The 57,671-nt window shown below is 43.2% G+C and carries 37 protein-coding genes (2 of these 37 cut by a window edge); 17 read left to right on the plus strand and 20 right to left on the minus strand.

All coding sequences use genetic code 11. The features are described 5' to 3' along the window. The 5 genes from IEY67_RS09430 to IEY67_RS09450 form a co-directional block, all read left to right on the plus strand. On the plus strand, nucleotides 1-1,925 hold the 3' portion of the coding sequence (locus IEY67_RS09430) for a TonB-dependent receptor (RefSeq protein ID WP_122373881.1). Its footprint begins 1,471 nt before the window's first position; the window shows 1,925 of its 3,396 coding nt (coding positions 1,472-3,396); its start codon lies off the left edge, out of view; the stop codon is at nucleotides 1,923-1,925. Nucleotides 1,926-1,938: 13 nt separating this feature from the next. After that, nucleotides 1,939-3,561: a RagB/SusD family nutrient uptake outer membrane protein gene (locus IEY67_RS09435; protein ID WP_122355768.1), complete on the plus strand. Its 1,623-nt coding sequence runs from the start codon at nucleotides 1,939-1,941 to the stop codon at nucleotides 3,559-3,561. A 368-nt stretch (nucleotides 3,562-3,929) separates the two neighbouring features. Beyond that, entirely contained in the window at nucleotides 3,930-4,493 is a 564-nt protein-coding gene (locus IEY67_RS09440) for an RNA polymerase sigma-70 factor (protein WP_122373880.1), read from the plus strand. A gap of 178 nt (nucleotides 4,494-4,671) precedes the next feature. Continuing rightward, nucleotides 4,672-7,557 carry a hypothetical protein gene (locus IEY67_RS09445; protein ID WP_183668169.1) on the plus strand — a complete coding sequence of 962 codons (2,886 nt, stop codon included), beginning with the start codon at nucleotides 4,672-4,674 and terminating at the stop codon, nucleotides 7,555-7,557. Nucleotides 7,558-7,563: 6 nt separating this feature from the next. Then, nucleotides 7,564-11,025, plus strand: coding sequence for an SUMF1/EgtB/PvdO family nonheme iron enzyme (locus tag IEY67_RS09450; RefSeq protein WP_183668177.1), 3,462 nt, complete (start codon nucleotides 7,564-7,566; stop codon nucleotides 11,023-11,025). 461 nt (nucleotides 11,026-11,486) lie between these two features. Here IEY67_RS09450 and IEY67_RS09455 read toward each other — a convergent pair whose 3' ends face one another. The 4 genes from IEY67_RS09455 to IEY67_RS09470 form a co-directional block, all read right to left on the minus strand. After that, entirely contained in the window at nucleotides 11,487-12,632 is a 1,146-nt protein-coding gene (locus IEY67_RS09455; RefSeq protein WP_183668179.1) for a WG repeat-containing protein, read from the minus strand. 137 nt (nucleotides 12,633-12,769) lie between these two features. Then, nucleotides 12,770-13,480, minus strand: a complete 711-nt coding sequence (locus IEY67_RS09460) for a plasmid recombination protein (protein WP_183668181.1) — start codon at nucleotides 13,478-13,480, stop codon at nucleotides 12,770-12,772. After that, on the minus strand, nucleotides 13,474-13,713 hold the full coding sequence (locus IEY67_RS09465) for a hypothetical protein (protein WP_183668183.1): 240 nt from the start codon (nucleotides 13,711-13,713) through the stop codon (nucleotides 13,474-13,476). The genes IEY67_RS09460 and IEY67_RS09465 overlap by 7 nt, the downstream gene beginning before the upstream one ends. Before the next feature lie 54 nt (nucleotides 13,714-13,767). Further along, the gene (locus IEY67_RS09470; protein WP_183668185.1) at nucleotides 13,768-14,469 is read right to left on the minus strand and encodes an SIR2 family NAD-dependent protein deacylase; all 702 of its coding nucleotides are present in this window, start codon (nucleotides 14,467-14,469) and stop codon (nucleotides 13,768-13,770) included. Between the two features lie 482 nt (nucleotides 14,470-14,951). On the opposite strand from IEY67_RS09470, the gene IEY67_RS09475 reads away from it, so the two are divergent. Next, entirely contained in the window at nucleotides 14,952-18,224 is a 3,273-nt protein-coding gene (locus IEY67_RS09475; protein ID WP_183668187.1) for a SusC/RagA family TonB-linked outer membrane protein, read from the plus strand. Nucleotides 18,225-18,238: 14 nt separating this feature from the next. Beyond that, nucleotides 18,239-20,290 (plus strand): RagB/SusD family nutrient uptake outer membrane protein, encoded by a 2,052-nt coding sequence (locus tag IEY67_RS09480; RefSeq protein WP_183668189.1) that lies wholly within the window; start codon nucleotides 18,239-18,241, stop codon nucleotides 20,288-20,290. Nucleotides 20,291-20,931: 641 nt separating this feature from the next. Here the strand turns inward: IEY67_RS09480 and IEY67_RS09485 are convergent. Next, nucleotides 20,932-22,401: a glycoside hydrolase family 125 protein gene (locus IEY67_RS09485; protein ID WP_122373874.1), complete on the minus strand. Its 1,470-nt coding sequence runs from the start codon at nucleotides 22,399-22,401 to the stop codon at nucleotides 20,932-20,934. A gap of 16 nt (nucleotides 22,402-22,417) precedes the next feature. After that, nucleotides 22,418-23,602 (minus strand): glycoside hydrolase family 76 protein, encoded by a 1,185-nt coding sequence (locus tag IEY67_RS09490; protein ID WP_183668191.1) that lies wholly within the window; start codon nucleotides 23,600-23,602, stop codon nucleotides 22,418-22,420. A gap of 144 nt (nucleotides 23,603-23,746) precedes the next feature. Between IEY67_RS09490 and IEY67_RS09495 the strand changes: the two genes are divergently transcribed. Beyond that, entirely contained in the window at nucleotides 23,747-24,520 is a 774-nt protein-coding gene (locus tag IEY67_RS09495; protein ID WP_183668193.1) for a DUF5040 domain-containing protein, read from the plus strand. A 25-nt stretch (nucleotides 24,521-24,545) separates the two neighbouring features. Here the strand turns inward: IEY67_RS09495 and IEY67_RS09500 are convergent, their stop codons facing one another. From IEY67_RS09500 to IEY67_RS09545, 10 genes are all read right to left on the minus strand, one after another. Next, a complete protein-coding gene (locus tag IEY67_RS09500) occupies nucleotides 24,546-26,144 on the minus strand; it encodes a DUF4874 domain-containing protein (RefSeq protein WP_183668195.1) in 1,599 nt (532 codons plus the stop codon). Nucleotides 26,145-26,223: 79 nt separating this feature from the next. Then, entirely contained in the window at nucleotides 26,224-28,146 is a 1,923-nt protein-coding gene (locus IEY67_RS09505) for a RagB/SusD family nutrient uptake outer membrane protein (protein WP_183668197.1), read from the minus strand. An 11-nt stretch (nucleotides 28,147-28,157) separates the two neighbouring features. After that, the gene (locus IEY67_RS09510; protein WP_183668199.1) at nucleotides 28,158-31,631 is read right to left on the minus strand and encodes a TonB-dependent receptor; all 3,474 of its coding nucleotides are present in this window, start codon (nucleotides 31,629-31,631) and stop codon (nucleotides 28,158-28,160) included. Nucleotides 31,632-31,816: 185 nt separating this feature from the next. Then, a complete protein-coding gene (locus IEY67_RS09515; protein WP_183668201.1) occupies nucleotides 31,817-32,884 on the minus strand; it encodes a FecR domain-containing protein in 1,068 nt (355 codons plus the stop codon). A 72-nt stretch (nucleotides 32,885-32,956) separates the two neighbouring features. Then, nucleotides 32,957-33,502, minus strand: a complete 546-nt coding sequence (locus tag IEY67_RS09520; RefSeq protein WP_122355794.1) for an RNA polymerase sigma factor — start codon at nucleotides 33,500-33,502, stop codon at nucleotides 32,957-32,959. A 194-nt stretch (nucleotides 33,503-33,696) separates the two neighbouring features. Beyond that, the gene (locus IEY67_RS09525) at nucleotides 33,697-35,121 is read right to left on the minus strand and encodes an arylsulfatase (RefSeq protein ID WP_183668203.1); all 1,425 of its coding nucleotides are present in this window, start codon (nucleotides 35,119-35,121) and stop codon (nucleotides 33,697-33,699) included. Between the two features lie 14 nt (nucleotides 35,122-35,135). Next, on the minus strand, nucleotides 35,136-37,043 hold the full coding sequence (locus IEY67_RS09530) for a RagB/SusD family nutrient uptake outer membrane protein (protein WP_122355798.1): 1,908 nt from the start codon (nucleotides 37,041-37,043) through the stop codon (nucleotides 35,136-35,138). Nucleotides 37,044-37,064: 21 nt separating this feature from the next. Beyond that, nucleotides 37,065-40,559 carry a TonB-dependent receptor gene (locus tag IEY67_RS09535; protein WP_229801017.1) on the minus strand — a complete coding sequence of 1,165 codons (3,495 nt, stop codon included), beginning with the start codon at nucleotides 40,557-40,559 and terminating at the stop codon, nucleotides 37,065-37,067. A 216-nt stretch (nucleotides 40,560-40,775) separates the two neighbouring features. Further along, nucleotides 40,776-41,714: a FecR family protein gene (locus IEY67_RS09540; protein ID WP_122355802.1), complete on the minus strand. Its 939-nt coding sequence runs from the start codon at nucleotides 41,712-41,714 to the stop codon at nucleotides 40,776-40,778. Nucleotides 41,715-41,881: 167 nt separating this feature from the next. After that, nucleotides 41,882-42,211: a hypothetical protein gene (locus tag IEY67_RS09545; protein WP_183668205.1), complete on the minus strand. Its 330-nt coding sequence runs from the start codon at nucleotides 42,209-42,211 to the stop codon at nucleotides 41,882-41,884. A 460-nt stretch (nucleotides 42,212-42,671) separates the two neighbouring features. Here IEY67_RS09545 and IEY67_RS09550 point away from each other — a divergent pair, with 460 nt between their 5' ends. From IEY67_RS09550 to IEY67_RS09565, 4 genes are read left to right on the plus strand one after another with little or no spacing between them, the layout of a single operon-like run. Next, entirely contained in the window at nucleotides 42,672-43,595 is a 924-nt protein-coding gene (locus tag IEY67_RS09550; RefSeq protein ID WP_183668207.1) for a metal ABC transporter solute-binding protein, Zn/Mn family, read from the plus strand. Continuing rightward, nucleotides 43,579-44,337, plus strand: coding sequence for a metal ABC transporter ATP-binding protein (locus IEY67_RS09555; RefSeq protein ID WP_183668209.1), 759 nt, complete (start codon nucleotides 43,579-43,581; stop codon nucleotides 44,335-44,337). The genes IEY67_RS09550 and IEY67_RS09555 overlap by 17 nt, the downstream gene beginning before the upstream one ends. 12 nt (nucleotides 44,338-44,349) lie before the next feature. After that, the gene (locus IEY67_RS09560; protein WP_122355819.1) at nucleotides 44,350-44,556 is read left to right on the plus strand and encodes a hypothetical protein; all 207 of its coding nucleotides are present in this window, start codon (nucleotides 44,350-44,352) and stop codon (nucleotides 44,554-44,556) included. A 3-nt stretch (nucleotides 44,557-44,559) separates the two neighbouring features. Beyond that, nucleotides 44,560-45,567: an NAD-dependent epimerase/dehydratase family protein gene (locus IEY67_RS09565; RefSeq protein ID WP_183668211.1), complete on the plus strand. Its 1,008-nt coding sequence runs from the start codon at nucleotides 44,560-44,562 to the stop codon at nucleotides 45,565-45,567. 37 nt (nucleotides 45,568-45,604) lie between these two features. Here the strand turns inward: IEY67_RS09565 and IEY67_RS09570 are convergent, their stop codons facing one another. Both IEY67_RS09570 and IEY67_RS09575 read right to left on the minus strand, forming a co-directional pair. Then, nucleotides 45,605-46,408: a GIN domain-containing protein gene (locus IEY67_RS09570; RefSeq protein WP_183668213.1), complete on the minus strand. Its 804-nt coding sequence runs from the start codon at nucleotides 46,406-46,408 to the stop codon at nucleotides 45,605-45,607. A gap of 9 nt (nucleotides 46,409-46,417) precedes the next feature. Continuing rightward, nucleotides 46,418-47,203, minus strand: a complete 786-nt coding sequence (locus IEY67_RS09575) for a head GIN domain-containing protein (RefSeq protein WP_122355825.1) — start codon at nucleotides 47,201-47,203, stop codon at nucleotides 46,418-46,420. Between the two features lie 124 nt (nucleotides 47,204-47,327). Here IEY67_RS09575 and IEY67_RS09580 point away from each other — a divergent pair, with 124 nt between their 5' ends. From IEY67_RS09580 to IEY67_RS09600, 5 genes are all read left to right on the plus strand, one after another. Beyond that, nucleotides 47,328-47,894 (plus strand): RNA polymerase sigma-70 factor, encoded by a 567-nt coding sequence (locus IEY67_RS09580; RefSeq protein WP_183668215.1) that lies wholly within the window; start codon nucleotides 47,328-47,330, stop codon nucleotides 47,892-47,894. Nucleotides 47,895-48,040: 146 nt separating this feature from the next. After that, a complete protein-coding gene (locus tag IEY67_RS09585) occupies nucleotides 48,041-49,003 on the plus strand; it encodes a FecR family protein (RefSeq protein ID WP_122373863.1) in 963 nt (320 codons plus the stop codon). A 242-nt stretch (nucleotides 49,004-49,245) separates the two neighbouring features. Beyond that, nucleotides 49,246-52,548 (plus strand): TonB-dependent receptor, encoded by a 3,303-nt coding sequence (locus IEY67_RS09590; RefSeq protein WP_183668217.1) that lies wholly within the window; start codon nucleotides 49,246-49,248, stop codon nucleotides 52,546-52,548. A 12-nt stretch (nucleotides 52,549-52,560) separates the two neighbouring features. Continuing rightward, nucleotides 52,561-54,039, plus strand: coding sequence for a RagB/SusD family nutrient uptake outer membrane protein (locus IEY67_RS09595; protein WP_183668218.1), 1,479 nt, complete (start codon nucleotides 52,561-52,563; stop codon nucleotides 54,037-54,039). 109 nt (nucleotides 54,040-54,148) lie between these two features. Beyond that, nucleotides 54,149-56,302, plus strand: coding sequence for a family 20 glycosylhydrolase (locus tag IEY67_RS09600; RefSeq protein ID WP_183668220.1), 2,154 nt, complete (start codon nucleotides 54,149-54,151; stop codon nucleotides 56,300-56,302). An 88-nt stretch (nucleotides 56,303-56,390) separates the two neighbouring features. Here IEY67_RS09600 and IEY67_RS09605 read toward each other — a convergent pair whose 3' ends face one another. Then, nucleotides 56,391-57,215 (minus strand): head GIN domain-containing protein, encoded by an 825-nt coding sequence (locus IEY67_RS09605; protein WP_183668222.1) that lies wholly within the window; start codon nucleotides 57,213-57,215, stop codon nucleotides 56,391-56,393. Nucleotides 57,216-57,240: 25 nt separating this feature from the next. Then, nucleotides 57,241-57,671: the 3' portion of a head GIN domain-containing protein gene (locus IEY67_RS09610; protein WP_183668224.1), read on the minus strand. It continues 382 nt past the right edge of the window; only the last 431 of its 813 coding nucleotides appear in the window; its start codon lies off the right edge, out of view; it ends in the stop codon at nucleotides 57,241-57,243.

The following is a 57,671-nucleotide window of genomic DNA, read 5'->3' on the forward strand; positions in this document are numbered from 1 at the left end:
GTGATGTTTTACTTTCAACAATGTCGCAGGCGCCTACTTATATGCCGTGGTTGCCGGATGATGGTTCCGGTGTTACCCGCTGGACCGGTTCCGCCTATTCTTTTGAATCTCACAATAAAAATATGCCGGCCATCATTGGTACCAACACTACTAAAAATTATCAGGATTTTGATGTGAATGCTCAATTGTGGTTGGAGGTAAATCTGGCTAAAGGGCTTACCTGGTATACAAAAGGGGCCGCTCGTTTGCAATCGAATAAGTGGAAAGAGTGGGGAGGATCCGATGTCCCGGTTTATGATTATCATACAGGCGAACAAACCGGTTATCTGGATAGAGGTTCTAATGGTTTGACTGTTGAAGATCAACGTCGTTTCTATACGAATCTGTATACTTATTTGAAGTATGATTATTCTACTCCGAATAAAAATCACAACTTCAGTATTATGGCCGGTTATAGCCAGGAATCGGAAAAGTATGAAACAGTAAGAGCGTTCAGAAAAGAATATGCATTTGACTTGCCGGTAATCGATGCCGGTTCTACTGCGAATTGGTCTAATGAAGGAAAACAGGAAGAGTGGGCCATCCAGTCTGTATTCGGCCGTTTGAACTACAATTTTAAAGAACGTTATCTGTTTGAAGCCAATATGCGTTATGACGGTACATCCCGTATCTCTTCGGAAAATCGCTGGGGTATTTTCCCTTCATTCTCTGCAGGTTGGCGTATTACGGAAGAGGATTTTATTAAGGATTTGAATCTGAATTGGCTGAATAATGCTAAAATCCGTGCTTCTTGGGGACAGTTAGGTAACCAGAATATTGGTTTATATCCATATCAGGCGATGATTGCCAGTGTAAGTAACTATCCGTTTGATAAGAAAACTGAAACCGTGGGTTATCAGCAGAAAGCGTATGCAAACCGCGACATCAAATGGGAAACTACTACTATTACCGACGTCGGTTTCGATTTGCAGGTATTCAATGGGTTGAATGTTACATTCGACTGGTATAAGAAAGTTACTTCTGATATTTTGCGTACCTCACAGGTTTCTGCATTGTTGGGTATGACTGCTCCGACTGTAAATAATGGAGAAGTTGAAAACAAAGGTTTTGAAATCGCTTTCAATTACAACAACATGATCACGGATGGAGTCTTTAAGGGCTTGCAATATAATGCAGGTGTTTATTTCGATCGCTCGAGAAACAAATTAACGCAGTTTGGTGCAGAGGAAATCGACGGATATAAATTGAGAAGAGAAGGTCTTCCGTATAATGAATATTATATGCTGGAATGTATCGGTGTCTTTGCAACGGAAGATGAAGTGAAAAATTCACCGAAACAATTTAATGATAATACATTACCGGGTGACCTGAAGTTTAAGGATCAGAATAATGATGGTGTAATTGATAATGATGACCGTATTCCTATTTCAGGACGTTTCCCGGGTTTTGAATATTCGGTAAATGCCGGTGCTAGCTGGAAAGGCTTCGATTTATCGTTACAGGGACAAGGTGTTTCAGGTAAGAAATGGTATACAAACGACTGGGGAATCTATCCGTTCCGTCAGGGCTCTGCTCCGACGCGTGAATATATAGAAGGTATGTGGACAGAAGAAAATCCATATAATGCCAAACATCCGCGTCTTTACTTCGATAATTTGGGAGGTAATAAGAATAACAGAGCGAATACTTATATGTTGCAGAATGCTTCTTATTTCCGTTTGAAGAATTTGACATTCGGCTATACTTTACCAAAAGCCGTTACGGATAAAGTGAAAATGTCACGGGTAAGAGTTTATTTCTCAGGAGATAATCTATTGACATTTACAAAATTCTACGGTCTGGATCCGGAACGTGAGGATGATGGACGTGCAGCTGTTTATCCGCAAAATAGAATTTGTTCTTTTGGTTTAAATGTTGAATTTTAAAAGGTAGAATACAATGAAAAAGATAATAAATATAGTATTGGCTTCGGCTTTGTTGGTGGGTTCTACGACTTCTTGTAGTGATTTCTTACAGAAAGATCCTCCATCTTCGCCATCACAGTCTGTTTTTTGGCAGAAAAAAAGTGATTTTCAATCTGCTTTAGCTGGTAGTTTTTCTATGGTATACGAATGGCCGGGAGAAATGTCGCAAATTATTGCTTGTTTTGATAATTTGACGGACAATTCTATTTGCCAGCATGATGAAGATACCTATGGTAAAACCAAAACAATAGCATTAGGTGATTTGGATCCGAATACAACAGGATATGTGACTTATATGTATAATCATTGTTATCAGGGTATAGCTCGTCTTCATCTATTGATGGAGAATCTGGAAGTTTATGAAGGAACGGATATGTCTGCTGATGAAAAATCTTTTATGCTCGCACAAGCGAAGGCTTTAAGAGGATATTTTTATTCCTGGTTATATCAATGCTATCGTGAGGTCCCTCTGGTAACAGCTTCATTGACTATGGATAATATGTATCAGGCAAAAGCTTCCCGTTCTGATGTCTATACTCAGATTGTGAAAGATTTTGATGATGCGATTGCAGCTCTGCCGGATAAACCTTATTCGGATTCACAGATGTCCGGATATTTTACTCCGGGTGCTTTGAAAGCGTTTAAAGCTCGTCTGATGTTGGCTGAAGCTTACGATGATAATGGTAATGCCGATCCTTCTAAAATGGGGGCCATTGTATCTTTACTGGAAAGTATTCAAGGATATGGATTAGCCGACAGAATGCGTGATAATTTCATTTCCGCTGAGCAGTTGGCTTCTCCCGAAATCATGTTCTCCGTTCGTTATCTGGCTCCCAATACCACACATAGTATGGATTTATATTATGCAGCATGGACCACTTGCGGTGTCACTCGTGACTTAGTAGATGCTTTTGAATGTACAGATGGGCAAAAATGGGGTGAATCTCCGTTGACGGTTCCGGTAAATGAATCATTACTGGCAACGGGGGCTTTGGATAATGCCAATAAAGCAGAGAGAGAGAAACTGTTCCAAAATCGTGACCGCCGTTTGTATGAAACGGTTTGTCATAGCGGTGTGGCTGATTTTTCGATGGATGGACAAGAAGGAGACCCTGTTACGGTCACTAATCAGATGCAAACCGGTTTCGGTATGATGAAGTTGATCCAACCGACAAAAGAAATGCCGAGTTATTCTACTATTTCCGATGCGGATGTTATCATTCTTCGTTATGCAGAAGTGCTGATGATGATCGCTGAAGCTGAAAATGAAGTAAACGGACCGACTCAGAAAGTATATGATGCCGTGAACCAGATCCGTGTACGTTCGGGACAACCGGAACTACCTACGGGACTGACCAAAGAACAGATGCGTGAACGTATTCGTAATGAATGGCGCGTGGAATTTGTATTTGAAGGTCATCGTTATTTTCAGTTAAAACGTTGGAAATTAATGGAAGAACTGGTGAATGGAGCTGCAGATCCTGCTTTACCTACTTACATAAAAGTATTTAAACCGGCATTCTATTATTTCCCGTTGCCACAAACAGAAATAGATAAGGCTGGCGGTGTTTTGGTTCAGGATCCCAATTATAAATAAGCCTACTCGCTAACTTTGACAGACGATACCGGATGAACAATTTATTTAACCTGATAACCCCGGTATTGCCATTGATAATTAGTCGATTAGTATGCGTATTATAGTGACTAAAAAAAACGGTCGTTTTATTTAGTCATTTTTTATATTGACCTCACAAAATTGATTCAGACCTCTAAAAATACTAATAATGTGTGAGATACCATTCACCAGAGGGTAGAAAAATCAAATGATTTTCTTGAAAAATAGTGACTAAAAAAAACGACCGTTTTTTCTAGTCATCCATAGTTTTTAATAAAACTTCATGTAATAGATATTGTGCTGAAATTTAAATTGATACGGGTAGTTTGTGGTAATGTCTTTAATGTGTTATGATGGATACTCGTGATGAATTAGTGAAGTTACAACAAGGAAACCATAAAACTTTTGAATGTCTATTCAAAAAGTACTATGTTTTTCTTTGTTACGAGGCACGTTCTTATATCACAGAAAAGCATATCGTAGAAGAAATTGTCGGAGATGTATTTCGCTGGCTATGGGAAAACCGGGAAACATTGGTTATCACGACCTCTATCAGGGCTTATTTGGTTCGGGCGGTTCATAATGCGTGCCTGTCGTATCTCAGACGAAATCAACCTGAATATATAGAATTGGATGACAATATAGCAGAAAGGAATACATTGTTCTCGTTGGATGAATCTCCTCTCGATTATGTTCTCTCCAAAGAACTGATAGAACGGGTTGGTAAAGCTGTGAAAGAATTGCCTCCTCAATATAAAAGGGTTTTTGAACTTAGCCGATATAAAAATCTGAGCTATGCAGAGATTTCGGAAGAAATGGGTGTTTCCGTGAATGCTGTTAAATTGTATCAGAAAAAGGCATTGGCACAACTCCGGCTGGTTTTGAAAGAGTATTTACCGGCTTCTCTGGACTAATCGAATTGAAGTAATTTGTTATCATTCGGGTATAAATAGATTCTATTTCGTAGATTATTAACTTTTTTATGAACGAAAAGTAACATAATCTCAAAATATAAACGCATCTTTGTTGCGATAAGAAATGATCGGCTTATCAGTTGTCGGCTTGTTAACGCAACAACAATAATAAATACTTATGAAAAAGATTCTTATACTTATTGTTTTGTTGGGATTACTGTATCCTGACCGACCGCTTGCACAGAATAGTATCAAGCTGTATCCTTATCAAATGATCCCGTCTCATCATCCCGATTACCTGCGTCATCATGTGAAATCGCCGGATGCCTCTTTTTTTAATAACAAAATTCAGTTTATAGCCCTTCGTGACCTTTCCGGGGATTATAAACAAAAACTCGATCAATGGGTGGTTAAAGATAAGCTCGGAGATATCCTCTGGGTTTCCTATCCTCTGGTTTTTCAGGATAACCTGAAAGAGGTCGTTGCCGAGATAAAGAAAAGGAATCTTTATCTGTTTGACCTTTGGGGATATATTCCCGGCTCCGGCCCGGGCGGATACTGGACCCAGTTCGTTATTCCTGACGGCGTACTGAATCTTTTTGAAACGGAACTAGGGGATCGTTGGCTGGGTATGGATAACGGTGAACAGGACGGTCGTTATGTCGGTAGCTTTGCTCCCCGGATGTATCCTTTAGGGGCAGACCGTCGACAACAATACTTTAATTTCCAACGTCATTTCCAGGAAATGGGCGACCAGTTGGGGAATAAAATGGCCACGCTGGTTTCTCTGAATTTCGGGCATTATTTCCTGAAGGAAGGAGTATATACGCTGATCGGAGCCGAGACAGCCCAGGGGTTACCCAATTCACAGATCTATTATTCTTTTATCCGTGGCGCCGGTAAGCAATATGGTGTTAACTGGTTCGGAAATGCTTCCGTATGGAACCGTTGGGGATATAAGACATACGATTCGAATGCGACTAATATTGATGAAGACTACGGTAGCGGAGGTCCGTTGAAGGGTACTTCGCTCGGATTGCTGAAACGACTGATCTATACCCATCTGATGTATGATTGCGTGGCTGTTGGTTTTGAAGGCTCTATGCGGATCGACGATAAGCAGCTCAGCCCGATCGGTAAAATACAGCAGAGTGCTGTTAAATGGATAGATAAACACGGTGATCCGGGTATAATGTACACACCGGTGGCGTTGATGACCGATTTCTTTTCCGGCTGGTCATTCCCGCGTCATTTATATTCGGGACAGGCTTATAAGGTATGGGGCAATTTACCGTACGAATTACCGGATTATCTGACCGACGGTATGCTCGATATTTTATATCCGGGCTATCAGGATGCCTCTTATTATAAAGATGAAAGAGGGTTTATCGCTCCGAACCCTTACGGAGATATTGCCGACTGCCTGATGAGTGATGCTCCCCTCTGGGTGTTGAAACAGTATCCGGTATTGGTCATTGCGGATGAGCTACGTCCGGGCAAAGAAATTAATGATAAGCTGAATGCTTATGTGAATGAAGGCGGGCATCTGGTCATTACGGCCGGTTCTTTGAAGAATATGCCGGATGGAATAGCCGGTATCCGTACCGGAGAAAAGACCGTGGTATGTACTGCCCCGGTAACTTATAAAGGACAGTCGTTGAAGGAACGCGCACCTTATACGCTGGCGGAGTTGGTCTATCCTGCATCTGCTACCGTATTGCAAAAAAGTAATGAACTTCCGGCTGCTGTCGAACTGAATGCCGGGAAAGGGAAAGTGACGGTTCTAGCTTCTCCTTATGGAGTTACGGAGCAACCGCAATGTGAATTACCCGTAAAGGTGATGGAAGAAAAGCCGTTGGACAAACCTTATCCCATACTGAATCATACAAAAGCATTGATGGAAGATATTTTTGCTTCTATGCAACTGTTTGAGACCAATCCGGAATTGAGCCTTGTGACTTGTTCCAGGGGAAGCGGTGAATATACCGTCCTGATCTCCAATGAATATTGGGAGCCGAAAGATTTCTCGATCAGGGCAAAGACGGGAAAGATCGTTTCCATCAAAGAATTGCCGACCGACTGTTCGGAAATGAAAGCGGTGGGTTATACTCCGAAAGTAATGTTGAATACATCGGTTGGTAAAAATACCTCCCATACGATAGCCGGTGGGAATGTCCGTATTTTCCGTGTCCGTCTGGATAATGAGGCGGATGTGGCAGTCATGCCGGAAAGTATCCCGGTCCCGAATACGACCGGACGGGCACTTGTGCTGCGTAATATCCGGGATGTGAAGGAAGAGATCCTTTCACGTCCGACGTTCTTCGAGCATTATGACCGCGTCGTGATCGACTGGCGCTATCTGCATAATAAGGAAAAAGAAGCCTTGAGGCAGGAAGCCGGTTGGCTGGGACGGCAAAAACTGAAAATGACAGTCGATCTGACTTCCGGTTTGAACCTCTATCCTGATTTGAGGATCGTAAATAATGATCCTCCTTTCTATCAGAAAAGTATGGAGATTATGAAAGGTGTTATCGATAAGATGGAAATACTGGGGGCTGACGAATTGCTGATATCTACCCAGCGGACCATCGAGAACAATTATACGATGGAACAGTTCTATGCCTCACTGAAAGAATCTTTCCAGGTATTATCCGACTATGCGGCGAAGAGAAATATCCGTTTATTATTGAGACAATCTGTTTCCCGTACACCTGATACGATCGAAGGGCTTCAGAAACTGGTGGGAGAAGTGAACCGTCCGAATTTTACTTTGGCACCGGCCCTGTCGCTGCTGTTGAATAATGAAGCCGGCCTGGATGACGATTTGAATCGCCTGAAACAAATGGATATCAGAGATATTCTTATTTCCGCTCCGGAAAAAGATATCCATGGTCAACTGTGGAACACCAATGCCCCCCTATACAGATCCGGTAAAGCAACGCTCATCCGTAAGATACTGGCTGCATTCCCACAGGCAAATTACGTGATGGATGGCCTGTATACTTCGCAGGATGAAGAGTATATGGACGGGAAAGCGATGGACGAATTTGTCACCAAAAAATAATCATCTATGTGGAAAAAATTATTGATTACAGGATGTATGGCCTTCTGCCTGTTAAGCGGAGGGATACTATCCGCACAACCCAGTTGTGAGACGAAAGAGGAGGTTACCTCCGAACAACTGGACAGGACGCAAAAAGGACTGGTTGCCATGATGAAAGAGCTGAAAAACGACTCTTATTTTCAGGCGGAACTGGATAAAGCTGCTGCCCAGTCGACCCCATCCAAACAGATGGAAGCGTATAAGAGTTTGGCTGCCCGTTTGCTTTCTGTCCTGGAGATACAGGCAGAACTGGAATGGATGAAGCCGGAAGCGATTCAGGAAGCGTTGGGTATCATGAAGAAAAACTCCGGCTTTGATGCCGCATTGGCAGATAAACGTTTCGGTGAACTGAAATCGTTGCTTGCCGGAGGATTTGACGGTATTTATACCGGTGATCCCCAGGCAGTCGATAAGGCAAACAAGGCATTGACGCTGAAACGTAAACTGATGCTGATGAGCCCGGATGTGAATGTCGACAAAATGTTGACGGTTAAGTTCGACCTGGGAGAAAGGGCTAATTTCGTAGGTGCGGGCAGTCTGGGTATCCAGCCGAATAACTGGTCGAACCTGAGCTCCGCGAGCCGTAAGAACTTCAAAGCCCAACTGGTTGAGTTATCCGGTCTGAAAAGTGGTGATCTCAGTGAAAAGACACTTTATAAACCGGCTGTAGACGGTTCCTCTGTCACTGACCTGGTATTGAACTGGGACGGGAAGCGATTGATGTTTACCGCTTTGGATACGGCACGGAGGTGGCAGGTACATGAACTGAATATCGATGGGGGAGACGCTAGACAGGTAACCAATATACCTGAACCGGATCTGGAGTTCTTTGACGGAACTTATCTGCCTGACGGACGCATGCTGGCGATTTCCAATATCGGTTATCAGGGCGTTCCTTGTGTAAACGGCAGTGATGCGGTGGGTAATATGGTTTTGTATGACCCCAGTAACGGCTACCTGCGCCGCCTGACATTCGACCAGGATGCGAACTGGCATCCGGTAGTGATGGCAAACGGAAAAGTAATGTATGTACGTTGGGAATATACCGACCTGACGCACTACTTCTCCCGCATAGTCATGCATATGAATCCGGACGGAACGGAACAAAAGTCGTTGTATGGCAGCGGTTCCATGTTTCCGAACAGTATTTTCGACGTGCAGCCGTTACCGAAACGTACCAACCGTTTTGTCGGTGTTATCTCCGGGCATCACGGTGTGGCACGTTCCGGCCGTCTGATGATCTTTGACCCGGCAAAGAGCCGTAAAGAAGAAAAGGGTATGATCCAGGAATTGCCTTTCCGCGGTCGTCCGATCATCCCTGAAATAAAGGATGAGTTGGTGAACGGTGTATGGCCTCAGTTCATCAAACCGTATCCGCTGACCGACGAGACATTCCTCGTAACAGCCAAGCTGTCTCCGTATAGCCGTTGGGGTGTTTATCTGGTGGATATTTACGATAACCTGACATTGGTAGCCAATGCGGATGAAGCCGGTATGATCTATTCCGTTCCGGTAAAGAGTACGCCGGTTCCTCCGGCTATCCCTGACCGTATCAAACCAAATGAAAAGGAAGCGACAGTGTTTATCCAGGATATTTATGAAGGGGAAGGTTTGAGAGGCGTACCGCGCGGAGAGATCAAATCGTTCCGTGTCTATGCCTATGAATATGCTTATCGCCGGACCTTGTCCGACCATTATAATCATGGTATTCAGGCTGGCTGGGATATCAAACGCCTGCTGGGAACTGTTCCGGTGGAAGAAGACGGTTCTGCTATTTTCAAGATTCCGGCTAACACGCCTGTTTCCCTTCAACCGCTCGATGCACAGGGGCGTGCCGTACAGTGGATGCGCAGCTGGCTGACGGGTATGCCGGGCGAAGTGGTTTCGTGTGTCGGTTGCCATGAAGACCAGAACACGATACCTGTGCCGAAGAGGGTGCTGGCTTCTACCCGTAAGCCTCACGAACTGACGATTGCCGACGGCGGGGTTCGCTCTTATGCCTTTAAGTATGAGGTACAGCCGATACTCGACCGGGCTTGTGTAGCCTGCCATGACGGAAGTAAAGCCGGACGCCCGAATTTTAAAGATACGACTTCCGTAGGTATTACCGACTGGAGCGGTACGCGTTATTTCCAGAAGAGTTACCTGGCATTTCATCCTTATGTGAACCGTCAGGGACCGGAAGCGGATATGTATGTCATGAGTCCGTATGAATATCATGCATCTACCAGTGAGATCGTCCGTATGTTGGAACGGGGGCATTATAATGTGAAACTGACCGACAGTGAGTGGGATCATCTGGTGATGTGGATCGATATGAATGCTTCGGGACGCGGTGAGTTCGACGCCGATCCGCTGAATGGGTATGACCAGTATGAACGCCGTATCGAACTGGCTGATAAATATGCGAATAATGCAGGTGTGGACTGGCGTAAAGAGTTGGCCGATTATGCCTCTTATCTGAAAGATAAAGGCGAAATCCGTCCGGAAATGCCGGAAAAGGTAGCTCCTGTAAAACATAAAGAGGTGAAGATGAAAGGCTGGCCGTTAACGACGGAAGATATTCAGGCGATGTTGTCAAAGGAAAAGGGACTTAGAAAAGAGATCGAAGTGGCCGACGGTGTCAAGATCGCTTTCGTTCGTGTTCCTGCCGGTAAGTTCGTGATGGGTACGAATAACGGTTATCCGGACCAGGCTCCTGAATTCAAAGCTGAAGTAAAACAAGGTTTCTGGATGACAGAAAAAGAGTTGACGAACGCACAGTATAATGCCTTGGTTCCTGATCACGACAGTCGTATTTATGCACAGCATTGGAAAGATCATACGACTCCCGGTTATCCGGCGAATAAGCCGAACCAGCCGGTTATCCGTGTCAGCTACGAAGAGGCGATGAAATATTGTGAGATGCTTTCGGAAAAGACCGGATTGAAGGTGACGCTCCCGACTGAAGTACAGTGGGAGTGGGCTTGCCGTGGTGGTAGCGACCAGCCGTTCTGGTATGGTGCGATGGATGCGAACTTCGGTCCTTATGAAAACCTGGCCGATGTCCAGTTGGAAAAGATGGCAGTAACAGGTATCGATCCGCAGCCGATGGAGAAGGATAATCCCTGGTTCCCATATTATAATTACATGCCGAAGGTTGAAACGGTCAATGATGGAATGATGATCCCGACCGACGAATATAGTTATAAGCCGAACCCGTTCGGACTGATCAATATGCATGGAAATCTGCAGGAATGGACCCGTTCGTTGTATGTTCCTTATCCTTACAGCGAGAAAGCCCAGGCGGCAGCCAACCCCCGTCAGGTGGTAGCCCGTGGCGGTTCATGGGTAGATCGTCCGAAAGATGCCACAGCCACTGCGCGCCGTGTTTATCTGCCCTGGCAGCGTGTTAATAATGTAGGGCTTCGCCTGATTATTGAGGATTGAAAATATTAGTCTAATATAAAAGAAGTTGTATTTCACATGAAATACAACTTCTTTTATATTTAGAGTAAATAGCGTAGAGATTCAGGATTTCTTCTTGTGTCCCAGACTAATGCTATTCGGATATGTTTCTTTTCTATCGTGTAATATATTTTACAATTTCATCGGTTTGACTTAATCGGCTGATGGATAAACCTTTTGCAGAATATTTGAATTTCAGAAGTAACGATTTAGTAACCGTGCGTATTTCAGCGTTTTATAATGCAATACTATCAAATAACTCACGCTAAAAATAAACAAAACTAATGCAATAAAGATCAGAAACTTCCAGTTCTAACAATTTTATCGAATCGATCTTCTGGAAGCTTTTAAATGTAACTACCATATTTCTTTATTGTTTATTTGACTTTTATCTTCAATGCCTTCCTCCTTGCACTTCTTATTTAGCTCTTCTTCTTTTTTATTTATTCGGAGAGTTTTCGTCTCGTCTCGGTACAAATACGTTTAACATCTTCCATTGATGCGCCATTGCCCTTTTTGTCCACTATACCTACTGAAATACCTTCTCTGCCGCCAACTTTCACTTGAAACAGTGGCTCGACAAAATGCGCTGAACTTTGGTAATGCTTCATAAACGATGTAATGTATCTTTCCACTTGAGATATTGCGTTTAGCACCGTAGAATTGGCTTCTTTTTCGGTATATGTAATATCGAGGTTATCGAGGTTTAGTGTTATGAGGAACGAGAATATACCATATTTTTGAGTACGTACGCCTCGCGAGATTTCTGTGGTTGCTTTTGTTATCTCTATACTGTGAAACAAGTCGTCTGCCAATAATCCCCAATCAGATTCATATATTACTTTCAATACATCCAACTCACCCTGCAATCTTGTATCTCCCTCATGAGTTATAAAAAGCCGATTAAAATCATCCAACTGAATCGTGTACTCTCGCCAAGCTTCATCTTTGCTTAATAAGAGACCGTGACCAGTAACCTTGACCTTTTTAAGCGATAATCCAGCCCCAGAAGACATATTTGCTACCTTACGTTCTTTTGCTAGCCGAAGGCTATCGGCAGCACGTTGGGTGGCCACAGCGCTATCTACTCGAATTTTTTGCAGTTTTTGAGCCATAAGAACACTATCCCGACGTGTTTGCTCTTTTTGCTCTTTCACAATAATATTTGCGTCTACTTCAGACAAACGGGCATAAAAATTGTTATATTTCCCTTTAATCTTTCGTCTTGAAACTATTTGAAGAGCTTTATCGTATTTCTTATTCTTTTGATTTTGAGAGTTCCCATATTGGTATTTAATCAAGATATCTCCATTGAGATCAATGAAAGCCATTTGGATATTGTTTCCAACACCCCATACTGTTGGTTGATAATGGTTGTCTATAATAACTTCTGCTATTCCGTCTTCATTAAAATCATAAGCTCTACTAAATTGTGGATGAATAATCCATTCTCCGAATAAATCTTGATATCCCCATTTTGAAACAACATTTCGTTGAGCGGGCTTAATTTTTACATTATTTTGTGAGTAAGCAACAAAAGGTAAAATAGCTAATTGTGCTACAAGGAAGGCTTTAAATATAACTTTCATATAGGATTACTCTTATTATCTTTTCGCCTGTAAATTTAGTAAATATCTGCAAATCAACCCTGTTTATCTTTTAAAACCTTTGCTTTTACCTACTTCAGGCTTTGCAGGGAGTTTTATATGCGGTTTTACGGTTTACTTTATTTCTTGGTATTTCTGTTTGAATCAGTCGAGGATATTCTGCCCATTGAGGGAAAGGCGGAGCTTGCCGAGGTTATCGGATTTTTTCTCGATTTTGAGTTGAACGTTTTTGGCTTGGAAATGCAGCTTGTGTCGGGAGAGTAGAATTTAACCGATTCACCTGAAAGAGTTTTGCCGAATAAGAGCGAACGGATAGAATCGAAAGTAAGTCTGATTTGTTCGCATAATCCCACAATACGCATCTGTTCTTTCATTATCGGGAAATATTTGTTAATGATGTTCAATTCTTCCAGAGCTTTATAGGATTCATACTCTTGTAGGAGTTGTTCGAGTCGGGCTTTGATTTCGGTAATCTCTTTCTCCTTTTGCCGGATGTAATTGTACATATCGAGGAATTTCTCTTGCGCTTCGTTCTTGCAGTCGTGCAGATCGCGAACACTATCATAAACTTCTTCTTTTTGTTCTTGTAGTATCTTGATGTCTTCTTTCAAGTCTTCGTTCTTTGCATATAAATCCCGGTAAAACGGTGGAGTAAATATATGTCGGGTACCAGAGCCTTTAATACTTCGCTCTAGTCCGTATTTTACCATTTTCTCGGCATAGGTATACTGATACAATTTCAGGTTATCCCGCGTCATAATATTATTGGTACACAGACGGACGGTATCTTTCAGGCTTTTTCTGGCAAGTGGAGTCCATTTTATTACCATGACTGTATTTCTTTGTCCAGTTCATCAGAAGTGATGCTTAAACCTGCTTCATCTTCTTTTTCTGCCTGTGCCATATATTCTTTCAGTAAAGAAGAAGGCATTGTATAACTGGACTCTCCTTTCAGTTTGTGTACTAATTCCTGCAATTTACGGATAGCCTCCTCGCTGTTAATGTCGGCAAGTATTTCTCGAATCAAGAGCGCTTTTCTTGCTTCTATTTCCATTGTTGTCATATTTAGGCTCCTTTCTTTAATCTATTATCTTATACAAAGATAAGCAACTTCTGCTTAAACGGCATTGTTGTCTTTCAATATTTCTGTTAATTCTTTCACTCCTTCGGATGCTCCTTTCCGGATAAAGCGGATATCGTTGCGGTAGGTTTTTACCTCTTTCGGGTCTATCAGGTAGATGGGTTGGCCACGGCGTACGTAATTCAGTAATCCGGCAGCCGGGTAGACGTTGAGGGAGGTTCCTATTACGACAAAGATATCGCACGACTCGACCATACGGATTGCGGGGTCGATCATCGGGACCGCTTCACCGAACCAGACAATGAAAGGGCGGAGCTGTATGCCGTGAGGATCTTTATCGCCGATATGGATATCCGGATTTTCCGGAGAAAGGTCGTACGTCGTGTTCAGGTCCCGTACGGAACAGGCCTTCATCAGTTCGCCGTGTAAATGGATCACATCGCTACTTCCTGCCTGTTCATGCAGGTTATCGATATTTTGTGTAATGATATGCACATCGAAATTCTTTTCCAGTTCAGCCAGTCCGATATGTCCCGCGTTGGGCTTGGTGTTAAGCAATTCCCTGCGTCGCTGGTTATAGAAGTTGAGGACCAGTTCGGGGTTGGAGGCAAAGCCTTCGGGGGTCGCAACGTCTTCCACCCGGTATTTTTCCCAAAGACCATCGGAGTCGCGAAAGGTCGAAATACCACTTTCAGCACTCATACCGGCGCCGGTCAGTACGACTAATTTCTTTTTCATAAGGCTATTGTTTTTGTACTTTACAAAGATAGGTAATTCATGAAGGAGATCCTTGCAAAGGATAAACAAAAACAGCTTGTATTCTTATGTTTGGAGGATGTTTGTTTTCTTATAAAACGAATTGTTATTTTCTGTATAAATAACATAGTCCTGCTGGAACTAGGATGAATAAGATGTTGCAAATATATAAACAAATATAATACAAACAAATTTTAACCTAGCTTTTCGCAAATTATTTAATAAAGACCGGGAAATGTTGCCAAAGTAGAGCTTTGTAAGTGTAATGTTACTGAATATTCTTACTCTATCGCCTGTATATATCCATTGAATTATATAGTTCCAGCAGAACTTTGTTGTTTTTTGTCATTGTCGATTCAGTGAGCAAAAAATTATTACTGGCAGGATGCATAAAAATCAAAGTTTCTTATGAAGATATTTTTAGATCTAAAATGTTGATAAATGAACAATTAATTATTAAATTCATGAAAAAACTGTTATGTTTATCGAATGCGAATAATGCCTTGCTCCTGAAAATCCCAAAACAAGCAGGCATTATCACCGGCATTTTACTGGCTTTTTCTCCGGTAACGAGTGTTAACGGGAACCCGGTGGCGGAACCGGAAATAGTGGTACAGGTTTCTCAGCAATCTTCGACGGTAAAAGGCGTTGTAGAGGACGATATGGGGCCTGTAGTAGGAGCAACGGTAGTAGTGAAAGGAACTACGAATGGTACGGTGACCGATATGGACGGTAATTTTTCTTTGCCGGGAGTGAAGAAGGGTAGCATATTGGTTGTTTCGTATGTAGGTTATCTTTCCGAGGAAATTACTTATACAGGACAATCCTCGCTTCGGATTCAACTGAAAGAAGACTCGAAACAGCTGGATGAAGTGGTAGTTGTGGGATATGGTTCACAGAAAAAAGTGAATCTGACAGGTTCTGTAAGTACGGTAGACTCTAAGGTTCTTGAATCTCGCCCGGTGCAGAATGTATCACAGGCACTTCAAGGTGTTATTCCCGGTTTGAATATGTCGGTAGGCAGTAGCGGAGGTATGCTCGATGGGTCGCTGAATATCAATATCCGTGGTGGAGGAACGATTGGCCAGGGATCGAGTGGTAGTCCATTGGTGCTGGTCGACGGGATCGAAGGGGATATGAATACCGTCAATCCGAATGATATTGAGAATATCAGTGTATTGAAAGACGCGGCTTCGTCTTCCATCTATGGTGCACGTGCCTCGTTCGGGGTGATCCTTATTACAACTAAGAGTGGTAAATCTGGGAAGACCCGGGTGAATTATTCGGGTAATGTACGTTTCTCCGATGCCGTTCAGGTACCGGAGATGGTTGATTCTTATTCATTTGCCCAATATTGGAATAGGGCAAATACGAATGGGGGAGGAAATCCGATATTTAATGACGACGCCATGAAAAATATCAGGGATTATATGGACGGTAAGTTCACCGACCCTACCAAACCGGAATACTATGGTACTGTTGCCGGATCTGATGGTAAATGGAATAACTATGGAGGCGCTTTTGCCAATACGGATTGGTTTTCAGAGTTCTATCGTGACTGGGTGCCTTCTACGGAACATAATCTTAGCCTGAGTGGTGGTACTGACAAGCTGACCTATATGCTCAGTGGCAGTTTCCTTGACCAGACCGGCTTACTAAGGCATGGCGACGACAAGTTCAACCGTTATACAATGAATGCAAAGATCTCGGCAAAACTGGCCGACTGGGTTACTGTAAACTACACTGGCAAATGGACGCGCGAAGATTATCATCGCCCGACCTATCTGACGGGTCTGTTCTTTCATAATATTGCCCGCCGCTGGCCGACTTGTCCGGTTATCGATCCGAACGGGCATTATCAGCGGGATATGGAAATAGTCCAGCTGGAAGACGGAGGTAAACAAACCAGCCAGAAGAACTGGTACACCCAGCAGTTGCAGGCTATTTTCGAACCTATTAAGGACTGGCGTATCGTTGCTGAAGGCAGCATGCGTTCTTACTACCGTAAACAGAGTTGGGCGGTATTGCCTATTTATGCTTACGATGCTAAAAATGAACCGTATCTTCTTTCCTGGAACGGTGGTGCGGCCGGTTATTCAGAAGTATCGGATTCACGTGAGGATGAAGACTACTTCTCAACCAATATCTATTCGGATTATACCAAATCACTGGGCAATCATAACTTTAAAGTAATGGCCGGTTTTAATGCCGAACTTTACCGTCCGAGCGGATTGACAGGTTTCGGTACGGACCTGATCTCACCGGATGTTCCGTCGCTCGGTCTGACGCAGGATAATAAGAAAGCAAGTTCCTGGGCACGTGAACGTGCTATTGCCGGTTTCTTCGGGCGTATCAACTACAATTATGCCGATCGTTACATGTTGGAAGCCAACCTGCGTTACGACGGTTCTTCCCGTTTTATCGGTGATCAGCGTTGGGGACTTTTCCCTTCTTTCTCGGCTGGTTGGAATATTGCTCGTGAAGCATTTTTCGAACCCTTGAACGATGTAGTCGGAACATTGAAGGTAAGAGCATCCTGGGGACAGCTCGGTAATAATAATACAGACAGCACCGATGCCTGGTATCCGTTCTATCAGAATATGCCGACCGGTACGGCTTCTTCCAGTTGGTTGATAAACGGCACTCAGCAGAATGTGGCCGGACTTCCGGGCATCGTTAGCAGCCTGATGACCTGGGAAACGATCGAATCATGGAATGTCGGTCTCGACTGGGGATTGTTCAACAACCGTCTGACCGGTTCGTTCGATTATTACAACCGTTATACATATGATATGATTGGGCCGGCTCCTCTTTTGCCTTCTGTTTTGGGCGCCAATGCTCCGCAAATTAATAACTGCGATATGAAGTCGTATGGATGGGAACTCGAAATGTCGTGGAGAGACCGTATTCAGAAGTTCGATTATGGGGTTCGCCTGGTGGTATCCGACAACCTGCGTAAGATACTCCGGTATCCGAATGAAACAATGGCCTTGAGTACTTATTATAAAGGGCAGATTCTGGGGGATATCTGGGGATACCAGACGGTCGGGATTGCACAAAGCCAGGAAGAAATGGACAAACATCTTGCCAATGGCGGTACGCCTAACTGGGGAACAAGCTGGGGACCGGGCGATATCATGTATGCCAATTTGGATGGTAAAGACGGTGTAGACAGTGGAGCCAATACGCTCGACGATCATGGTGATATGAAGATCATTGGAAATAACACGCCGCGCTATAACTTCGGTCTGACATTGGACGGTGCCTGGAACGGACTCGACTTCTCTATTTTCCTGCAAGGGATTATGAAAAGAGATTATATGTTGGGCGGTCCGTATTTCTGGGGTGCACAAGGCGGCCAATGGCAATCTTGTGCCTTCAGCGAACATATGGATTATTGGCGTCCGGAAGGCGACCCATTGGGAGCCAACACCGGAGCTTACTATCCGAAACCCTATTTCAATACCGACAAAAACCAGCGTACTCAAACCCGGTATTTACAAAACGCAGCTTATATACGTTTAAAAAATATGCAGATCGGATATACCCTACCGAGAATATGGACACAAAAAGCAGGGATGGAATCGGTTCGTATTTACGTTTCCGGTGACAATTTGCTGACTTTATCTGATATCAGCGGTGTATTCGATCCTGAATTGCTGGGTAGCGACTGGGGAGACGGTAAACTCTATCCTTTGCAGAAAACTATTTCAATCGGTTTAAATGTAAACTTTTAATTCATTGGATGAATATGAGACTAAAATTAAAACATATATATGTCGGCGCATTGGTCGGTATCGGCGGATTGACAATGACGTCATGTAACGATTTTCTGGAACGTGCACCGATCAGCCAGATAACTCCGGAATCTTATTTCACCACAGTGGATCAGGTGGGTAATTACGTGCTTAATTATTACGATTCCCAACTCGAAAATTCCAACGGAACCAAGATGTTTCATCAAACGGCCTGGAATTCCGGCGTGCAACGTAATGATGCCAATACCGATAACCTGCTCGCAGACGAAGGCAACCTTAATTATTTTGCCGGAAACTGGCAGGTGTCAGCTGGTAAGACCACACAAGGTTTGTTATCCCGTGCCCGTGTATGGAACTATCTGTTCGAACAGGTGCTTCCTAAAGAAGAAGCCGGAACTATCCAGGGAGCGAGTGATCTGCTTCGTCATTATATTGGGGAAGCCTATTTCTTTCGTGCGTTGAGTTATTACGTGGCCCTTGTCAAATATGGTGATTTCCCGATCGTGGAAGAGGTGTTGCCCGACCAGAGTGACGTGCTTATCGAACACAGCAAACGAGCTCCCCGCAATGAAGTGGCCCGCTTTATCCTGAAAGACCTCGATGAAGCCATTTCCCGTCTTAAGGATCAGGGATTTCAGATGAACCAGCGTATCAATAAACAAACAGCGCTGCTGCTGAAATCGAGAGTCGCCCTTTTTGAGGCTACCTTCGAAAAATACCATCAGGGCACGGGCCGCGTACCGGGCGATGCGAACTGGCCGGGAGCTAAAATGGATTATAACAGCGGTAAATCGTTCGATATACCTGGCGAGATAGACTTTTTCCTGAGTCAGGCCATGGAGGCGGCAGCTGCAGTTGCTGATCAGACCACGCTGACAGATAATTCCCATGTGATGAATCCTGTTTACGGACAGGTGTACGGTTGGAATCCCTATTTCGAAATGTTCAGTACGCCGGATGCGTCAGGGATTAGCGAAGTGTTACTATGGAAGCAGTATAATAAAGGGTTGAGTATTTCCCATTGCGTGCCTACCCGTTTGCAGGTAGGCGACCGTACCGGGATGACTCGTGCATTGGTCAATACTTTCCTGATGAAGAATGGCTTGCCCATTTATGCCGCCGGTTCGGGCTATCACGGAGATGTCACAGTGTCGCAGGAGAAAAAAGACCGCGACGAACGTCTGCAATTGTTTGTCTGGGGAGAAGAAGACGTGCAGCGCAGTGATACGAAAGACCCTGTTATAGCTGATACGGGTGTCGTAGTACATATGGCAAATTTCCGTATCATTTCAGATGCCGAACAAAACCGGGATATCACCGGATACCGTCCGCGCAAGGCTTATACCTATGATTACGACCAGAATAAGAATGATGAATTGCTGGGTAGTAACGGCTGTGTCATTTTCAGGGCTGCGGAAGCCTATCTGAACTATATGGAAGCATGCTATGAGAAAAACGGTTCGCTCGATGCTAAAGCTCAGGGATATTGGAAGGCCATCCGCCGTCGTGCCGGTGTGGATGAAGATTTCTCGAAAACCATCTCTGCAACCAATCTGGGTAATGAAAACGACCTGGCTGTTTATTCCGGCGATCAGCTGGTGGATGCAACGCTTTACAATATTCGTCGCGAACGTCGTTGCGAATTCAATGGCGAAGGCATGCGTTGGGACGATCTGATCCGGTGGCGTGCCTGGGATCAGCTGCTTACGAAGCCTTATGTCATTGAGGGTGTGAACTTCTGGGATGCCGCTTATCTGAAGTATACAAAAACAGTAGACGGAGTGGAAGTATCGGCAGTTGTTGCTGACGGTACGACCGAAGCAAACGTTTCCCGGAAGGAAGATAGTAAGTATCTGCGTCCACTGCGCAGGACCAGTATCAACAACCAGCTTTATGATGGATTGACCTGGAGAAAAGCTTTTTATCTGAGTCCGATCGGTTTGCAGGATATGCAACTTGCTGCTACCAACCCGGAAGATATAAACACTACGGTAATGTATCAGAATCCGTATTGGCCGATGGCTGCAGGTAAGGCTTTAGAATAATACTACCATTTAAAGAGTACCTAAAGTTAACAAAATTGATGGTTAACGAAATAGGGGAAGAGCGTTCGGGAGAATACTCTTCCCTTTTTTATGTAAATATACGCAACACTCCTGGGACGAAGGATTATTGGAAATACAAATGGCCTGCGGAGTTTATTCCGTACAGGACAGTATCCCCAAAACGCAGCGATTAGAAATGAATACTTCCCTGGGGAAGCATTTACAGTTTCTTGCCCGGATGGCATCCAGCTGTTCAGTTGCAAGAAAGATGCATGCGGAATATACCCGGCATTTTATTAATGTAGAATACCTTTTAAGGCAAATGGGAAATAAGACTAACTAGGTGGAGGAAGCCGGGAAAGTAATTTCTTTCTCCCTATAAACTAATTCAAAGGTCAGGACTCTTTTTTACCAGGGCGTACAGGGTGCCGGGACAAGGTGTACAGGGTGTTTCTTTAGGATGTACAGGTTGGCGGATTATCCTGTACAGGATAGTTATACAAAGCCGGGAGTTAACAATTAGTCGGTCATAGGATTTGGCTTAATGAGACTGGAAGATAGTGATAGTTTACAGGAACTATTTATCAAACAAGGTTTTGCCTTGTTTGATAAATAGCCTTGGATAACTTTATTATTTTCTATTATCCCAGATTGTTCAGAATATCTGTTTTTCCTTCCTTTACTAGGCGGTAGATCATTTCTCCGAACAGGGTATTTACCCATGCAAACCAGGAACGGGTAAAGTTTTTCGGATCGTCTTTGTGGAACGATTCGTGCATGAAACCGGTATCGCCGTCCGTATCACGAAGCATTTTGACGCAATGACGTATTTCTTCTTTATCGTTGGTGGTATTGCAACGCATAATGATACTCATCGGCCAGATAAAGTCGAATCCAATGTGCGGACCTCCGATACCTTCGCCGGCTTTCCCTTTGTAGAAATAAGGATTCATCGGGCTTAAAACCAGTTTACGGGTATTCTGGTAGACCGGATCGTTCACGTCGATGCATCCCAGATAAGGCATAGCCAGCAAGCTGGGCACGTTGGCATCGTCCATGAATACATGGTTATGGAAACCGTCTGCTTCGAAAGCATATACTTTTCCGAATTCAGGGTGTTCTACGATTCCGTATTTTTCGATGGCGGCAGCAACTTCGTCGGCTAATGAGTCGCACTGGCGGGCAAAGTCGTTATCCTTTTTGATGTCGCGCATCATCTCAGCCAGCTGGCGGAGTGAAGTGACGGCAAACATATTCGACGGGATCAGGAAACCGAACAGGGTCGCGTCGTCAGACGGACGGAAAGAAGATACGATCAATCCGACAGGGTTTACCGGACTACCGTAGCCGTCGTTCAGCAATGTATCCCCCTGACGGTCTGTCTTACGGGAGAAACGATACGGGCCGAGTCCGTCCTTGCGTTGTTGTTCGATAAACGTTTTGTAGACGGTTTTCATTGCCTTTTCCCATTCTGCATCGAAAGGAGAGGTGTCGCCGGTCTTCTTCCAGAAATGATAAGCCAGGCGGATCGGATAACAGAGTGAGTCGATTTCCCATTTACGCTCATGAAGTTCTTTTTTCATATCTGTCCGGTCGCTTTCCCATTCGCTGCCTGTCGGGCCTTCGTTGAAGCCGTTGGCGTACGGATCGATATTGATGCACCAGGTCTGGCGGTTGATAACACCTGCCAACATTGTTTTTACTTTCGGATCTTCGTTTGCAAAAATGATATGCGGGAAAACCTGTGCGGATGAATCGCGCAACCACATCGCGTGGATATCGCCGGTAAGGACGAAAGTGTCGGGTTTACCGTTCACCATTTTGTGCTCACAAGTCGTGTCGAGTGTGTTGGGAAAACAATTCTCGAACATCCATGCCAGTTTCGGATCTTTCAGCTTGGCTTTTGTCGCCTGGATTGCCTTTTCGACTGCTGCGGAAGTGAACTGGCGTTTTTCCGGTGCCGGACGCTGGCAAGTGTACTGTAATGTGTTAGATACGAGAGGGGCGCCTGGTGTTGCCGATTCTGCTAAATGAGCAAATGATTTCTGCCCGACCAACAGACCTGCCAAAGACAAACCTCCGGATTTTAGAAAGTTTCTACGTGTAGTCATGGGTTTATTATTTTATTTATTGAATGTTACCTGTTTCTGCAAAAAGTTCGATCATACAGGCATTATCTAGCAGCCATTTGAACTTTTTATTATCAATCCCAGCCCAGTCGTTCCCAAGGAATCCGTTTTCATCCCGTGTATATTGCCAGGCATAACGGGCGTTATCCGCCATGGTATTAACAAATTCATACTTGTTATCCACTTTAGCCAAAGCAAGAAGACCGCGCAATAAAATGACATTGAACCACGGATTTGAGGGATAAAAATAAGCATCTTTTCCATTAATACCAGTGCGTTTCTGCAAAAAATGTTTATAAGCTCCTTTTGCCGTGTTTTGTGCATCCTTCAGGAAGGCTTCGTCTGAAGTTGCCTGGTAAAGGAGTACGCCTGCCTGGATCATCTGTCCGCTGTTATATGTGAACTTGGCTTTGCCGATCGTTTTATCGAGTCCGATATTGTCCCAATAGACATGATCTGCCGGGTCACAGAGGTTTGCCTTTGTCCAGTTGTAGGTTGCTACAGCCTGTTCCAGATACTTCCGGTCTTTTGTCAAATTATATAGTTTCATACATAAAACGGTAGCGGGCGCATTTGAACAGGTATTTTTGGATGTCTTTTTCTGTTCGCACCAATAGATACCTCCGCCCAACACATCGTCCCATCCGCTGAAAATGTAAGTATATAATTCTTCTGCTTTTTTCAGATAGCGTTCGTTTTGGGTGAGTGCATATAGGTTGCAGTAATCAATGGCAAGCCAGTCGTTATCATCGTAAAAACGGTCGCTTTCACCGTTAAACATCGGATAACTTTGATAGCAGAACGGGGTGCGTGTGTCGTCCCAGTATTTTTCAAGGCCGGGAAGGATGCGTTCTTCCAGTATTTTCAGGTATTTCTCATTTCCGGTGACCTCATACAGCGAGATACAACCGGACAACATACCGGAATAAGGCCATAGGAAAGATACTTCCTGTCCCTTTTTCTGTTCGGTCCCTTCGGCAAGATAAGTGACGGTGTTTTCCGGATTGACAGGATAAGTCTCTGAAAGTAATCCATACTTTTCAACGTTGTATTTCGTAAGGATATTGTTCAATAGGGAGTCTGCAATAAGTATATCTCCGTTTGTTTGTTGAACTGGTTGTTTGTTGCATGAACAAATACAAAATGCAAGCACGCAACAATGAAGAATTGAAGCAAGTTTCATGGTCTATATCGATTGAATTAAAAATTAAAACGTGCAAATGTAATACATTTTCTTGGATTCGTTAATAATAAGCGGACATACGTGATGTTTTTATATCAATATGATGTATTTTTGCTAATGGGATAATCTAAAAATTCTATAGATATGATGAAAAAACTGTTTTTAATATTTGTCGTACTGTTGAGTGTAATACCTTTATTCGGACAGGAAAATGTCCATTCTGCGAAATATACCTTATTGTTGACCGGGGCTTCTTTTGCTTCCCCGGAGAATGGATGGTTTGAATTGGGATGTGAATCTTTGGACGCCGTACCCGTCAACCGGGCGGTAGGTGCGGAAGCGATTGCGAATACTGCCAATAAAATGGAAGATGGCACTCTTTATTCTTTGGAGGAGCTGGATGAAGTCGATGCATTTATCATTATGCATGTGCATGATAAAGATGTATTTGATGAGACGCAGCTAAAAGAGAAATATACTGATTATTCAACTCCTTTCGACCGTTCCAATTATGCGGCGGCATACGATTATGTCATCAAACGTTATATGACCGATTGTTATAATCAGCAATTCAATGAGCATTCCAGATATTACGGGAATAAATACGGTAAGCCTGTAAATATTATTTTCTGTACTCATTGGCACGATGCCCGTACTGTGTATAACTCGTCTATCCGTCGACTCGCCGCTAAATGGGGATTTCCGCTTATTGAATTTGATAAGTATATCGGGTTTTCTAAAAATGTTCTCCATCCGGTAACCGGTAGCCAGTTTAGTCTGATCTATGCTCAGGATACCCAGGAAACGGATGGTGTTACATATGGCTGGCATCCGCAACGGGGAAAAGAGAAGTTCATTCAGCGAAAGATGGCGGCTATTTTTGCCGATGTGATGAGAAATGTGTTGCCGGTCAGATAAAGGATTAATCCGACCGGCTAACAGGTCAGCGGTGTGTTATCTTTAATGTCGTTAAGATGTTGATTCCGTATTTCTTGTCGGATGAATTCCACCATTCTGTATCTCCGTTGGCACAACGAATGGCATACCGGTTATTATATTTCAGACGTTCGGAACCATCCGGTATCCATAGGCCTACTCTATATTTGCCCGTTTTCAGATTTTCCGGAATAGTAAATTGTCCTTTGATGGTATGAAGCAAAGGTTTACACTCCGGATCTGTGGGTTGGTATGGTTGAAAGCTGTTGACGTTCGTCTCGGTCAGGAACTCTGTAACCCGGTCCTGCTCATCGACCAGAACAAAATAAACGGGATGCTCATTGAATAAGGTAGAAAAACCTCTGTTAATCAGCGAAAGATCCAGCGAGATTTCTTTTCCGGCTGCCAGGGTTCCGCTTATTTTGAGTTGTTGTAATTCCAGCCGGTAACCCAGATGATCCCGGATATAATCGAATACGTTTCGTGTAGCCGGACTTCCATCCTGATTTCTAAAGTAATGGTCGGAAACGGGCATATGGTTTTCAGACAAGAATGTTTCTTCCACAGGAGTTTCTTTCCAATACATCATTGAATATTTATCTTTGGTCCCTTTTTCCTTGTAATTATGAATGGCACTGAGCGAAGTATAATGCTGAAGGAAAAGCTGTCTGGCTGTCGCTATGCCGTCGATAATCCATCCGGCTTCCGGATTGTCGGGATCTTCATTCATGCTCCAGGTACCCCAGGGAAGTTCTCCGTCTACGGCTAAATAAGGACTTTCTTCAACGATTTGGTTGAAATAAGGAGTTCCTTCATGCATGTTTCCGTCCCATTTATGAGGTTTTATAATGATGAAATCATCATGGAAAGATACTCTGTTATATGATTTACTTTCTTTGTTTATCAGGTTTTTATATTCCGGGACTCTTACTTGCACCATTCTGTTTTCCGGAGTCATCCAGACTATCTTTTCCAGGATAGTACGCTTACTGTCGTTTGTGCTTTCCAGTCCGTGGTATGAACTGTGCCATTCGCCCCATGCACCGATGAATCCGGCTTGCACAACTTGAATGACATCTGTGTTTTGTGCAAGGAACGGTTTCAGTTGTTCCATATGGCGGAGCACATCCTCCAGGGTAGGGCCGCTTCCCGCTCTTCCCATAAAGGCGGTTTCATAAGCAAATCGCAATACCGCTTTTTTACCTAATTCTCTTAGTTTGTTGAAATAGGTATCCATTGTGGTAAAAGCATCTTCCGATAAGTCTTTTCCTACGAATCCGGTGAGATAAAAATAACTTTGAACCAGGCTGACACTGTCTGATGCATAGATAGCGGACTCTGATTCTAAATGGCTGGTTATGTCGGGGAATTGTTTAGGGTTCCAGACATCTTTCCCGCTGGCAATGTCGACTGCTATTTCCAATCGGAAGCCTCTTTCCGGATTGTATAGACCTTCCTGTCCGGCAGGGTCGTCGGCATAGATGCCGCGGAAGGTGATTGTCTTTGCTTTTCCGTTGCCTTTATCCGGGTTATTTCCGTGTATGCAACTAGCAAAGCAAAAGAATAACCCTGATAGAATAAGAATAAAGTATCTTTTTTGTTTCATGATATATGATTTAAGAGAGAATAAGCCCTATACTAAACTATCTAGTATAAGGCTTATCTGTTTTATAATTAATTAGTTGTTACCAAAGAGGGTTCTGTACCAGAAGCCGGCTTTTTTGTATTTCATCCTGTGGTATCGGATAAAGGTACATGGCACGTCTCCAGGCACGGTTTTCAAGAACGATGCGGGTAAAGAAAGAATTGTTGGCTCCGATCGGTTGGTCTTTGTATCCGTTCATATTCATTGAGTGGAGAACGCTTTGATCTGCCTCTTCACCTTCTCCGCAAATCATCCAGCGCCGGATGTCGAAGTAGTGTTGTCCTTCCATAAACAATTCAACAGTACGTTCGCGTTGAATCATTTTTCGTTGCAGTTCCTGATTGCCGATAATATTCTTTTTACCGGAAGCGGCCAGTTCTTTATATCCGGGAATACCGGCACGTTGTCTTACCATATCCAGGTATTTGATGATATTGGGATCGTTCGGGTCTATTTCATTACAAACTTCTGCATAGTACAGATAAAAGTCTGCCAAACGGAATAGAATGGAAGGACGTGCCCAGGCCTTCAAATAGTTTCCGGTAAACAGGATTTGGCGGTTTTTGAATTTAGTTGGCAGGTAACCGGTACGAGGGTTATCGGCAGATGAGTTGTCGCAACCTTCCCCTTTGGCAAATCCGATTGTGTAATCGGGTCTTCCGACCGGTTGAATATGCCAGCTTTTACCTTCATACCCTACGCCGGCATAGAAACGAGGTTCGCGGTTGGCATACATATTGAATACATTTGTATCTACCCGCTTGTTTTCGTTACATGGGTTAACGACATCGGTAAAACCGTCTTCTTTATACATGCTACCCGGATCGTCGATTGTTAATCCGTCATTAACGAAGAAGGCATCCACTAAATTCTGTGAAACTCCAAGATATCCCCAACCTGTGTAGCAGTCTCTGGGGTTGGTGTTCTGTTCCATTGTCGAACCGTTCCAAAGGTTATCTCCGGTAGCCCACAATATTTCGTCATTGTAGTTCTGGAATAATTGATAGACCGATTCATCCGGATTAATGGTTCCGTCTGTATTATATACGGTAAACAAGGTGTGCTTGTTTTGTTCTGCATTATTCAATAGATCTTCCAGGCGGCTTTTAGCGGTGAGCCATCTGTTGGCATCGTAAGAAGCAAATATTTTTTTACCGTCGGTATTGGCAACATCCAGTGTTTCTTTGTAACCACCATTGAATAGAGGCGAAGCTGCATATACCCAAAGCTTGGCTCTTAATGCTTTAGCAGCAGTCACTGTCGGACGGACGATCTCATTCAGATTGTACCGGTCGTTTCCGGTAGCTGAATGATTCTGGATAATTGATTCAGGCAGGTCGCCGGATTCGATGACTTCTTTTAATAAGTTATCGATGTATTCAACGGTTTCATCCACGGATGCTCTGGCATAATCCAGGCCTTTATCTTCCGGATCGGCTAGTTCATCCAGGATAGGAACCGGACCATACAGTTCGAAGAGTGAGAAATAACTGTAAGCGATAAGGTATTTTGCTTCAGCCTTCATTCTCTTAACATCTGCCTCCGTTAATTGATATTGGTCGTTAATGTTACCTTTAGGATTTACTCTTTCCAGAAAAATATTAGCATCACGAATATATTGATACAGGTTCGCCCAGCGTTGTTGGAATGGGGCATTGGCAGAAGTGAAACCGGATATCATTTCACTCATACCGACACCACTAAGAGTTGTTTCTCCGCACATGGATACCCACACTCCGGAAAATCCATTGGCTTTATTCTTACCGATACTGGAATATTCAGAAATACTGTTGAACAAATTACCATGCCAACGGCGCATGTAGTTGGGGTTATCGAAAACTTCATCTAATGTAAGGTTTTCTGCCACTTCATCCGATACATCCAGATAATCGCTACATCCTGTGAGGGCTAGAGTTAGAAAGCATGCAGAAGCAATTGATGTTATTTTATTTAAGAATTTCATATTTGTTGTTTTTAAAATGTTACTTCTAATCCAAGAGAATATGTGCTGCATATAGGATATTTGGCACCTGAATTCGCACTGCCTAATTCAGGATCCCAGAATTTGATGTTATCCCAAACTGCCACATTGTTCCCTTGCAAATAAACTCTCAAATTTTTCATACGGAGTTGCTTGAGTATTTTATCATTGAATTGATAACCTATCTCGATGTTCTTCAGTCGGAGAAATCCAGCATTACGATGCCACCAGGTACTTGCTTGTGTGTTATGACTGAAGTTGCTGGTATGCAAACGTGGAAAAAAGACATCTTGATTGTATGGACTCTCTGCTAGCCAGCGGTCTGAAATTTCTGTCCGGCCCGACCCATTATCAACCCCTTGTGTGAATGGAAGCAGGGCATAATTGTTTGCTAACATATTGGCGGATGTATGTGCTGTCCCCTGGAAGAAGACGCCAACGAAGAATCCTTTCCATTCTGCATTTACTCCGAATCCATAGACGATTTCCGGTGTCGCTTGATAATATTTATGATCATAAGTACGGTCATAAGAGTCAATGACACCGTCATTATTCAAATCTTTGTATTTGATATCACCAGGGGCAACATTTGCTGCGGGGGTGGGTAGGCCGTCTTTCAATTTATAAGTCTGGCCGCCGTATTCGTTTGTTGTAATATTGAAATCATCCGGAGTATAAAGTCCTTCCGCTATATATAGCAACGGCTTGTCAATAGAGTTTCCTGTATATGTCTGATAATCGTATTTCTGAGGGATTTCGTCTCGTTCAAGGATCTTGTTTTTTGCATAAGTCAAGTTACCTCGTGCAGAGAGATCTACATTTCCTACTTTCTGTTTCACTATAAGATTGGCATCGACTCCCTGATTTCTAACAATACCGAAATTCTGGTATGGCTTTACCCGGAGACCGGAAACGTTTGAAACGGTTTCTCTTTGCAATAAGATATCGCTACGACGGTTATAGAAATAATCGGCACTTAAATCGACACGTCCTCTGAATAATCCCAGGTCGATACCAGTATTCAGTTTCTTTTCAATTTCCCATGACAGGTTGGGCATGGCGAAACTACCTTCTGCAATCCCACTGCCCGGAGAGTTTCCTTTACCGCCATTGGCACCCGGTGTTAGTCCGAAACTGTAACTATCGAGACCTGTATTAATATTTTCTCTGTATGGGAAACGTGTGTTTTCACCAATATTATCATTTCCGGTTATACCGTAAGAAACTCTTAATTTCAGTTTACTGATATAATCTTCCACTCCTCTCATGAACTTTTCATGGCTGACAAACCAAGCTGCACCTACGGCAGGGAAAATTCCCCATCTATGGCCTTGCGCAAAGTTTTCACTACCGGTCATACCCATACTGGCTTCCAGCATATACCGGTCATCGTATCCATAAGTCGCACGGGCAACCACACTTTGCTTGCGATACGGTAAGAGTTGTAAACCATCTTTATTCTGATATTGCGTCTCTTTTTGCATGTACAATACCATACCGGTTACATCGTGTACTTTATTGAAGGAACGTTGATAATCCAATGAGGCTTCCAGGTAGATCTTTTTCGTACCATCACGACCGGATATGGCGGGGTTACCTAAAGCAGAACTTTCTTTGATCGTCTTTTTATCGAGGCTTCCGTCTTCATTTCTACCTAACGCATAAAAGGTTTGCGGAGTTTTCGATCTCTTCATGGTTGAATAGAAGTCGGCATCAAAGCTGACAGACCCCTTTACTGATAATCCTTCTGTGATGAATTTTAGGTCTTGCTTCAACGTCACTTTGGTTTGTAAGAAAGCACTCCATGTTTTGTTGTATCCGCTATTGTTTAACATGTTGTATGGCTGATATTCAACCCCCCAGCCGGGAGCACCATGATCCGAGGCTGTACCGTCGGAATAGTACATCGGAATAACATGTACAGGGAAGTGGCTGATATAATTGAAGATTTCATCTGAGGTATATCCCGGTTGATTTTTCTTCAAATACTGGCCGCTCATGTCGATGGATAGTTGAGTTGTTTTTGTCAGGTCCATATCCACGTTGGAACGCAGGTTGAAACGTTGCAATCCGATATTGGCATTGTAATCCTCTTTGGGAGTAGAATCGAAGATACCGTCTTCTGAATAGTAAGCTCCTGAAGCAAAAAAACGTACTTTCTCGGAACCACCTCTGAAGTTTACCGTATATCTCTGGCTTTGTGTGTGATTCTGTAGTAAATCATACCAGTTTACAGAAGGATATAGATCCCGGTCTATCCCGGTTCTGTATTTTTCAAGTGTTTCGTCGGAATATTGGGGATTGAAATATTCTTTGTTCGGATTACCCTGGTCATTCCACAATGCTTCATTATATAATGACAGGTAGTCATAAGAATTTAATGTTTCAGGCATGCGTGTCGGAGTGACAATACTGTATTGTGCACTGAAGTTGACAGATGTTTTCTGTGCTTTACCTCGTTTGGAAGTAATCAATACAACCCCATTAGCTCCTTCTGCACCATAAACGGCAGTTGCTGCAGCATCTTTTAAAACGGTGAAACTTTCGATTTCGTCTACGTCGATATCGTCCATACTTCTGGGAACACCGTCTACTAATACCAATGCGGATGTACCGCCGGCATATGAACTTTGTCCGCGAATATAGAATGCGGCTGCATCGTTACCTGGTTCACCACTGCGTTGTACGGCAATGACACCGGCTATTTGTCCGGCCAACGTATTACGCAAGTTTCGTTGTTTTACATTTAACTCAGCCGGTCCGATCGTGTTTAATGAAGAAACAACGCTTTCTTTTTTCTGTTGACCGTAACCGATAACAACAACATCCTCCAGGCCTACGGTAGCTTCCATCATGCGGATGTTGATGGATGCTTCGCCTTTATAGGTTTTTTCTTCCGTGTTAAATCCGATATATCGGAACTCAATAACGTCACCTTCGTTGACGTTATTGAGTATATATTTACCATCTATATCAGTTGTTACACCATGGGTGGTACCTTTGATAGTGACCGTTGCTCCGATAACCGGATTCCCGTCAGCGTCGGTTAATAAACCTGTCACTGTTTTTTTCTGTTGATCGGAATTTAACACCTCGGTGTTTTCTTTTGTCGGTGTTTTTTTGACAATGATCTGTCGGCCTTTTATGGAATAGGTCTCATTTGTTCCTGCAAAAACTTCATGAAGGATTGCTTGAACCGGTTGGTCACTGAGATTTATGGATACTTTTCTGTCCAGGTCGATTTTAGTACCCTGATAGATAAAAATGAATTCGCTGTTTTTTTCGATATGGGAAAATACATCCCGTACCGTTTTGTTATTCATTTTTACAGTGAAGTAAACTTGTGTTGAATAATTTTCTGTGAAATTGGCAGCTGCTTCTCCTGCAAAACATAATAAACAGCTACTTAAACAAATACTTTTTAGATAATTAAATCTTTTAGATTTGATACTCTTTTGTTTTTTCATACATTTGTACGTATTTTTTAGTAACGAACTAGATTAATACTATCCTGAGCCAGGCAATATGACAGTATTGTCTGGCTTTTTTTGTATCATAATACATTCTCTCTTAAGGTAAGGGGGAGAGGTGGAATTCCCTTTTTCATTTCGTGTGTTTATTTCATAAGCAAATATTTTTTAAGGTTAAACATTTATTGAAAGATCCGGATATTTCCATCCGGGGTGGTCTCATATTTAATATCCAGTAACTCTGTAAGAATATCCAGAGAGTTGTTTATACCATTTTTTAAATCCAGTTTTCCTGAAACCAGATATGAAGCTATCGATGGTTCGTATTCAATTTGAACACCATAATAACGTGATAAACGTGTAAATACATCTCCGACACGATGCTCAGCAAACAGCATGATATAATCTTTCCATGAAATATATTCATTTACATCTACGGTACTGACTGTTGATTCTCCTTGGGTAATAGCGATTTTTTCATTCGGTCTGATGGTGGTTTTGTGATTGTTGTTATCCACTTCCACTTTACCTTCTACCAATACAACGGAAGCTATGGCATCGTCTTTGTAGGCGGATACGTTAAACGTTGTGCCCAATACTTTTACATCGAAATCCTTTGTCTTAACGAAGAATGGACGTTTGGGGTCCTTGGCTACTTCCAGGTAGACTTCTCCTTCTACAAGAATTTCCCTTTTGTCTTTTTCAAAGTCGGAAGGATAAATAACATGACTTCCGGAGTTGATATACATAGATGTTCCGTCTGAAAAGGTTATAGTAGCCCTTTTCCCTTTCGGGACAATAATGTGGTTGAGTTTTTCTTTGCTGTGGACGGAACTTTCTTTAGTAACATTTTCTTTGTTTACCTGTAGTGTCCCATTTTTTTTGTATTCCAAAGAGGCTTCATTGGAAAGTTTCATCCGGTCGTTTTGGGTGATCAAGGTGATCTCCTTCTCTTGGTGAGGTATGCTATCGTTTAGTAAGGAGGTTGCTAATATGTCCCAGTCGTAGGAGTTAGGAGAATATAGAAAGTTGATTGATAAGGTTATTATCAATACCGAAGCGGCAGCGGAAGCCGCATAAAGCCATAGTCTTCTCTGTTTGTGTCGTCTCTGATATCTGTTTTTTAGATCTTCCAGAGATTGTTCAATTATTTGCGGGTCGACCTTTTCGGCCTCCTGTATATTATCGATCAATGCCTGTCCGGCCTTTTTGAAAGAAGTTTTTCGTATGTTGTTTTCTGTTTTATTCATGCTTTTTTCATTGTCTCTCTATTATAAGTACGGTGAAATTGAGAAAAGGTACTTGTAAGAAACCGAAAAAAGTCATTTTTTATTCAGGAAAAATATTTTACGTAATTGTACGAGTGACTGAGAAAGTCTGTTTTTGCTTGATTGATAGTTGATATTCAATATGTCGGCGATCTCTTTGTGAGATATGCCTTTGATATAAAAAAGATATAATATTTCTTTTTGCTTGGCAGAAAGTTCCTGATAGGCCGACGACAGATTACTTATATCTTCTTTGAGGGCCGTTTCTTCTTCGGTCGTAGCGTGGTCTACTTCCGGTATTTCGTCGATAAAGATGAAATCATTGTGCTTCTCTTCTTTTTCAAGACTGTCAAGCAAATTATTGCGGAAGGCTTTAAGCAGATAACCTTTTACAGATGGGGTATCCGATAAGTTACGTGATTTAGACATCAGTTTTATAAATAAATTCTGAATACAATCCTGTACCATATCCTGATTGGAAGAGAGTCTGCATCCGTAATTCAAAAGTAATGGATAGTATCGTCTGTATATCTGTTCAAGGGCTTCTTTGTCCCCTTTCAGATAAAGTGACCATAGTATTTCATCAGACTGATTTTCCATTAATGAGTATTTGAATTGTTTAAAACTATGTGGATAAATTTAAGAAATCTCCTCGTATCCCGTCTGCAAATGTATGATATTTTTGTGGATAGAATATAATTATTCGATTGTTTTCAAAGAAAGCGGCTGCTCGAAAGTATCGGAAAAGATATCTTCGGGCAACCGCTTTTATATTCATTAAAATTAGCTATCGTTTAAAATTCAGTAGATAATAAAGGCCAGTTTGCATCTTTGGTATGGACCTGTTCCATTAATGTTTTCAGTTCGGCAAACTTTTCGGGATTACGGTCGATCATGTTATGTACTTCGGACGGATCGGCAGCAATGTTGTACAATTCGTATTTCGGTTCTTTCTGGATATTCAGTAAGATCAGTTTCCAGTTTCCTTTGATAATAGCCTGTCGACCGTTCATCTCATGGAATTCAAAGTAGAAATAATCATGTTGTTTCTGATTTTTTTCTCCTTTTAATGTTGGAAGGATACTGATACCATCACACTCAGGTACTTTTTTAGTGTTGATGACTTCGGCGAAAGTCGGCATCATATCCCAAAAGGCACAAGGATGATGAGAGATGGTTCCCTCTTCGATCTGTCCGGGCCATGCTGCGATCATCGGGACACGAATTCCCCCTTCATACAAGTCTCTTTTGATACCCCGGTAGATCCCGTTGCTGTTAAAGAATTCGGGATCGGCTCCTCCTTCGCGGTGCGGACCGTTATCGCTGGTAAAAATGATCAGGGTGTTATCATAGAGTCCTTCTTCTTTCAGTTTGGCGACAATCTGTCCGACATATACATCATAACGATACACCATAGCCGCAAATGTCGCATGCGGATAGACCTGTGAACAATATCCTCCTTTGCGGAACATAGGACCGGAGTCTGTTCCGTGGTGAGGTTGTTCCGGATACATTCCCCTGAACTTTTGAATGATACTGTCTTCCGGCACCAACAATTCGGCATGAGGCAATACATAGGGAATGAACAGGAAGAATGGTTCTTCTTTATTGTCGTCGATGAATTTTAGGGCATGTTTATGGATCTCATCCTGTGAATAAGTGCCGTAGGCTCCGTTGGCATTTTCCGGATAGTCGACTCGCTTGTCGTTGTCCCACATGTGGTCGGGATAATAATTGTGCGCCAGAAGCTGGCTGTTATATCCGAAGAAAGTATCTACGAACTGCTTGTTCGGATCGCCGGTACTGCCGACTTCTCCCAAACCCCATTTGCCGAATGCTCCGGTTTTGTATCCCGCTTCTTTGAATATCTTGAAGATCGTATTTATGCCGGTGGGCAGGGCTACTTCATAATCCGGATTCACGCTTGAGTTACCACGTATGCAGGCATTTCCGGTATGTCTGCCGGTCACCAGGCTGCAACGGGAGGGGGCACTGACCGTCGTCCCCGAATAGCACTGGGTAAAACGCATACCCCGTTGTGCCAGTTCATCTATATTAGGGGTCTGGAATTTTTCCTGTCCGTAACAACTCAGGTCACCGTAGCCAAGATCGTCTGCGAGGATAAAAACGACATTTGTTTTCTCCTTAGCTACCAGGGAGACAGTACTGCTGCCTGCAGTGAGCAGGCAGAGACTGTAAAGTGAAATATTTCTTTTCATGGAATTTAAACTATTTATTCAGCATTGGAACGTGGATAACCTTCGTTCTGATCCAGATTCTGATTCAGCAGCAGTTCGTTGCTAGGCAACGGGAACAGGTAATGACGGTCTACCCATCCGACCGGTTTACTGAAGAATACGATGCGTCCTTCATCACCGTTGCGGTCCAGTTTCAGTTTGAAGTTGGACGGATTGGCCTTATCACCCATATGGCGTGTGTCTTCCAGGTCTGATTTTTTCAGGTAAACACCGAATTGTTGTGTATTCATGTATTCAGCCTTTTTCCAGCGGCGCAGGTCATCGAAACGGTATCCTTCGAACATCAGTTCCACACGGCGTTCACGGCGGATTTCCCATAAAACCGGATCGACGCTCTGGTCTCTTTTCGGGTCGAATGAAGCATTGATTTCGCTGACTTTCATATCTGCGACATGTGCTCGTTTGCGTAATACATTGATCGTAGCATCGGCAACGCTCTGATTGAACTGTCCCAGTTCCCAGGCTGCTTCTGCGTGATTTACCATCACTTCACCCATACGGAACAGCGGAAAGTCGGTGGAGTTTACGCTACCTGCCGAGTTGACCGGAGTAACCGTGTTATAATATTTCCATACATAGTAACCGCCGTAAGAGGTCATAAAACCTTGTCCCATATTATATGAGTTTTCGCGGAAATGAGGAACCTCACGTAATATCTGTCCGGCCCATTGTAAAGCAGGAAGTGTCTTTGTCGAACCGGCTGTATTCGAGATCTGAGCCATCAGGTCGATATATTCTTTATCTCTCGGATCGTCCGTGAAAGTGACTTTCGACATATCCATATTGGTTGCTGACGGGCTGTTCACCTTGTAAGGCGGACATACATTATAATATAACCGGTAGTCCCTGTTTCTGAATTCGGTATATACATCGGCGTCTCCCGTTTCTTTATTTCCTTCGAACAGGTCGCTGGTATAGATCGGTTTGCCGTCCTGGCAAAGATAAGCTGCGATACCATCCGAGCTGATCTCCGAATAATGGGAAGATGTTCTTACGTAACGGGTCATATTGTGGCCTTTTCCGTCAGACAGGAAGTTTTTGTAAAGCAAGATCCCTGTCGTGCCTTGTAATTCTTCGGAGTTGAACAGTTCATCGTAATGATTGTGTACAGTAGGATGCGCGTTAATCAGTTCCTTTGAAGCATCGAAACTTGCTTGGAGATATTTCAGACCATCAGAGATGCTGTGATATTTCTGCCAGGTTCCTTCAAACAGTCCGTAACGGGAGATCAGTGCACAGACAACATCACGGTTGATCGTATTTTCTCCGTCACCGTCCGGATTAATGTTCTCTTTGGCATATTCCAGCATTTCCAGTACTTTGGCTGCCAGTTCCGTACGAGGAGTTCTTTTGGCATACAAAATTTCCGTATCGGTATCTTTCAAGGCATTTTCTACCCAGATAGCACTTCCATAATGAGCGATCAAACGGTAATATTCATTCGCTTTAAAGAAATACCCGAGACTGCGCCAATGCGCTTTTTCCGATTCTGTCATTTGTGAATTGTCCAGGTTGTCCAGCATGATATTGATGGCACGGATACGTTCGTACGGTTTACTCCATTCGTCGGCCGTACTGGGAACGGTTGTTTTTTCAGGCCATGTCCAGGGATTTTCACTGCCCGGATTCCCGTAAAAACCATTATCGGAATAACTATCAAAAATATATTTTTCGTTAGGTCCTCCTTTGATCGCTGTCGGTCCGGCATAAGCTGTCAGATAGGTATAGAATTTCCAGGAGTATGTTTTAAAATTGTCATAACTCACAAATACGGTCTCTTCTGTCTGCTTATCGAGCGGAAGTCTTTCCAGGTAGTCGTTGTTCAGACATGACTGAAACAGGGTGGTACCTATTGCCAGGAAACTTATTAATAACTTTTTCATATATAGTGAATCTCCTTTACTTTAGAATGTTACATTAATACCAAAAGAAAATTGTCTCATCAACGGATATGACCATCCTGCAGCTTTCGAGTCGCCTTCGATATTAGCGTTCACCTTGTTGCTACCCGGTGCCATGCTGTATGAGTCAGGATAATAACCTTCCGGCAGATGATGCCATGTGAAAAGGTTTTCACCACTGAAGAATACTCTCAGTTTCTGAATGTACAGTTTGTTGCACAGATCGGCCGGTAAATTATAACCGACAGTCAGGTTCTTTAAGCGTACATACGAACCGTCTTTCAGGTATTTGGTCTGGCGTTTGTTGTTGTAACTGTTGTTACCGCCTTCTCCGTATACTCTCGGATAGTAAGCATTCTGGTTGTCTTCCTGCCAGTAATCGGTCTGGTAGTCGAATACGGAGGAAACGAACTGTCCGTTAGGAGCCCATAGATCACTGATCCATAAATCGCGTTTGCCGACACCAGTGAAGAATAAAGACAGGTCGAAATCTTTATAAGAGATACCGGCATTGATACCATACTGGAAGCGTGGAGTGCTGTTCCCGATTTTGCGCAGGTCGCCCGGGTTGTTTTCCGAGTTGTCTCCGTTACTGATCTTTCCATCGCCGTCGAAGTCTTTGTATAAGATATCTCCGGGCTTTACGTTATCTCTGTTTTGACCCAGGAATACAGGAATATCATCTTTCAGCTTTCCATCAACGAAGTCGTTTTCCGTGTAGAAGCGATCTGTTGTATAACCCCAGATTTCACCAAATTCCATACCTTCGCGATAATACATTTTTTCGATATTGTTATCTGAAGCATCTGTATAAGTCAACAAGTTATCGTCATTACTGTATTTAGTGATTCTTGAACGAGAGTCATACAGGTTCAGGCCGATATTGTAACGGATATCCTTACCGATCTTGTCGCTCCATGTAATAGCCAATTCCCAACCTTTGCTGCGCATATCAGCCGCATTCACTTTCGGTGCTGTTGCACCCAGTACGGCCGGTAACGGTTTGGCTGCTGTAAGCATATCCTTCGTATCGCGTTGGTACCAGTCGAAAACAATGCCGAGACGGTTGAACAGGTTCAGGTCGACACCAATGTCCAAAGTATTGACTGTTTCCCAGGTAAATGATGAACTTACCAGTCCCGGAACACCTAATGTAGTTACATATTTATCTGTACCCGGCAGAATCCAGTTATAGTCGTTTTTCGCATCGATCGTCGGCAGATAAGCATAATAATCCACATTCTGGTTACCGATACTACCCCAGGAAGCTCTCACTTTCAGGTTGTTCATCCAGTCTTTTGTATCTTCCATAAATGATTCTTCCGAAATACGCCATCCGGCAGAGAAAGAAGGGAAGAAACCGAAGCGGTCGTTTTTCGGGAAACGCGACGAGCCGTCATAACGTCCGTTGGCTTCTACCAGATATTTACCTTTGTAAGAATAAGTCAGACGATAGAACAAACTTCTAAGAGCATATTCTTTGAATGAGTCTTCGGAAGTGATCGTTCCGGTAGATTGTGAGATAGATGGCAACCCCTGGTTGATAGGGTCTTCACGGGTTGCTTTCAGTGATTCGTAATACCAGTTTTCCTGATTATAACCACCCATGACAGAGAAAGAATGATCGTCGATATCTTTGGAATAGGTCGCAAAAATGTTGATTGCATTCGTCGTTTCAAAGAACTGTTTCATCTGATACTTTGAGTTCGTATAAGTATCTTTCTTTTCTCCTGTTACGGGTGCAATATATTTATAAATTTCATTGAACTGTTTTTCCGAACCCCAGTTACGGTTGAAGCTGTATTCTCCGATGATGTCCAGACCTGTAAACGGTTTGATCATGACACGGCCCAGGATACGGGTGTTGTTTGCCCGGTTGATTTTAGGTGAAGCCAGTCGCAACAGGTTGGACGGCGTACCGTAAGGCAGTAATTCGTTATCATCTTCGGTGGCATAGTCATAACCCAGCGGGCACATACTCGGCATACTGCTGGCAAATGACCAAACCGCATTTTCCCCATGTTCGGAGGTTCCGGATTGTGCCGTCGATGTTTTTGAATCCGTATAACGGAAGTCAGCTTGTAAAGTCAGCCATTTGTTGGCATCCATACTAACGAATGCAGATGCATTATAACGTTTGTAAGAGTCCTTGTCAGTCACCAGGATACCGTCTTCGTCCATCATACCGAAAGATACGCGGTAAGTCGCTTTGCTGCTACCGCCTGTTACGGAAACATTATGCTGTTGCTGGAAACCGAAGTTATCCATCATATCATCGATCACATCGGTCGGAGCCAGGTTGTAACGTACACCGTCCGACCATACATAACCATCCTTGTGTTGTCCGTTGCGATATTCGTCCAGGTATCCTAGCCATTGTTCCGTATCCTGTCCGCCATAATAACGTTTCAGACCCATATTGGCATACGTTTGAACCGTTGTATAAGGGTCGACCTTATTCGGCAGGGCAGCCGGAGTGGAGAAAGAGAAGTTATTGTTATAGCTTACACGCATCGGTGTATCTTTTTTTCCTTGTTTTGTTGTGATCAGGATTACACCGAAAGCAGCACGGGCACCGTAGATCGCTGAAGCGGCGGCATCTTTCAATGTCGTAACGCTTTCAATATCATTCGGGTCCAGCAAATCGATATCCATCGGTACGTTGTCGACCAATACCAGCGGGGCACCATTCGTATCGTCATTGATACTGGTTGCACCACGAACGTTCATATTGATGGTTGTACCCGGTTTACCATTGTTGCGGCTGACCTGCAGACCGGGGATCGCTCCTTCCAAAGCCTGTGCCGTATTACCGACCGGGCGGTTACCTACGACATCTTCCATTTTAACGGTTGTGATCGCACCGGTCAGGTTTACCTTTTTCTGGGCACCGTAACCAACCACTACCACTTCGTCGAGTGCCTGGCTGTCTTCTTCCAGCAGGATGTTGAGGGTAGATTCGTTGCCAACCTTTACCTCTTTGGTGTTATAACCGATATAAGAAACTAGCAACGTTGCTCCGGGTTGTACGGTCAGGGAGAATTTACCGTCTATGTCTGTAATGGTACCGTTCGTGGTCCCTTTTTCGACGATGTTGGCACCGATCACTTCCAGTCCGCTTTTATCTTTGATAATACCGGTGATCGTTTTCCCGTCCTGCTGGGATTGAGAACTGATGCTTTTCCCAGGAATGTTATTTTTCATGGAGAGCACAATGTGTTTGCCTTCCATTTCATAGGTTATATTCGTCCCGTTGAAAAGATCGGACAACACTTTGTCCACAGTTTTGTCTTTTGCTTTCACGGAAGTCACACGGTTCACATTTACATTATTCTTGTTGTAAATGAACAAGTAATCGGTTTGCGACTCGATTGTATTTAAGATTTTGCTGACTGCCACGTTATTCTCGTTCAGAGTAACTTTGGCGTTCTGAGAACTTACATTTCCCGCAATGGAAGTGAATGTGCAAGTTAACAGAAGGAATGTTGATAATTTCATAATCCGTCCCAAATGGTTTGATTTGCGCTTTTTAGGCACAAAAAAGGTTTGACAAAGAAAATTTATCATAACTTTGTGTGGATTTAAATGTTAATAATGAGATAATTAAAAAGTCGTCTCTTGTTAGCTCCGGCCGGAAGATGTGGGGACATTTTCCGGCTTTCTTTTTTGATTATGGGTCTCTGTTCATAAGATGTAGATTAGAAGGTGAATGAATTATATAATTGTAATTGAATTTAATTCGTCGTTTCTGAGATATTTGAATTTTACGTCTTTTTGAAGAACTCTCAAGGCGTATTCAATGCCGTCGGTTTGCCTGAACTTTCCGGTGCATTTGTATTTCAATACATTCGGGTTGTTAATAACAATGTCTATGCCATAATACACGGCGAACTTTCTCATCAGGTTCTCAAAAGGTTCGTCATCCAGGCAGATCAGTCCTTCCCGCCAACGTAAATGTTCCGGATTATTAATTGTGTCTTTTTGTAGGATACCATCTATTTCTGTCACCTTTTCGTTCGGCGTGAGCGATATCCATTCAGTCTGGTCACCGGTGGATACATCGATCGCTCCTTCCAGCAGGGAGGTTTCAAATGCACTTAATTTGTTTTGATAAGCAGATACGTTGAATGTCGTACCCAATACTTTGATGTCGTATTTTCTGGTTTTGACAATAAAAGGAGCTTTTTCGTTTTTCGTAACTTCGAAATAACCTTCTCCGTCCAATTCTACTTCTCGTATGTTTTTTCCGAAAGAGGTAGGGTAAGTGAAGGTCGATTTAGAGTTCAGCCACACTTTTGTACCGTCTCCCAGGACGAGTTGTACTCGTTGCCCGGCCGGAACCATGACAGCCTGCAGGCTTTGCGGTTCTTCTTTGTTGGCGGTGAAAATAATCCAGGATAGGGATATCAGTAAAGCTATGGAGGCAGCAATACTACCTATTTTCCAAAGAATAAATGATTTATTCTGAGCTGAGAAGGTTGAAGCCTTCTCAGCAGATGTTGTATAGTGAATTAAGAGTGCGTTCCAGATTTTGCGCTCTTCCAGATATTGCCGGTAATTACCGGCCGAAGCCTCCGCCCAATCCATAACCTGTTTTTCTTCCTGTGGGGAAGTGTCGCCTCTGAAATATTTATGTAGTAATTCTTTTTCCATTCTTTCGTATTGATTTAGGTTCCCGTTCGGGCCCTTTCGTTATAATAACACATCACTTCCGGTTTACCCTAACGAAGAATGGAATATTTTTTCAAATAAATAAAATCCTACACCTCTGATGCCTATAAAAACAGGATGAATGAGATCGGACTTATTTTGAAAATCAATTAGTCTTTGAAGTAACTGTGTTCTTTGACCACTACACCTTTATCATCGAAATAAACTTTCTTTTCTTTGCCTTCACGTGTTTCCAGTACTACTTTATATTTTACATACGTGCTGTTATTGGATACGTAAACCGATTTGATCCGGCAATCCTGATAAGCATTATTCACTCCTTCCTGCAGAATTTGGGGAATGGCTGTAATGTCTATCTCGTAGAACTTATCTTGCTTTTCAACTTTTGTTTTGTCATTACCCGGTGTGTTTTGTGCCTGGATCTGTGACGTAAAAGCGGCGCACATGGCAATCACTGCCATTAAAACAATCTTTTTCATACTTTTTCTTTTTACTTAAAAAACTAAAACTAATACCTTAATTTGCCTTTTGCTCCTATTGCCCAATATCCGTGCCAAAAATGCAGAATGAACTATCTTTTATGCTAAATGGTTGTAAACAGACGATTTATATTTCAGCCGGGCAGTCCGATAAAATGATATGATTTTGCCGAGTGGGGAATTTTTCCATATTGGAGTGGGGCTTTCTACAAAAGATACGGTGAATATCGGATTTTAGTGATTGACAAAATGATATTACTATCCCATGTAAATGGGATTAATATAGCGGCTAAATGAAATTAGTATGGCGACTAATATTTTTTAACGTATTAAAAGGGTAGCAAAAAACGATTTGTCAGGTCAAATTGTCAAAGTCAATTATGGGTGTCGCCTTTACTTTGAAATGTGGAAGAGTACCAAAAAATTACTACCTTTGTACGAATTCTGATAGAAATAAAAGATGAAACAAACGAGTATACTGATCACTATCCTCTCGATCCTTTTGTTGACGGCCTGTGTGACCAAACAGACGGATGAGAAGATCGTAACTGTTACGATCGAACCCCAACGTTATTTTGCAGAGCAGATAGCGGGAGATAAATTTAAGATCAATTGTGTGGTTCCGGCCGGACAAAGTCCTGAGACGTACGACCCTACTCCCCAACAGATGATACAGGTCGGCAGAAGTGTCGCTTACCTGCAAATCGGGCATATCGGCTTCGAACTGGCGTGGATGGATAAGATACGTGAGAATAATCCGAAATTGACGTTCTTCGATACTTCGGAAGGATTTAATCTGTTGAAAGAGACTGCAGAAGAACATGACCATGGACATGATGCACACGATCATGATGCCCATGCCGGAGAGGGAACACACCACCACCATCATCACGGTGGGGTAGACCCGCATATCTGGAGTTCCATTGCTGGAGCTAAAGCGATTGCCTGGAATACATTGAACGCTTTTATCGCACTGGATCCGGATAATACGGATTATTTCTGGCAGAATTATAATAAACTGTCGGACGAGATAGATAAAACGGATGCGGAGATCAAAAAATTGCTCGATCCGTTGACCGACCGGACATTTATTATTTATCATCCGGCACTGACCTATTTTGCCAATGAGTTCAATCTCACGCAGCTTTGTATCGAGATGGACGGCAAGGAACCCTCACCAGCCCAGTTGAAGCAGCTGGTGGAAACGGCTCGTGCCAATAACGCCCGTGTCGTATTTATCCAGCAGGAGTTCGACCAGAAGAATGCCGAACTGATCGCCAGGGAAACCGGTTGTAAACTAACAGTGATCAATCCGTTGGCTTATGACTGGTCTAAAGAAATGATTCATATAGCAAAAGCGTTGGCAGATGGACAAACTCATTGAAATAGATCATATAACAGCCGCCTATGGGAATAAGGTTGTTCTGAAAGATGTTTCCCTGACCGTATGGAAAGATGATTTCCTGGGAATAATAGGCCCTAACGGAGGAGGTAAGACGACTTTACTGAAGGTGATCCTCGGATTGCTGCAGCCAGTATCCGGTGCTATCCGCTTTTTTCGGGATGGGGCGGAGGTGTCTTCTTTACGGATCGGTTATTTGCCGCAGCTGAATAATATAGACCGTAAATTCCCGATCTCTGTCTGGGAGGTGATCGCTTCGGGTCTGGCTGCGGAAAAGCCCCGTTTCCGTTCCTATACGGATGCTCAGAAGAAACGTATCGAGGAGGTGATCCGGCAGATGGGACTGGAAGATTTGTACACCCGTTCGATCGGTGAGTTGTCGGGAGGACAGTTACAGCGTGTTTTATTGGGACGCTCTATCGTTTCCCGTCCGCAGCTCCTGATTCTGGACGAACCGAATTCGTATGTCGATAAACGCTTTGAATCTCGTTTTTATCAGTTACTGGAGGAGATCAATAAAGAGAGTGCAATCATCCTGGTATCCCATGATATCGGAACGGTGCTGGCAATGGTCAAGAATATCGCTTGCGTGAACGAGACATTGCACTATCATCCCGGTGCGGATGTATCCGAGGAATGGCTCGGTGAGAAATATGCCTGCCCGATCGAGCTGGTCGGCCACGGAAATTTGCCGCATCGCGTATTGAAAACACACGAACATTAATATTCTATTCCCATGTCACACACACTTTGTTTAATCTCATTACCGGAAATCGGATTTATCGTAGGCATTGCCGTTATCCTGTTTGGCTGTAAGGCTGTCATGCAGAATCCGTTTATCTCCAGGGGGCAGAAAATCGTATGGATACTGATCATTGTTGTACTTAACTGGATTGGGCTGTTATGGTATTATTATACCTATTATATGAAGAATAAAGACTAAGATATGAAGATACTGATTACAGGGGCAAGCGGATTTATCGGGGGCTTTCTGGTAAAAGAGGCGTTGCGTCGGGGATATGAGACCTGGGCAGGGGTGCGTGCTACGAGCAGCCGTGAGAACCTGCAGGACGAACGGATCCGTTTTATCGATCTGAAATATAATAACCGGGAAGCCTTAACTACCCAGTTGGCGGATTTTGCCCGTGAACAGGGGGGATGGGATTATGTGATCCACAATGCCGGACTGACCAAGACTTTGGATAAACGAAATTTCTTTCGTATAAATGCGGAGAATACACATAACTTTATAGAAGCATTGGCGGCCGCCGATTGTATGCCCAGGAAATTTTTATTGATGAGTAGCCTGAGCAGTTATGGGCGCGGAGACGAAGAAACTTTCCGTCCGATCCGCCTGGATGATCCGCAAGAACCAGATACTGCTTATGGACAGAGTAAGCTGGAGGCGGAGAACTATGTGCGCAGCCAGTCTTATTTTCCTTATGTGATCCTGCGTCCGACCGGTGTGTATGGCCCCGGCGAGAAGGATTATTTTATGGAGATCAAGAGCGTGAAGTCCGGATTCGATTTTGCTGTGGGGTATACTCCCCAGCGTATTACATTTATTTATGTAAAAGACCTGGCGCGGGTCGCTTTCCTGGCGTTAGAGAATGAAGCGATATGTAACCGGCATTATTTTGTGGCAGACGGAGATGTACATACCGACGAATCGTTTGCCCGGATGATACAGGAACTTTTGGGAAAGAAGCATGTATTGCATACCCGTATCCCACTGGGACTGGTAAATGTGGCATGCCATTGTTCCGAATGGATCGGCAAGTTGCTGAATAAAGGTATGACACTGAATACCGATAAATATATCATCCTGAAACAACGCAACTGGATTTGTGATGTTGCGCCGCTTCAGGATGAATTAGGTTTTACTCCGGAATATCCCTTGCGTAAAGGGCTGGAGGAAAGTATCGAATGGTATCGGAAAGAAGGATGGTTATAACCCGTTGTAATCCGGCCTTTGCCGGATAAACGGTTGGTCAATCCACTTTCTTAACGGAACCTAATCCCGCTTTATCCACTTTGACGGAAGGGTTTCCTTTATATTTTACTGTACCCATTCCGGCTATCTCGGCATCGATCTGATCCTTTGCAAATGTTTCGATCAGTCCTTTTCCGGCAATTTCGCATGATAATGTCGAAAGTTCATAATCAAATGCGTGCACTTTGCCGCTCCCGGCTATTTCAAAGTCAGCTTTTTCGCCTGCCCCTTTCAGGTTGAACGTTCCTTTTCCGGCGATTTCACCTTTAAACACTCTTGCATATAGGGCGTTAGCATTCAATGTGGCTTGACCTGCCGTACTTACTTCCATTTGATCGACAGTCACTGTATCTCTTAACTCTATTCTCGTACTGCCTGCCGTACTGAATTTCACTTTCTCATTGGATGCGAATTTACCGTTCAGGTTAAAAACTTTCACCCCACCCATATCGGCTTTTTTCAATGAGGAGGAGTTGGAAGTGATCGTAAATTCTGTCGGACGGAATCTGATCTGTTTCTTGCTACGTTCTTTAGGCCGAATCACCAGTTTTTCCCCGTCCGTTTTAAACTCAAACAAATCGTAAATATTCTGATCGACCGTTACGCTCAGAGCCGGAGCAGACTCCTGCTGTGAATAATTGAATATGATTGAAGTGCCCTGCACTTCAATTTCATCGTAATCGGCAATATCGATTGTCTGGGTAATTACGTTTCCGTCACCTCTGACAGACGGCATAAAGATGCATCCCGAAGCGAGCAACAAGATGGCGGATAGTACTGAAAAATAGAGTGTTTGTTTCATATCGTTTTATTATTTTACTTCTTCTACGGAGCCTTTGCCCAATACCTTCTGCTGGACGGCTGTCGGGCCTTTGTAGCGGATTTTTCCTTTACCGACGATGTTGGCCTTCAGGTTATTGGTGGCATGAACTTCCATTGAACCGTTTCCTGTCATTTTACAGCTTAACTCAGGAACGGCTACTCCGAAAGCCATGATTTCACCGCTGCTGGTGATACTGTATGCTCCTTCTTTCGCATCTCCCTTTTTCAGGTTGATAGTACCTGAACCATTGATGCTGCATTCCAGTTTGTCTGCCTGCAATTCGTTGATAACCATATTGGCACTGCCTGATACATTCAGGTCGAGCTTTCCCATTTTTACCGGTTCTTTCAGTTGAACCAGGCAGTTAGAGTTAGCATTGATCTTTATTTCGTCTCCGGTCAGCGGACTGTTTACCATGAAGTTGGCATTACCGGCAGCTTTCACCTCTTTCAGCCATTTGGAGTTCGTTTTTACGATGAACTTGGTGTAATGGTCTACTTTCACCCCTTTGAAACCAACGGAGAGTTCCCTGTCTTTTATATTGATATTGACATATTCATGCAGGTTTTCATCTACAGTCACTTCAATATAAGGTGCTGCATCTGATTGTTCATAATTGAAATCAATTACCCCATCAATTTTAATTGAATTATAGTCATCGATAGTGATCTTTTTACTGGATAGTTTTCCGTTACCTTTTACGTGGTCTGCTGCCTGAGCAGTGAATAACAATCCCAATAACATGATAATAGATAATAAGCCTTTTGTTCTCATAATTTATTTGTTTAGTATTGCCTTTCCTTATAATAGACGTGACCTTGACAGGGTCGGTTACAAAAATAGGAGTAATTTAATTTATAATTCCTACATTTGCTATATTTTTATATGGAATTAAGTTATGGAACAGCGTTTGTTTAGCTCTGGCAAAGAGGATTATTCGAAAATATATGCGATATATTTTCCCAAACTGGTACGCTTTTCACAGACCTATTTGCATTCGCAGGAAGATGCAGAAAATCTGGTACAGGATATTTTTCTTTATCTTTGGGAGAACCGGGAGCAAATACCTTCGCTGGGGAATATGAACGCTTATCTGTTTACGGTAGTCAAGAACCGTTGTATCGATTTTCTCCGCAGACAGACAAAAAATGATGAAAAAAAACGATCTTTGTCTGAACTGGAAGAAAAGGAATTGCAGTTTAAATTATATTCTTTGCAGAAATTTGATGAAAACAATTTCTCTATAGCAGATATTGAACATCTGATTTCACAGGCGGTAGATTCGTTGCCTGCCCGTTGTAAAGAGATATTTATATTGAGCCGTATGGAAGGACTTCGGCATAAGGAAATTTCCGAGCGTCTGAATATATCTGTGAATACAATTGAAAGCCAGATTGCCATTGCTTTGAAAAAACTGAAAGTAGCACTGAAGGATTATATGCCTTTGTTTATTTTTATTATTTGATCGTACCCCTAAAGAATTTCAACCTCCCTTTGAGAGTTTTATAAGAAAAGGAGTGACTACCCAAATGTTAAAATCATATTTTTTTGATTTTTTCTTTGGCGGCATTTCTTCTTTCTGCGTCATACCTATAAAGAAGTAATAATTTTATGAAAGAACAATTAGATAAATATTTTGCAGGGACACTGGCGGATACCGAGAAGTTGACTCTTTTCCGGCAGATGGAAGAAGATGCCGCTCTGAAAGATGAAATGGCGGATATGCAGAATATTATGGCTCTATCCGGAATGATGGATAGGGATGGTGACGATCTGTTGGTAACAACAAAGATCAAAGAGTTGGAACAGCGGGCCAATAAACGGAGAATGTTTCGTTTGTCGATTGCTGTTCTGAAGTATGCCGTCGCTGCGACTTTGCTTTTCTGTACCTGGTTTTTATCTGAAAAATATACCTTGGATAAACATAAAAGTGAAATGATCCGGATAGAAGCGCCACAGGGGCAACGGGTGTATCTGACATTGGCGGATGGAACAGAGGCATGGCTCAGTTCGCGGACGAAGCTGAATATTCCGCATCAGTTCAATGACAAAGAACGGGTAATAGAGTTGGACGGGGAAGGTTTCTTTGCGGTAAAGAAAGATGCGAAGCGGCCGTTTATTGTGAAGACTAAACAATATAACGTACAGGTTTTGGGTACGCAGTTCAATGTGTTTGCTTATTCGGAAAGTACGGATTTTGAAACCGATTTGCTGGAAGGTTCGGTATATGTGTATCATAAGAACAATGAAGCCGGCGGACTTTACATGAAACCGGATGAAAAGGTCTTTTTAAAAGGTGGTGAGCTGTTGAAGACAACTTCCAATTTTAAGCAGTCTAAATATTTAAAAAACGGAATATTCACGTTTGAAGATAAACCTTTCGGTGAATTGTTGACCCGCCTGGAACTATGGTATGACGTCAAGTTCAAGGTAAGCCGTCCGGAGATCAGGAAGTATGTTTTTTCGGGTAAGTTCCGGCAAAGTGATGACATAGCGAATATCCTGCAAGCTATTCAGGAAGTGGGAAAATTTAATTTCCGCATGATCACGGAAAATGAGATAGAGATTTATTAACCTTATTTGTAGAACACTATAAAAAAAGAATGTTGCCTATGTAAATACCAGAAATGAATTGGATAGGACAAAACAAGGGAGTGTTGGTACCACTCCCCTGAAGTAGTCAATACTATCATCTTAGCGTTGTGACCTAAATAAAAGTATTAACATTATTATTCAGCAAAGTTATGAAAAAAAACTTGTTGCAGACATGCTATTATGTTATAAGAGAACTTAAATCAAGAAAAATAGTTCGGATTATGAAATTATCAATCTTTTACTTCTTCCTGTTTATATTGCAGTTACATGCTGAAAACGTACAGTCGCAGACAGCCAGTGTAGCTCTTAACAAGGAAGCGCTCACGTTGAATGAACTGATATCGGAGATTGAATCGCAAACCGATTATCTGTTTATTTACAGCAAAAACGACATTAATGTGAGTCGGCGTGTGAAGATCAATACACGTAGCCGGCAGGTCTCTGATATACTGAACGATATTTTTACGGGCAGTGATATTACCTATAAATTTGCCAACAATTATATCTCATTGCGAAAGATAAATGAGAAGATGGCAGCCGGAACTCCCGCTCCGGAACAGGCAAAAAGAATTACCATCTCGGGAAAGGTGCTGGACTCGTTCGGCGATCCGGTTATCGGAGCTAATATTGTGGAAGATAAAACCACGAATGGCACGGTCTCCAATATAGACGGTAACTTCAGTATGGCTGTGGCGGATGATGCTGTTCTGAATGTTTCCTTTATCGGATATATCGAGCAGAAGATACCGGTAAAGAATAAAACGACTTTTACCATTAAGCTGAATGAAGATTTGCAGAAGCTGGACGAGGTGGTCGTGGTCGGTTATGGTAGCATGAAAAAGAGCGACCTGACAGGATCGGTTGTTTCTCTGAAAGCCGAAGAGATCAATTCTCCCAATAACTCCAGTTTGGTGCAGATGATGCAGGGGCGTGCTGCGGGGGTTGTTATTACCCAGAACAGCACCCAGCCGGGTGGTGCAGCCGATGTGCGTATCCGTGGTCTTTCTTCTGTAAATGCAAGTAAGACACCGTTGTATGTTGTGGATGGTTTCCCGGTGGATAATACGAACTTTTATCCCGGTTCGGGCGATGTGTTCGACGGTCCGAAGAAAGACCCGCTGAATAGTATCAACCCGTCGGATATCGAGAGCATGGAAGTTCTGAAAGACGCCTCGGCTACGGCTATCTACGGATCGCGTGCGGCTAATGGTGTTATCCTTATTACCACTAAACAGGGGAAAGAAGGTAAGGCGAAAGTCACTTTGAATTCTTCTTTCGGTATCCAGACGATCGCCAAGCGGTTCGATTTTCTTTCCGGCACTGATTTTGCCCGGGTGACAAACGAAATGAATGCTCTGTACAAAAAAGATCCATTTTATACGGATGCAGAAATTGCTTCCTTTGGGAAAGGGACGGACTGGTTGGATGAAGTGACGCACACAGGTATGGTGACCAACCATGATGTGTCTTTGCAAGGTGGAACGGCATCTACAAAATATATGGTATCTGCCAGCTATCATTTAAACAATGGTATAGTAAAAGAGAGCTCTTTTGAACGTTATAGCTTCCGTGTAAATCTGGAACAGAAAATATCTTCTATTTTCAGTGTCAATGTGTCCAGCTTTATGAGTAATACTTCGGATAAGAATGTGGCAGTCGGAACCCGTGCGGAAGATACGGGGGTATTGTCCGGTGCTTATGCTTTCCCTGCCAATGTCCCGGTTCGTGACGAGGATGGCAAATTTTCTAAAAACCCGAGATATGCATTGTTGCCTAACCCGGTTTCTTTGTTGGATATTGACGATAAGACCCGCTCGAAGAGGTCGATGTTGAATGGCTCATTGAATATTACTCCTACCGATTATCTGTTTATTAAGTTACAGGCCGGTACGGATATGCAGGATTCAAAACGAGAATATTACAATCCCAAAACTACCCGTAATGGTGCGGATGCCAATGGTATCGCTTCCGTAACGGCTACCCAGGGGCGCAGTAATCTGTTTGAAGGAACAGCTACCTTCAAAAAAGAATTCAATAAAGTGCATAAGTTGGATATCATGGCGGGTTATACCTATCAGGATTTCACTTATGAGGAACTGACGGCTAAAGTCTCAAATTTCTTTACGGATTATTTTGGTTATAATAATATTGGTATAGGCGAGACTTACAGTGCTCCGGGTACTACGAAAAGGATGAATAAACTTTTATCCGGCATTGCCCGTGTAAATTATAATTTCGCAGATCGTTATTTGCTAACCGCAACATTCAGAGCAGACGGATCATCTAAATTCGATAAGGATCACCGCTTCGGTTATTTCCCTTCTTTCTCTGCTGCATGGCGTATCTCCAACGAGGAGTTTATGAAAGGACTGACCTCTTTGTCGAATATGAAATTGCGTGTAGGTTACGGTGAAACAGGTAATCAGGATATCGGTAATAACAGTTACCAGAATTTATTGAAGAAAGGATATGAATATGTATTCGGAAATTCACCGGTGACTACGATCATTCCGGGTAATGCCGGGAATCCTCTGTTGATGTGGGAAACAGCCAAACAATTCAATGTTGGTTTGGATATGGGTTTCTTTAATAACCGTGTTTCCGGAACGCTTGAATATTATCAGATCAATACGGATAATCTGTTGCTTCAATTCTCTACCCCGGCTTATTCCGGTTATACATCCCAGTGGAGGAATGCTGGTGAGATCGTAAACCGCGGGGTTGAATTTACTCTAAATACGACCAATATCCGTACCCGTGATTTCCAATGGGAGACATTGCTGACTGTCTCTCATAATAAGAATAAATGGAAAGACCGTGCCGGATTACCTAAACCTTATATCGGAGCTTCTGAAGATGATCCTGTAAATGCTATTTACGGTTACACGTACGACGGTATCTGGCAGGAAGGCGATGATATTAAGAATAGTGCACAGCCGAATTCTGTACCTGGAAATATCCGTTACAAAGACATCGGCGGCCGTGATGCTGACGGAAACTTTGTTCCGGGGCCGGATGGAAAGATCAATGATGCCGATATCAGCTTCCTGGGTACACCGGACCCGAAAGTGGAATTAGGCTTTGGTAATGACCTGACTTATAAGAACTGGAACCTGAATATTTTCTTTAATGCCCGTCTGGGTGGGAAGAAGTACAATCAGTTCCGGGCTTATTATGAAAATCCTTCCAGGGTATATGAAGGTTTCAGCGCATTCAGTAGTGTGATGGATCGCTGGAGTCCTACTAATACAGGCAGTCAGATCCATTCGGGCGCAGCTAATCCTTACGGAAGTGATGTGAATACGTTCTATGTGGAAGATGCATCGTTCTTACGGCTGAAGTCTGTCAGACTGACTTATAATACGAAGCTTTATTCCTGTCCTCTAAGTGTGTATGTGGATGCCCAGAACCTGTTTACTATAACAGGATATTCAGGTTATGACCCTGAAATTGGCGGAACAAACGATTATAATACATATCCTGCTTGCCGTACATTCCTGGCAGGTTTAAGAATTAGTTTTTAAAAAATTACGATTATGAAGACACTCAAAATATATTTGCTGGCGGGTTTGACCTGCTTACTTTCTTCTTGTCTGGATACACAGTTGTATAATGAGATAGCTGTAGACGACTTCTTCAATACGGAATCGGATGCACGGGCATATCTGAATGGTGTGTACGGTGGTTTCCGCGACAGAAGTGCCCGTAATTATATTCCGGCAGGCGAATATGCCTTTCAAATGTTGAATGAGATAGCGGGAGACGGCCTTATCTTCGGTCCCGGAGCACAGAGTGGAAAAGGGAGCCAGTATGAAAAGGCTGAATGGGGAATCGATTTTTATGTGACATCTTCGCTTTGGAATGATTTGTATCTGGCTATTGTACGTGCCAATATCGGGATCGATAATCTGGGAAAAGTGCAGACGAACGATACCAAGCTGGTAGAACAATTTGTAGCGGAAGCACGTGTGGCAAGAGCCTGGTTCTATGCAGACCTTACTTATCTGTATGGTGATGTGCCTTTGATTACAGATTCTAAATTTGATCTTACTTCTAATCCGGGGCGTGAGCCGAAGGATAAGATTATAGAATTCTGTATTTCTGAGATACTGGCTTCTATCGATAAACTGCCGGAAAGTTATCCGGCGGAGGATTACGGGCGATTTACAAAAGCCGCTGCACAAGCCAAACTTTGTAAAATATACCTGGAAGCCAAACGTTGGAAAGAATGTGCCGATATGGCGAATGAGATCATTAACAACTCTCCCCATAAACTGGTTTCAGACTGGGGTAAATTGTGGGGTGTCGAAAATGAGAAGAATATAGAGACCATATTCTCTATCTCTTGTTTGCCTCCACGCTATCAGCATTCCGCTTATGCAGCCCATTTCCATCCGGCTGACTTCCTGATTGAAGGAGGTGGTTCTATCGGTTGGGATTATTATCGCTGTACCTGGGATTTTTATAACACATTCGATCCGGCGGATAAACGAAGGGCAGACATGTTGACTTCTTATGTGACGGTTAAAAAGGATGCAGACGGCAATTATATACGGAAAGAAGTCGGTCACGGTGGCGGCGAAGGTCCGATCCCGAACAAATTCCCGTTAGATCCGGCTCATATCGGTTGGACAGAAGGTACGGATGTCGTATTGATCCGTTTGGCTGATATTATCCTGGCGCGTGCAGAGGCTCTGAATGAATTGAACGGTCCGAACCAGGAATCTATCGATCTGATCAATCGAATACGTACAAGGGCGTTTGGAGATGATTCGCGTAACCTGAAACTGGCGGATTTTGGAACGAAAGAGAGCTTGCGTGATGCTGTTTTGAAGGAAAGAGGATGGGAATTGTTCCTGGAAGGATACCGTCGTCTCGACCTGATACGTCACGGAGTTTATATCGATGCAATGAAGAAGAAAGGTTCAACGTTCGTTTCCAACAGTCAGTTGTTGTTACCGATACCGATAAGCGAGATCAACCTGAACCCGAATCTGACACAGAACGATTATTGATAAATAGTCTTTAAGGTAAAACAGATGGAAGGCAACCGGGTAAGAGATAGAGTATTTTATCTTCCGGTTGCCTTTTTCATTACTTTTGAGTCTTTAAAACAGAACGGATATGAAAATACGACTGAATATATTCCTTTTATGCTGCCTTTTGGGGGTTGTTGAATTGCATGGTCAAAAAACGGACTGGACACTTCCGACGCCTGATACAGATAAGTTGCCCACTGCTTTGATCCCTTATCCGGATGAGGTGATAAGGAAAGAGGGGGTGACGGAGTTTTCTGTAATAAAAGCAGATAAGAACTCTTTGGATAAGTTGAGAGATGGTAAGCGTATCGGTGAGGAACTGAATGATGTTTGTATGTTCTGGAATATGCCGGAGCGGCCGACCGGTAGAATATGCCGGATCTATTTTGAACAGCTTCCGGCGCAGCAGGATGTTTTGAAGAGAGAAGCCTATAAACTGGTTGTATCGGATGATAAGGTGGTTATTTCTGCCGGAGAGTTTGCCGGTTTCTTCAATGCCTTACAAACATTGCGGCAGTTGGTGAAGGAAACACCGGATGCTTATGAATTGCCCAATTGTGTAATTAATGATTCTCCGGCTTTTTCAATTCGGGGTATTATGCTCGATGTGGGGCGTAATTATGCTTCGGCTCCCTTTATAAAAGAGGTAGTACGAAAGTTGTCTTATTATAAGATCAATCTGCTCCATTTGCATCTGACGGATGATCCGGGATGGCGGATAGAGGTGAAAAACATGCCGGAACTGACGGCGCCGTCTACTTACTGGAAAACCCGCCAGCCGGGTAAATATTATACGCAAGACGAACTGAGTGCGCTGGACGTGTATTGTTCTACATTGAATATGCGTGTGGTTCCTGAAGTGGATATGCCCGGTCATAGCGCTTATTTTGAGAAAGCAACCGGCCTGAAACTCCAGACACCCGAAGGAATGGCTGCTTTACAAAAGGCATTGGATGAGGTAATACCTTTATTCAAAGATTCTCTCTTCCATATCGGCTCGGATGAGGTGCGTTTTGAGATGGATGATTTTATGCCGGAAATGATAAAATACATTCGCAGTAAAGGGAAAGAGGTTGTTACCTGGTATCCCGGTTATTCACCGGACAAGAAGGCGGTACGAATGTGCTGGGGAGAGAATGAAGCCGGCCATATCCTCGATAAGTCGGCGCAATATATCGATAGTAATGGTTTCTATATGGATTATATGGATTCGCAGGGAGGCATGCTGCAAACATTTTTCCAGCAACCTTGTGAAGTTCCGGCAGGAAATGAGAATGCACTTGGCAGTATCATGTGCGTCTGGACGGATGGAGCATTGAGTTCGGAAAAACGATTGTTGGAACAGTATCCTTTTTATCCTTGTATGTTGACATTTGCCGAACGTATCTGGCGGGGTGCCAAAGAGAAAAGACGCGATCTGATGGCGCAATTCCCTTCGGCTGGTACACCGGCATGGACGGCTATCTCAGAATTTGAAGATCGTCTGGTCTATCACCGGGATCATTATTTCCGCCATATTCCGTTCCCTTATGTGAAACAGGCGGATATCAAATGGCGTTTGATCGGTCCGTTCGATCATCAAGGAGTGAATGACCGGTCTTTCGAACCCGAAAAGATCATTAAGAAGACCTATACATGGAATGATACGGTATTTAAATGGACCGAATCCCCAGTGTATGGCGGTGAAGTTCAGATACGTAGCTTTTATGCAATGTTCAACGCGCACCAGGGTAAATATCGGTTGGACCATTGGCCGACAACCATGTCGCCTCTTGTTGGAAAAGAGGGTGGAACCTGTTATGCTGTTACTTATATAAAAAGTCCCGTCGAACAGGACGTTTACCTGATGTTCGGATTGAATGGGATGTGGGGACATTCCGGTGGTTATCGCACGGCAAGAGCTCCTGAACAGGGGAATTGGGATTTCAGCGGTGGCGATATCTGGCTGAATGATGAACGGGTAAGTCCTCCTCACTGGCCGTTTGAAAGTCTGCCCTGGACAGGGTGGGGACAAGGGCGCATCGAAACTCCGCTGACGGAAGAAGGTTATTTTTATCGTCCTCCTGTAAAGATAAAACTAAAAAAAGGTTTGAACAAAGTGCTTGTCCGTAGTGTCTTCGGACATTGGAAAGGGGATGACGGACAGCGTAAATGGCAGTTTTGTTGTATCCCTGTTCAATGGGATGGCATACATTATACGGAAGTTCCCGGTCTTGAGTTTGTAGACTGGATAGAATAAGGAATAAAAAATAACCCGGAAATTATCTTTTCACCATGCCATAGCGAAAGGTAATTCCGGGTTTTCCAACTCCCAATATATTGATTTCTTAATTTACCGGATCGATATCGCTTGAACCGCTGGAGTGTTTTTTGACTTTCGGATTCCCTTTATATTTGATATCACTGCTGCCGGAAGCAGAGGCATTCAACGATTCGGTAACTGTGGTTAAAATATCGCTGCTACCGCTTGCCGAGCATTCCAATGTTTTCAGGGTGAAACCATACGCTTTGATATCGCTGCTGCCGCTACAGTTGTATTTCCCTTCGTTGGCTTTCCCATTCAGATACAGGTCGCTGGAGCCGGATGAGTGGGTTTCTATTCTGTGACATTCCAGATCGCTTGTTTTCAGGTCGCTGGCTCCACTCAGGTTGATCTTGCATAAATTGGCTATGCGCATCGGTTTTTCCAGATATACGTCGCTGGCTCCGGATGCGTTGATCTCGATATTATCACCTGATAGCGAACTTTCCAGGATAAAGTCGAAACTACTCGAAACTCCCAGTTTCTTTAGTTCGGCCGAATGAGTATCTATGACCAATCTGCTCGGATTGATCCTGGTTCCTCTCTGTGTTTCTATTTTTAAGATACCACCTTCGGTATTGAACTTTATCAGAGGAAGAAGGTTTTCATCTATCGTGATCTTCAAACCTGCTTTTCCTGTTTGCTGGGAATAGTTGATTTGCGGAGATTTATTCTTACCGGTAAAAAAGCTTCCGTTGCTTTCAATACCCTGGCTTACTATCAATCCGGTATAATCGGCTACCTGTATTTCTTTAGTGATGATATTTCCGTTCCCCTTGATCTTTTCTGCGTAGCAACTGATCGTGCCGAAGGCTATTAATCCGATGAATGCTAAAGCTAATTTTTTCATGACATTTATTATTTAGTTCGTTCTTTTAATTTGCGTCTTTCAGTTTTCCTGATCCGATAACACTCTTGCTGGTTGTCGGATTTCCTTTGTAATAAACGTTACCGCTACCGACGATGTTGGCTTCCAGATGGTTCTTAGCATAAGCCTGGATATTACCGCTACCGGCAATATTGCATTCAACTTTGTTGGTGAGGCAATCGTAAGCTTTGATGTTACCGCTTGCGGCCAGATTGTATTCTGCTTTTTCGGTATTTCCTCCAACCTGAATGAAACCGCTTCCTGCCAAACTACATTCAACATCTTTCAAGTTAATATCGGTGGCGACAACGCTACCTGAACTAGCCAGGTTTATTTCCAACTTGTTCCCTGTCACTTTCTTTTTCAGAAGGATGTTGCCGCTACCGGCCATATTGATTTCCAGTTTGATTATATTCAATGGGCTGGCAACAATAAAAT

This window comes from Parabacteroides faecis (assembly GCF_014647375.1).
Classification (GTDB): Bacteria; Bacteroidota; Bacteroidia; order Bacteroidales; family Tannerellaceae; genus Parabacteroides; species Parabacteroides faecis.

Excerpts from the sequence above, each read along its gene's own strand:
- IEY67_RS09435 (WP_122355768.1), top strand. The coding sequence starts at position 1,939 with ATGAAAAAGATAATAAATATAGTATTGGCTTCGGCTTTGTTGGTGGGT.
- IEY67_RS09440 (WP_122373880.1), top strand. The coding sequence starts at position 3,930 with ATGATGGATACTCGTGATGAATTAGTGAAGTTACAACAAGGAAACCAT.
- IEY67_RS09445 (WP_183668169.1), top strand. The coding sequence starts at position 4,672 with ATGAAAAAGATTCTTATACTTATTGTTTTGTTGGGATTACTGTATCCT.
- IEY67_RS09450 (WP_183668177.1), top strand. The coding sequence starts at position 7,564 with ATGTGGAAAAAATTATTGATTACAGGATGTATGGCCTTCTGCCTGTTA.
- IEY67_RS09455 (WP_183668179.1), bottom strand. The coding sequence starts at position 12,632 with ATGAAAGTTATATTTAAAGCCTTCCTTGTAGCACAATTAGCTATTTTA.
- IEY67_RS09460 (WP_183668181.1), bottom strand. The coding sequence starts at position 13,480 with ATGGTAATAAAATGGACTCCACTTGCCAGAAAAAGCCTGAAAGATACC.
- IEY67_RS09465 (WP_183668183.1), bottom strand. The coding sequence starts at position 13,713 with ATGACAACAATGGAAATAGAAGCAAGAAAAGCGCTCTTGATTCGAGAA.
- IEY67_RS09470 (WP_183668185.1), bottom strand. The coding sequence starts at position 14,469 with ATGAAAAAGAAATTAGTCGTACTGACCGGCGCCGGTATGAGTGCTGAA.
- IEY67_RS09475 (WP_183668187.1), top strand. The coding sequence starts at position 14,952 with ATGAAAAAACTGTTATGTTTATCGAATGCGAATAATGCCTTGCTCCTG.
- IEY67_RS09480 (WP_183668189.1), top strand. The coding sequence starts at position 18,239 with ATGAGACTAAAATTAAAACATATATATGTCGGCGCATTGGTCGGTATC.
- IEY67_RS09485 (WP_122373874.1), bottom strand. The coding sequence starts at position 22,401 with ATGACTACACGTAGAAACTTTCTAAAATCCGGAGGTTTGTCTTTGGCA.
- IEY67_RS09490 (WP_183668191.1), bottom strand. The coding sequence starts at position 23,602 with ATGAAACTTGCTTCAATTCTTCATTGTTGCGTGCTTGCATTTTGTATT.
- IEY67_RS09495 (WP_183668193.1), top strand. The coding sequence starts at position 23,747 with ATGATGAAAAAACTGTTTTTAATATTTGTCGTACTGTTGAGTGTAATA.
- IEY67_RS09500 (WP_183668195.1), bottom strand. The coding sequence starts at position 26,144 with ATGAAACAAAAAAGATACTTTATTCTTATTCTATCAGGGTTATTCTTT.
- IEY67_RS09505 (WP_183668197.1), bottom strand. The coding sequence starts at position 28,146 with ATGAAATTCTTAAATAAAATAACATCAATTGCTTCTGCATGCTTTCTA.
- IEY67_RS09510 (WP_183668199.1), bottom strand. The coding sequence starts at position 31,631 with ATGAAAAAACAAAAGAGTATCAAATCTAAAAGATTTAATTATCTAAAA.
- IEY67_RS09515 (WP_183668201.1), bottom strand. The coding sequence starts at position 32,884 with ATGAATAAAACAGAAAACAACATACGAAAAACTTCTTTCAAAAAGGCC.
- IEY67_RS09520 (WP_122355794.1), bottom strand. The coding sequence starts at position 33,502 with ATGGAAAATCAGTCTGATGAAATACTATGGTCACTTTATCTGAAAGGG.
- IEY67_RS09525 (WP_183668203.1), bottom strand. The coding sequence starts at position 35,121 with ATGAAAAGAAATATTTCACTTTACAGTCTCTGCCTGCTCACTGCAGGC.
- IEY67_RS09530 (WP_122355798.1), bottom strand. The coding sequence starts at position 37,043 with ATGAAAAAGTTATTAATAAGTTTCCTGGCAATAGGTACCACCCTGTTT.
- IEY67_RS09535 (WP_229801017.1), bottom strand. The coding sequence starts at position 40,559 with ATGAAATTATCAACATTCCTTCTGTTAACTTGCACATTCACTTCCATT.
- IEY67_RS09540 (WP_122355802.1), bottom strand. The coding sequence starts at position 41,714 with ATGGAAAAAGAATTACTACATAAATATTTCAGAGGCGACACTTCCCCA.
- IEY67_RS09545 (WP_183668205.1), bottom strand. The coding sequence starts at position 42,211 with ATGAAAAAGATTGTTTTAATGGCAGTGATTGCCATGTGCGCCGCTTTT.
- IEY67_RS09550 (WP_183668207.1), top strand. The coding sequence starts at position 42,672 with ATGAAACAAACGAGTATACTGATCACTATCCTCTCGATCCTTTTGTTG.
- IEY67_RS09555 (WP_183668209.1), top strand. The coding sequence starts at position 43,579 with ATGGACAAACTCATTGAAATAGATCATATAACAGCCGCCTATGGGAAT.
- IEY67_RS09560 (WP_122355819.1), top strand. The coding sequence starts at position 44,350 with ATGTCACACACACTTTGTTTAATCTCATTACCGGAAATCGGATTTATC.
- IEY67_RS09565 (WP_183668211.1), top strand. The coding sequence starts at position 44,560 with ATGAAGATACTGATTACAGGGGCAAGCGGATTTATCGGGGGCTTTCTG.
- IEY67_RS09570 (WP_183668213.1), bottom strand. The coding sequence starts at position 46,408 with ATGAAACAAACACTCTATTTTTCAGTACTATCCGCCATCTTGTTGCTC.
- IEY67_RS09575 (WP_122355825.1), bottom strand. The coding sequence starts at position 47,203 with ATGAGAACAAAAGGCTTATTATCTATTATCATGTTATTGGGATTGTTA.
- IEY67_RS09580 (WP_183668215.1), top strand. The coding sequence starts at position 47,328 with ATGGAACAGCGTTTGTTTAGCTCTGGCAAAGAGGATTATTCGAAAATA.
- IEY67_RS09585 (WP_122373863.1), top strand. The coding sequence starts at position 48,041 with ATGAAAGAACAATTAGATAAATATTTTGCAGGGACACTGGCGGATACC.
- IEY67_RS09590 (WP_183668217.1), top strand. The coding sequence starts at position 49,246 with ATGAAATTATCAATCTTTTACTTCTTCCTGTTTATATTGCAGTTACAT.
- IEY67_RS09595 (WP_183668218.1), top strand. The coding sequence starts at position 52,561 with ATGAAGACACTCAAAATATATTTGCTGGCGGGTTTGACCTGCTTACTT.
- IEY67_RS09600 (WP_183668220.1), top strand. The coding sequence starts at position 54,149 with ATGAAAATACGACTGAATATATTCCTTTTATGCTGCCTTTTGGGGGTT.
- IEY67_RS09605 (WP_183668222.1), bottom strand. The coding sequence starts at position 57,215 with ATGAAAAAATTAGCTTTAGCATTCATCGGATTAATAGCCTTCGGCACG.